Origin of the sequence: Arenibacter aquaticus (assembly GCF_003957295.1) — a bacterium.
GTDB classification, from domain to species: domain Bacteria; phylum Bacteroidota; class Bacteroidia; order Flavobacteriales; family Flavobacteriaceae; genus Arenibacter; species Arenibacter aquaticus.
The window spans coordinates 911280-968950 of record NZ_RQPJ01000021.1 but is presented as its reverse complement, the minus strand read 5'-3'; the positions used below and the strand labels follow the sequence as shown (position 1 = coordinate 968950).

The 57671-nt window shown below is 38.8% G+C and carries 58 protein-coding genes and 1 riboswitch (2 of these 59 cut by a window edge); of the genes, 21 read left to right on the top strand and 37 right to left on the bottom strand.

Annotation, left to right across the window (positions count from 1 at the left end; all coding sequences use genetic code 11):
* Together EHW67_RS19855 and EHW67_RS19850 are read right to left on the bottom strand one after the other, a co-directional pair.
* On the bottom strand, positions 1 to 63 hold the 5' portion of the coding sequence (locus EHW67_RS19855) for a thioredoxin family protein (RefSeq protein WP_158285156.1). It extends 420 nt beyond the left edge of the window; the window shows 63 of its 483 coding nt (coding positions 1-63); its start codon is at positions 61 to 63; its stop codon lies off the left edge, out of view.
* A 5-nt stretch (positions 64 to 68) separates the two neighbouring features.
* Positions 69 to 2369: a TonB-dependent receptor gene (locus tag EHW67_RS19850; protein ID WP_126164119.1), complete on the bottom strand. Its 2301-nt coding sequence runs from the start codon at positions 2367 to 2369 to the stop codon at positions 69 to 71.
* Between the two features lie 128 nt (positions 2370 to 2497).
* On the opposite strand from EHW67_RS19850, the gene EHW67_RS19845 reads away from it, so the two are divergent.
* From EHW67_RS19845 to cls, 6 genes are all read left to right on the top strand, one after another.
* The gene (locus EHW67_RS19845) at positions 2498 to 3148 is read left to right on the top strand and encodes a metal-dependent transcriptional regulator (RefSeq protein ID WP_126164118.1); all 651 of its coding nucleotides are present in this window, start codon (positions 2498 to 2500) and stop codon (positions 3146 to 3148) included.
* 367 nt (positions 3149 to 3515) lie between these two features.
* Complete coding sequence (locus EHW67_RS19840) at positions 3516 to 4103, top strand: hypothetical protein (RefSeq protein ID WP_126164117.1); 588 nt, start codon at positions 3516 to 3518, stop codon at positions 4101 to 4103.
* 228 nt (positions 4104 to 4331) lie between these two features.
* Positions 4332 to 4442, top strand: a riboswitch (TPP riboswitch).
* Between the two features lie 56 nt (positions 4443 to 4498).
* The gene (gene pnuC, locus EHW67_RS19835) at positions 4499 to 5104 is read left to right on the top strand and encodes a nicotinamide riboside transporter PnuC (RefSeq protein ID WP_394343599.1); all 606 of its coding nucleotides are present in this window, start codon (positions 4499 to 4501) and stop codon (positions 5102 to 5104) included.
* Positions 5073 to 6092, top strand: a complete 1020-nt coding sequence (locus EHW67_RS19830; protein WP_126164115.1) for an acyl-CoA dehydrogenase family protein — start codon at positions 5073 to 5075, stop codon at positions 6090 to 6092. Before pnuC ends, EHW67_RS19830 begins: the two co-directional genes overlap by 32 nt.
* 343 nt (positions 6093 to 6435) lie before the next feature.
* Complete coding sequence (locus tag EHW67_RS19825) at positions 6436 to 6996, top strand: hypothetical protein (RefSeq protein ID WP_126164114.1); 561 nt, start codon at positions 6436 to 6438, stop codon at positions 6994 to 6996.
* A gap of 522 nt (positions 6997 to 7518) precedes the next feature.
* A complete protein-coding gene (gene cls, locus EHW67_RS19820; RefSeq protein WP_126164113.1) occupies positions 7519 to 8931 on the top strand; it encodes a cardiolipin synthase in 1413 nt (470 codons plus the stop codon).
* Here the strand turns inward: cls and EHW67_RS19815 are convergent.
* The 10 genes from EHW67_RS19815 to EHW67_RS19770 all read right to left on the bottom strand — a co-directional run bounded on the left by EHW67_RS19815 (position 8926) and on the right by EHW67_RS19770 (position 17631).
* A complete protein-coding gene (locus EHW67_RS19815) occupies positions 8926 to 9933 on the bottom strand; it encodes a 2-hydroxyacid dehydrogenase (protein WP_126164112.1) in 1008 nt (335 codons plus the stop codon). The two genes, cls and EHW67_RS19815, sit on opposite strands and share 6 nt — an antisense overlap.
* The gene (locus EHW67_RS19810) at positions 9914 to 10609 is read right to left on the bottom strand and encodes a hypothetical protein (protein ID WP_238389996.1); all 696 of its coding nucleotides are present in this window, start codon (positions 10607 to 10609) and stop codon (positions 9914 to 9916) included. The genes EHW67_RS19815 and EHW67_RS19810 overlap by 20 nt, the downstream gene beginning before the upstream one ends.
* 188 nt (positions 10610 to 10797) lie before the next feature.
* A complete protein-coding gene (locus EHW67_RS19805; RefSeq protein ID WP_126164111.1) occupies positions 10798 to 11220 on the bottom strand; it encodes a hypothetical protein in 423 nt (140 codons plus the stop codon).
* A gap of 62 nt (positions 11221 to 11282) precedes the next feature.
* Complete coding sequence (locus tag EHW67_RS19800) at positions 11283 to 12668, bottom strand: MBL fold metallo-hydrolase RNA specificity domain-containing protein (protein WP_126164110.1); 1386 nt, start codon at positions 12666 to 12668, stop codon at positions 11283 to 11285.
* The gene (locus EHW67_RS19795; RefSeq protein WP_126164109.1) at positions 12661 to 13506 is read right to left on the bottom strand and encodes an ATP cone domain-containing protein; all 846 of its coding nucleotides are present in this window, start codon (positions 13504 to 13506) and stop codon (positions 12661 to 12663) included. The genes EHW67_RS19800 and EHW67_RS19795 overlap by 8 nt, the downstream gene beginning before the upstream one ends.
* Positions 13507 to 13508: 2 nt before the next feature.
* Positions 13509 to 14369, bottom strand: a complete 861-nt coding sequence (locus EHW67_RS19790; protein ID WP_238389994.1) for a mechanosensitive ion channel family protein — start codon at positions 14367 to 14369, stop codon at positions 13509 to 13511.
* A 105-nt stretch (positions 14370 to 14474) separates the two neighbouring features.
* The gene (locus EHW67_RS19785) at positions 14475 to 14888 is read right to left on the bottom strand and encodes a hypothetical protein (RefSeq protein ID WP_126164107.1); all 414 of its coding nucleotides are present in this window, start codon (positions 14886 to 14888) and stop codon (positions 14475 to 14477) included.
* Between the two features lie 135 nt (positions 14889 to 15023).
* Positions 15024 to 15869, bottom strand: coding sequence for a universal stress protein (locus EHW67_RS19780; protein WP_126164106.1), 846 nt, complete (start codon positions 15867 to 15869; stop codon positions 15024 to 15026).
* A 66-nt stretch (positions 15870 to 15935) separates the two neighbouring features.
* Entirely contained in the window at positions 15936 to 16784 is an 849-nt protein-coding gene (locus EHW67_RS19775) for a universal stress protein (RefSeq protein ID WP_126164105.1), read from the bottom strand.
* A 10-nt stretch (positions 16785 to 16794) separates the two neighbouring features.
* The gene (locus tag EHW67_RS19770) at positions 16795 to 17631 is read right to left on the bottom strand and encodes a universal stress protein (protein WP_126164104.1); all 837 of its coding nucleotides are present in this window, start codon (positions 17629 to 17631) and stop codon (positions 16795 to 16797) included.
* A gap of 117 nt (positions 17632 to 17748) precedes the next feature.
* Between EHW67_RS19770 and trxA the strand changes: the two genes are divergently transcribed.
* Positions 17749 to 18048, top strand: a complete 300-nt coding sequence (trxA, locus tag EHW67_RS19765) for a thioredoxin (protein WP_126164103.1) — start codon at positions 17749 to 17751, stop codon at positions 18046 to 18048.
* Positions 18049 to 18095: 47 nt separating this feature from the next.
* Here the strand turns inward: trxA and EHW67_RS19760 are convergent, their stop codons facing one another.
* The 8 genes from EHW67_RS19760 to EHW67_RS19725 form a co-directional block, all read right to left on the bottom strand.
* On the bottom strand, positions 18096 to 18938 hold the full coding sequence (locus tag EHW67_RS19760) for a universal stress protein (RefSeq protein WP_126164102.1): 843 nt from the start codon (positions 18936 to 18938) through the stop codon (positions 18096 to 18098).
* Positions 18939 to 19037: 99 nt separating this feature from the next.
* Positions 19038 to 19898, bottom strand: coding sequence for a universal stress protein (locus EHW67_RS19755; RefSeq protein ID WP_126164101.1), 861 nt, complete (start codon positions 19896 to 19898; stop codon positions 19038 to 19040).
* A 41-nt stretch (positions 19899 to 19939) separates the two neighbouring features.
* Positions 19940 to 20788: a universal stress protein gene (locus EHW67_RS19750; protein WP_126164100.1), complete on the bottom strand. Its 849-nt coding sequence runs from the start codon at positions 20786 to 20788 to the stop codon at positions 19940 to 19942.
* A complete protein-coding gene (locus tag EHW67_RS19745) occupies positions 20785 to 21654 on the bottom strand; it encodes a universal stress protein (protein WP_126164099.1) in 870 nt (289 codons plus the stop codon). The genes EHW67_RS19750 and EHW67_RS19745 overlap by 4 nt, the downstream gene beginning before the upstream one ends.
* Before the next feature lie 12 nt (positions 21655 to 21666).
* Complete coding sequence (locus tag EHW67_RS19740) at positions 21667 to 22512, bottom strand: universal stress protein (RefSeq protein ID WP_126164098.1); 846 nt, start codon at positions 22510 to 22512, stop codon at positions 21667 to 21669.
* A gap of 98 nt (positions 22513 to 22610) precedes the next feature.
* A complete protein-coding gene (locus tag EHW67_RS19735; RefSeq protein WP_126164097.1) occupies positions 22611 to 23447 on the bottom strand; it encodes a universal stress protein in 837 nt (278 codons plus the stop codon).
* A 100-nt stretch (positions 23448 to 23547) separates the two neighbouring features.
* Positions 23548 to 24600, bottom strand: coding sequence for a response regulator (locus EHW67_RS19730; RefSeq protein ID WP_126164096.1), 1053 nt, complete (start codon positions 24598 to 24600; stop codon positions 23548 to 23550).
* Positions 24597 to 26117 (bottom strand): sensor histidine kinase, encoded by a 1521-nt coding sequence (locus EHW67_RS19725; RefSeq protein WP_126164095.1) that lies wholly within the window; start codon positions 26115 to 26117, stop codon positions 24597 to 24599. Before EHW67_RS19725 ends, EHW67_RS19730 begins: the two co-directional genes overlap by 4 nt.
* Positions 26118 to 26209: 92 nt before the next feature.
* Between EHW67_RS19725 and EHW67_RS19720 the strand changes: the two genes are divergently transcribed.
* A complete protein-coding gene (locus tag EHW67_RS19720; protein ID WP_126164094.1) occupies positions 26210 to 26614 on the top strand; it encodes a hypothetical protein in 405 nt (134 codons plus the stop codon).
* A gap of 26 nt (positions 26615 to 26640) precedes the next feature.
* Here EHW67_RS19720 and EHW67_RS19715 read toward each other — a convergent pair whose 3' ends face one another.
* Positions 26641 to 27468, bottom strand: coding sequence for a universal stress protein (locus EHW67_RS19715; protein WP_126164093.1), 828 nt, complete (start codon positions 27466 to 27468; stop codon positions 26641 to 26643).
* A gap of 298 nt (positions 27469 to 27766) precedes the next feature.
* Between EHW67_RS19715 and EHW67_RS19710 the strand changes: the two genes are divergently transcribed.
* Positions 27767 to 28399, top strand: coding sequence for a WG repeat-containing protein (locus tag EHW67_RS19710; protein ID WP_126164092.1), 633 nt, complete (start codon positions 27767 to 27769; stop codon positions 28397 to 28399).
* 12 nt (positions 28400 to 28411) lie between these two features.
* Positions 28412 to 29173, top strand: coding sequence for an SDR family NAD(P)-dependent oxidoreductase (locus tag EHW67_RS19705; RefSeq protein ID WP_126164091.1), 762 nt, complete (start codon positions 28412 to 28414; stop codon positions 29171 to 29173).
* Positions 29174 to 29360: 187 nt separating this feature from the next.
* Here EHW67_RS19705 and EHW67_RS19700 read toward each other — a convergent pair whose 3' ends face one another.
* Complete coding sequence (locus tag EHW67_RS19700; RefSeq protein WP_126164090.1) at positions 29361 to 29762, bottom strand: DUF302 domain-containing protein; 402 nt, start codon at positions 29760 to 29762, stop codon at positions 29361 to 29363.
* Positions 29763 to 30023: 261 nt separating this feature from the next.
* On the opposite strand from EHW67_RS19700, the gene EHW67_RS19695 reads away from it, so the two are divergent.
* Positions 30024 to 31127, top strand: coding sequence for a site-2 protease family protein (locus EHW67_RS19695; RefSeq protein ID WP_126164089.1), 1104 nt, complete (start codon positions 30024 to 30026; stop codon positions 31125 to 31127).
* Complete coding sequence (gene upp / locus EHW67_RS19690) at positions 31124 to 31777, top strand: uracil phosphoribosyltransferase (RefSeq protein ID WP_126164088.1); 654 nt, start codon at positions 31124 to 31126, stop codon at positions 31775 to 31777. Before EHW67_RS19695 ends, upp begins: the two co-directional genes overlap by 4 nt.
* Positions 31778 to 31781: 4 nt before the next feature.
* On the opposite strand, the gene EHW67_RS19685 is transcribed toward upp, so the two are convergent.
* Positions 31782 to 34286 (bottom strand): cation-translocating P-type ATPase, encoded by a 2505-nt coding sequence (locus EHW67_RS19685; RefSeq protein WP_126164087.1) that lies wholly within the window; start codon positions 34284 to 34286, stop codon positions 31782 to 31784.
* 213 nt (positions 34287 to 34499) lie between these two features.
* On the opposite strand from EHW67_RS19685, the gene EHW67_RS19680 reads away from it, so the two are divergent.
* Positions 34500 to 34964 carry an Hsp20/alpha crystallin family protein gene (locus EHW67_RS19680; protein ID WP_126164086.1) on the top strand — a complete coding sequence of 155 codons (465 nt, stop codon included), beginning with the start codon at positions 34500 to 34502 and terminating at the stop codon, positions 34962 to 34964.
* 228 nt (positions 34965 to 35192) lie between these two features.
* On the opposite strand, the gene EHW67_RS19675 is transcribed toward EHW67_RS19680, so the two are convergent.
* On the bottom strand, positions 35193 to 35963 hold the full coding sequence (locus EHW67_RS19675) for a patatin-like phospholipase family protein (protein ID WP_126164085.1): 771 nt from the start codon (positions 35961 to 35963) through the stop codon (positions 35193 to 35195).
* A gap of 268 nt (positions 35964 to 36231) precedes the next feature.
* Between EHW67_RS19675 and EHW67_RS19670 the strand changes: the two genes are divergently transcribed.
* Positions 36232 to 38985, top strand: a complete 2754-nt coding sequence (locus EHW67_RS19670; RefSeq protein WP_126164084.1) for a PAS domain S-box protein — start codon at positions 36232 to 36234, stop codon at positions 38983 to 38985.
* The gene (locus EHW67_RS19665) at positions 38963 to 40033 is read left to right on the top strand and encodes a response regulator (RefSeq protein ID WP_126164083.1); all 1071 of its coding nucleotides are present in this window, start codon (positions 38963 to 38965) and stop codon (positions 40031 to 40033) included. The genes EHW67_RS19670 and EHW67_RS19665 overlap by 23 nt, the downstream gene beginning before the upstream one ends.
* A 26-nt stretch (positions 40034 to 40059) precedes the next feature.
* Here EHW67_RS19665 and EHW67_RS20845 read toward each other — a convergent pair whose 3' ends face one another.
* From EHW67_RS20845 to EHW67_RS19650, 3 genes are read right to left on the bottom strand one after another with little or no spacing between them, the layout of a single operon-like run.
* On the bottom strand, positions 40060 to 40284 hold the full coding sequence (locus tag EHW67_RS20845; protein WP_126164082.1) for a DUF6327 family protein: 225 nt from the start codon (positions 40282 to 40284) through the stop codon (positions 40060 to 40062).
* Positions 40285 to 40287: 3 nt separating this feature from the next.
* Entirely contained in the window at positions 40288 to 40632 is a 345-nt protein-coding gene (locus EHW67_RS19655) for a hypothetical protein (RefSeq protein WP_126164081.1), read from the bottom strand.
* A 5-nt stretch (positions 40633 to 40637) separates the two neighbouring features.
* A complete protein-coding gene (locus EHW67_RS19650; RefSeq protein ID WP_126164080.1) occupies positions 40638 to 40967 on the bottom strand; it encodes a YtxH domain-containing protein in 330 nt (109 codons plus the stop codon).
* Between the two features lie 166 nt (positions 40968 to 41133).
* Between EHW67_RS19650 and EHW67_RS19645 the strand changes: the two genes are divergently transcribed.
* From EHW67_RS19645 to EHW67_RS19635, 3 genes are all read left to right on the top strand, one after another.
* On the top strand, positions 41134 to 41628 hold the full coding sequence (locus EHW67_RS19645; protein WP_126164079.1) for a hypothetical protein: 495 nt from the start codon (positions 41134 to 41136) through the stop codon (positions 41626 to 41628).
* Between the two features lie 697 nt (positions 41629 to 42325).
* Positions 42326 to 42724 carry a hypothetical protein gene (locus EHW67_RS19640; protein WP_126164078.1) on the top strand — a complete coding sequence of 133 codons (399 nt, stop codon included), beginning with the start codon at positions 42326 to 42328 and terminating at the stop codon, positions 42722 to 42724.
* Between the two features lie 47 nt (positions 42725 to 42771).
* A complete protein-coding gene (locus EHW67_RS19635) occupies positions 42772 to 43128 on the top strand; it encodes a hypothetical protein (protein WP_126164077.1) in 357 nt (118 codons plus the stop codon).
* Between the two features lie 4 nt (positions 43129 to 43132).
* On the opposite strand, the gene EHW67_RS19630 is transcribed toward EHW67_RS19635, so the two are convergent.
* The 3 genes from EHW67_RS19630 to EHW67_RS19620 form a co-directional block, all read right to left on the bottom strand.
* Positions 43133 to 43897 carry an exodeoxyribonuclease III gene (locus EHW67_RS19630; protein ID WP_126164160.1) on the bottom strand — a complete coding sequence of 255 codons (765 nt, stop codon included), beginning with the start codon at positions 43895 to 43897 and terminating at the stop codon, positions 43133 to 43135.
* Between the two features lie 229 nt (positions 43898 to 44126).
* Positions 44127 to 45809 (bottom strand): ABC1 kinase family protein, encoded by a 1683-nt coding sequence (locus tag EHW67_RS19625; RefSeq protein WP_126164076.1) that lies wholly within the window; start codon positions 45807 to 45809, stop codon positions 44127 to 44129.
* Positions 45810 to 45814: 5 nt separating this feature from the next.
* On the bottom strand, positions 45815 to 46201 hold the full coding sequence (locus EHW67_RS19620) for a hypothetical protein (protein ID WP_126164075.1): 387 nt from the start codon (positions 46199 to 46201) through the stop codon (positions 45815 to 45817).
* A gap of 253 nt (positions 46202 to 46454) precedes the next feature.
* Between EHW67_RS19620 and EHW67_RS19615 the strand changes: the two genes are divergently transcribed.
* The gene (locus tag EHW67_RS19615; protein ID WP_126164074.1) at positions 46455 to 46664 is read left to right on the top strand and encodes a YgaP family membrane protein; all 210 of its coding nucleotides are present in this window, start codon (positions 46455 to 46457) and stop codon (positions 46662 to 46664) included.
* Positions 46665 to 46805: 141 nt separating this feature from the next.
* Here EHW67_RS19615 and EHW67_RS19610 read toward each other — a convergent pair whose 3' ends face one another.
* Positions 46806 to 47993 (bottom strand): acetate/propionate family kinase, encoded by a 1188-nt coding sequence (locus EHW67_RS19610; protein WP_126164073.1) that lies wholly within the window; start codon positions 47991 to 47993, stop codon positions 46806 to 46808.
* 17 nt (positions 47994 to 48010) lie between these two features.
* Complete coding sequence (gene pta, locus EHW67_RS19605) at positions 48011 to 50104, bottom strand: phosphate acetyltransferase (protein ID WP_126164072.1); 2094 nt, start codon at positions 50102 to 50104, stop codon at positions 48011 to 48013.
* Positions 50105 to 50354: 250 nt separating this feature from the next.
* Between pta and EHW67_RS19600 the strand changes: the two genes are divergently transcribed.
* Positions 50355 to 51218, top strand: a complete 864-nt coding sequence (locus EHW67_RS19600) for a universal stress protein (protein WP_126164071.1) — start codon at positions 50355 to 50357, stop codon at positions 51216 to 51218.
* Here EHW67_RS19600 and glk read toward each other — a convergent pair.
* The 4 genes from glk to EHW67_RS19580 all read right to left on the bottom strand — a co-directional run bounded on the left by glk (position 51215) and on the right by EHW67_RS19580 (position 55644).
* Complete coding sequence (glk, locus tag EHW67_RS19595) at positions 51215 to 52291, bottom strand: glucokinase (RefSeq protein WP_126164070.1); 1077 nt, start codon at positions 52289 to 52291, stop codon at positions 51215 to 51217. The two genes, EHW67_RS19600 and glk, sit on opposite strands and share 4 nt — an antisense overlap.
* A gap of 157 nt (positions 52292 to 52448) precedes the next feature.
* Positions 52449 to 53399 carry a 1-phosphofructokinase family hexose kinase gene (locus EHW67_RS19590; RefSeq protein WP_126164069.1) on the bottom strand — a complete coding sequence of 317 codons (951 nt, stop codon included), beginning with the start codon at positions 53397 to 53399 and terminating at the stop codon, positions 52449 to 52451.
* Between the two features lie 206 nt (positions 53400 to 53605).
* Entirely contained in the window at positions 53606 to 54058 is a 453-nt protein-coding gene (locus EHW67_RS19585) for a pyridoxamine 5'-phosphate oxidase family protein (protein WP_126164068.1), read from the bottom strand.
* 209 nt (positions 54059 to 54267) lie between these two features.
* A complete protein-coding gene (locus tag EHW67_RS19580) occupies positions 54268 to 55644 on the bottom strand; it encodes a Gfo/Idh/MocA family protein (protein ID WP_126164067.1) in 1377 nt (458 codons plus the stop codon).
* A 529-nt stretch (positions 55645 to 56173) separates the two neighbouring features.
* Between EHW67_RS19580 and EHW67_RS19575 the strand changes: the two genes are divergently transcribed.
* Positions 56174 to 57490, top strand: a complete 1317-nt coding sequence (locus EHW67_RS19575; RefSeq protein ID WP_126164066.1) for a Gfo/Idh/MocA family protein — start codon at positions 56174 to 56176, stop codon at positions 57488 to 57490.
* 103 nt (positions 57491 to 57593) lie between these two features.
* Here EHW67_RS19575 and EHW67_RS19570 read toward each other — a convergent pair whose 3' ends face one another.
* Positions 57594 to 57671: the 3' portion of an alkaline phosphatase D family protein gene (locus tag EHW67_RS19570; RefSeq protein ID WP_126164065.1), read on the bottom strand. It continues 2541 nt past the right edge of the window; the window shows 78 of its 2619 coding nt (coding positions 2542-2619); the start codon falls outside the window, past its right edge; its stop codon occupies positions 57594 to 57596.

Sequence of the window (57671 nt, the reverse complement as noted above, 5' to 3'; positions counted from 1 at the left end):
ATGGGAGGCCAGTGGGAGAAGCCCTGTAATCAAAATAATTATTGTAACGATATTTATCTTCATGATCCTTAGTTTATACTCCATCTTAATCCTAAAAACCCTCTAATTCCTTGATTAGGGCCATATACATAGGAAGGATCAAATGTTAGTCCATAAGGGTTGTCTGGCGTTACCATCGCTTGTCCGTCAGCGTCAAATTGAACGTTTTTATCAAAGGGATCATCTGCACGGGCTATAATAAAAGGGTTTCCTTTGTTGGGTGTCCAATCCAGTAAATTCTTAACGCCACCGTATAGTTCCAGCCCATTGTTGAAGGTTTTGGTGAGCTGTATGTTTTGAATACTCCAATAAGGCGAATATTCCTGTCTTGGGTCCGTATCGCTCAACAATGGCAGTCGCATTGGACCATATAAGTTGCCCGTATAATCAATATTCAATCCTGCTTTTTCAAAGGTGTATCCTAGGTTCCACACTCCAGTAATTTTCTCCGTGAACAATTGTTGGATACGCTCCCCATTTTCCTTGCTGTACACATCCATTGCAGTAGCGCCTAATAGTATTTTTAACCCGTTGGCAAGCGCCATATCCATATTAAATGAAATCCCTTGCGATATGGCATGTCCATCTAGGTTGTCATATATAATTTTATTGGGGTCAGTATCGTAATCGGCAATAATTTTATTGTTGAAATGGGTATAAAATGCGGTAGCATCAAGCCCAATAAAGGTACCATTGGCAGTATATATCTTCTTGACAAAGTTGATGTTACCATTCCATGATTTCTCGGGTTTCAGGTCGCTCAGAAATTCCACCTCCCTTGCCCCGGTCAGTGCAGCATGGTCCTCCGTAAATACGTTGGCAACACGGTAACCATTTCCTAGGCTAAACCGGAGGACATTATTTTTGTCCTTGGAATTCCATTTGTAGTTAATTCGGGGTGTTAAGATACTTCCATGTATTGAATTATAGTCATAACGCATTCCAAGTAATAGCTTGTTGTTTTCATTTAGCCATATCTCGTCCTGAACAAACAGTCCGGGTAAATTGGTATGGGAAGCTTGGTTCACATTGGGATTGTTAAAATTAGCCGTTGCAGGAGTGTCGTCATCGTAATATGTATAACGGTAAGTTAAGCCGGTTAATAGATCATGTTTTCCCAGCTCCTTGTTCCAAGTTAGTTGTCCAAAAGCTATTTTTTGATCGGCTACATATGGCATATCCCCGTAAACACTGTTTTGATCATGGCCATTAAAACTAAACTGAAGCATTACTCTGTCCTTAAGAGGCAATTCATAGTTACCAAAAAGCTCCCATCTACTGGTATAAATACTTTCGCCATATATTTCATTACCACCCCTATATTGTGAAGTCCAGTTCATCTCACCACCCCATCGGTCCTCATAAACATAGCGTCCTACTACCGAAAATAATCGGTTGTCCTTTCTCGAAAAATTCCATTTATTAAAAATTGAAATTCGATTCTGTAGGGTAACATCGGTGAAATTATCATTATTATTGTCAATTGGATTCTGGTAATTATAATAGTTTACTCCTAATAAGGATTGGGCCTTTTTGGTAATATTGAATTTTGCGGCAATATCAGTATTTACCTCTCCCCAAGTAGTACCAAATACATCTACAGATAATAAAGGGGCGTTAATGGGTTGTTTTGTAATTATATTTATAAGTCCACCAACAGCTTCACTACCGTAAAGTGTGGAAGCAGGACCCTTTACTATTTCTACCCTTTCTACCAGAGATTGGGGAATCCCGCTCAGCCCATATACTGAAGAAAGTCCACTAACAATAGGCATGCCGTCTATCAATACCATGGTATAGGGTCCTTCCAGTCCGTTAATATGAATATCCCCAGTGTTGCAAACATTGCAATTTAATTGTGGCCTAACACCATTTACGTTTTGTAATGCATCAAAAATGGCAGGTACAGGGTTACTCTTAAAAAATTTAGCCGCATAAACCTCAACAGGTACGGGGCTCTCCAATTTGGAAACCTCTTTCATTGTACCGGTAATGACCACTTCGTTCAATTCTGAATTTTCTTCCGTTAACTCAAAGTTCACGGTTAAGGCATCCCCGCTTTTTAGGGCAATAGATTGATATTCCTTTTTATATCCAATAGAGGAAGCAATTAACTTATAGGTTCCCGGTTTAATATTCGTTATTCGGTATGCCCCCGATAAATCGGTTATGGCGCCCATTTCGGTTCCTTGAAGCATGATGTTTACAAACTCTAAGGACTCATTGTTTGAGGTTACTTTTCCAGATATGGTGGCATTCTGGGAAAACAAACAAGAGCTAATAAGCAATGCTAATCCGATTAGCATGGGTTTGTTGGAATGGTGTTTCATTAACATTGTATAATATTTAATTTTGTATGGCAAAAATAATAAGTTAGATAAGTCTAACAAATTATTTAGAGAAATAATTTTAGAAATTTTAGAAAGTAATGTGACTTTGCAATTGTTATATTTGTTGCATGAATTCGTTAGTTGAAGAAAATTATTTAAAAGCACTGTTTTCCTTGTCCAATGAGCATGGAGAGGTAAATGTCAATGATCTTTCAAAGCGTTTGGAGATAAAAATGCCAACTGTTACCAGTATGATGAAGAAGCTTGCCGAAAAGGAACTGGTGCATTATGAAAAATATAGACCCGTCCGCCTTAGCGAAATGGGGAAAAAAGCAGCAACCCATATAATCCGCAAACATCGCCTTACCGAAATGTTTTTAGTTGAAGTGATGGGTTTTGGTTGGGAGGAGGTCCACGATATTGCCGAGCAGATAGAGCATGTGAAATCCCCGGTGTTTTTTAACAAAATGGATGAGATTCTAGGACATCCTTCTTTTGATCCACATGGTTCTCCCATTCCTGATATAAATGGAAACATTCATGGGGAACAGTATCGGAAGTTTAGTGAATGTAAAAAGGGTGAAAGGGTTAAATTTATGGCCGTTGCAAACTCCTCTGAGAATTTTTTAAAATTTCTGAACACTAAAGGGCTGTCCTTGGAAACCCAAATAGAGATTCTTTCCGTAGAACCATTTGATGGAACCATGACAGTAACCTATGGTGACAGACCATCTGAAGTTTTTAGTAAAGTGGTTTGTGATAAGTTATTGGTTGTTTAGGAAAGACTCATACTAGCTTAATTTCTATTTAAATAACGATTTATTATTACTTTAATAGTTTTCTTATTTTGGAGAGCACTATAACTAGTTTCCATATATACTTTTTTTAACCGTGTCTGCTAATGTTCAAAACAATTATCCTAGCAATAGTAACTAACGGAAAGTTTCCCTGATAAAATAGGGTGTTTCTGCGTTTTTTAAAACCTTTTCCCTGTCTGTGTTGGCCGGTTTAAGAACTTGGCATGAATAGAATATGCTCTGGTACTAACCTGTGATATAAACAACTAGGATTTATTATATTTACTCCCGAAAAGAATACGTAGTCATTCATTATATATGAATGTCTATAATAAATGAAATTAATTATATGCTATATAGATTATTACTGCTATTTGTTATACTGTCCAATGGCCTAATTTCACAGGAAAACAGACTTGAGTGGGAACCCTATCACTCTTTAAGTATACAAGACTTTCAAGGTCCTAAAACCGCTGTCAATGAAGATATAGACAACGTTTTTGTACAATCAGGGGTTACCCTTGATTTTGCATTTGAAATGTCGAATATCGAATTAATGTTCACTAAAAATTTTAATGATAAAGTGGGCTGTACCTTTAACAGGGATGCTGCGGTGATCATGGCACCGGACAGTTTAAGGGCAAAGAGGTTGATAGCTCTTGTTTCCTATGATTTTGACCTCTCTGAGCTTTACGCAAGAAAGATTAGAAAAGAACTTTTTGAGAACAAAAAAACGTTTTCCGATGCATCTTTTTTTCAGCCTTATTTTGATAAAATGATAGCTGAACGCAATAAGGTTAGCTCCAGGGTATATACAGAAACCGATTTTGGAAATAAAACGGCACTTTTGGAAAAAGAACACCAAGACGTTAAAAAAGAACTGACGGAACTTTCAGATTTTTGCAAGGAATGTAAACCTCCAAAAAAACGAAAATAACTGATTGATATCGTTCTATCCCATAACCCATATCTCTATGGAATATTGTTGGAATATGGTGAAATAGGATACCCTTGGGTTAGATGTTTGGGGTTGATATATATTGGACATCTATCCGTTTTTCTGCTAAGTCTATTTTTGGTTGATAGTGGGTACCCCATGAAATGAACCCATTTCTTAATTTTCCGGTACAAAACAAATAACAAATCATAAAATAGTCATAGCTTTGCATCTGAAATGGGGTGCTTGCTTTTAGAGTAGGCTGAGATGATACCCAAGAGTTTTTACTCTATACCTGATCCGGATAATGCCGGCGTAGGGATTTTGATACCAAATGGCTTTTCTGCCTTGGATATTTACTTCATCATTCCATTTCACTAATAAAAAATAGGAATTTGATGGAGAATTTTTTCACACATCTTACATGGTTACAAGCTATAGGGACCACATTTGGGGTTTGTCAAGTATTGCTTGCTAGGAATAACAATATTCATAATTATTTATTTGGGATAACTTCCATTCTGATCGGTATATGGGTACTTTACCAATCAAAGCTTTATGCCGATATATTACTGAATATGTATTATTTGGTTATGAGCGTATATGGATGGATTTACTGGAAATTTGGCAAGCAAAAAGAAGAAACGCCTATTTCTTATGCGAGTGGACAAGAGCAAATCAAGGCAATGGGTATAGTGCTGTTATGTTTTGTCTTAATGGTATACTGGCTTATGTATTACACCAATTCCGATGTTCCAATTTGGGATGCCGCAGTAAGTGCCTTCGCCTGGGCGGGCATGTGGCTTATGGCCAAGAGGAAGATGGAAAATTGGATATACCTAAATATTAGCAACATAATTTCTATCCCATTATTATTTTATAAGGAACTGTACATTTATGCCGGCTTAACCATATTTTTGTTTTTGGTGGGCACCTCAGGCTATTTTAAATGGAGAAAAATTGTTATACATGATACAAGTAGACGAACAGCTGAAGCTTAGGGAACACTGTTTTGGAGCGGAGGTATTTTCTCCTGTTGTACAAGAGTGGATTATAGACGAAAATCTTTGGAATATTTGGGTTCCCAAAGCCTATGGCGGACTTGAGCTGTCCCTAAGCCAAGGGCTGGACAAGTTAAAAGAGTTGGCAAGGATCGACGGAAGTCTGGGCTGGACCATTACACTTTGTAGTGGCGCCAATTATTTTATTGGGAACTTACAACAGTGCAAGTCCCAAGAAATTTTTTTGGATTCAGAATCCGCCCCTTGTCTAGGAGGTAGTGGAGGGGTTTATGGCACAGCTGAAAAAATTAATGACCATTATAAAATATCCGGTAAATGGCACTATGCCACAGGAGCACCATACCTTTCGCATTTTACCTTGAATGCCGAAATTATTGAAGATGGAAAAAAACTATTAAATAAGGATGGATCACCAACAATAAAATCGTTCGTAATACCTAAAAATATAGTACGTATAATAGAGGACTGGAATACTATGGGGCTTAGGGCTACGGCTACACATTCTTTTGAAGTAAAAGATCAGCTTATACATGAAAATTGCAGCTTCCAATATAATAAGTATCATCTGTCCCATCCCGTATTTAAAATTCCATTTTCGGTATTTGCCGATTTAACACTTTGGGTAAATTATATTGGTATGGCAGAACACCTTTTGGAAGAAGCTAAAAGCCTTATACCTGAAAGGAATTTTGAGGAATTGGAAAATACAATTGCCTTTTCCAATCAAAAGATTGACCATTTTTCACAAAACATAGAGGAGGGGATAGGAAACAACATGAACTTTAAAGCAAGCTACGTACAGGAAATTCATAATGAGGCTTCCAATTCGGTTAAATGCATTACAAGTAGTATTGTTGCTATATTTCCCTATTTAGGGGTTAAGGCTAGCAGAAATGATGAGCAAATAAACCAAATTTTCTGTGATTATTTCACCGCAACCCAACATCATATTTTTACAAGGAAATAACAGACGACCTTATTTTTTTTTAAACGTGCCGTCCATTTGACCATTTACAATCGTTGTGAAATTGAGTATGTACTGTCACTGTAATTCTGTAATCCAAGTTGATTTCCCCAGTATTTACTTCTAATGTTTTATAAACCAGCTTGCTAGGGTCTAGCCGTAGGTTACCAATTGTTTCTTTTCCCTTAAAACCGGGGCAATAGCCCATTAAATGTTAAATATTAACTGTAAAGTCCAATTGGTGGACATAGGTGGTTAAAATAGCATATAAAATGGAAAATCTTGCTGTATTATGGGTTTGGCTATCGCAATAACTTTGTCGAGGTATTCTAAAAAACATGTAGTTATGAAAAGCATGAAGTTTTATCCGGCAGTATGGCAAACAATAGCATTTGCACTTGAAGATTATCAACTGGATACCGAAAGTAAATCCATCAAGGATTTGGTCTTAAGGAATTCTTTTGCCCTAGATATGAACGTATCGGAAATGAATTTAAACATTGTAAAAATTTCCGTTTTTGATGATAGAGGCATAGAACATTTTATAAATGATTTTCCTGGCCAGGCTTCCATTCCTATTAAAGGAACACATACCGGTCTTTTTCTTAAATCCAAAGGTGTTCTTTCGTTGAAAACGGGTGTCTATGATACCTTCCGGTTTTACTTGGGGCATTCAGGGAACAGTATTGTTTATAGTGACCGTATGAAAGAACCTGCGGACGGAATTAGATACTTGGATTTTGAAATTGTGAATAAATTAAACATAACAAGTGACGAGTCCGCAGAGGCTATCCTGAGGTTTGATTTTGCCCCTTTTGAATCTTCTAGGTTTTTTAGCAAAATCAAGGAACTTTTTAAGGTAAGCAGCATTTTCACGGGAAGGTTGGCCAATAGCCTTAGTCAATAATTAAGGTTTTTGTAAATTGTCTCCTTGGTAAGCGCCCAACATGGAGTTAGGTTTATCGTATTTTAGAAATGGCATGTTATGATTGAACCAGTTGGCGACTTTGGGCAGACCGCACCATCTTTCAATTTATATTTAATCCTAGGACAGCTTAGATCTTTCTTTAATAATAACAGCCATCAATAGTTTATCCCTAGTTAATTACTTTTCCTTGACACGTCTGCTTTTATAACTTCAACGACGGTCATGCAGGAAAGTCTGCAATCTACAAACAACTTTTTTACCTTATCCCTGACCAATGTCATATTTCGGTGCCAGAACTTCTTTTAATTTAGGAGCCGTAAATACACCATTATGATACGCATCTTAAGAAAAATAGTAGAAGTTTGGAATAGTGTAAACCTTTGTCTTGTTTTAGAGTTTCCTCCAAAGCACGTTCCTAAACCCTGCCCCGTAGAAATAAAAAAACAGGGTCATAGCTACTAGTTGTTTCCGGTATGCCAACCCCTTAAGTATACACTGAGCATGTGGCTTGCATTTTTTCTCTCAATATACATTTTAGTAGCTTTTTCCATTATTATAAGTATCCTAATGAATGGAGCCAGACCTTCAAAAAGCCTTGCTTGGCTATTGGCCATATTTACTATCCCAGTTGGGGGAATGCTACTGTATTTATTATTGGGGAGAAATAGAAGGAAAAATAAGTTGCTGAAATTAAAAGAACGGGCGTTGTTCAATTTACCTCAGCCTACATTTCCTCAAAAAGCAACTTTTGATGGACAATACCAAAAGCTGATGAATTTGGTATATCATAATTCCCATTTTCCACCAGTGGAAAACAATAAACTAACTTTGTTGAAGGATGGAAAAACTACCTTCAAGTCTATTTTTGAGGCTTTGGAAAATGCAAACCACCGCATTCATCTTCTTTACTATATTTTTGAAGAAGGAGAATTGGCCAATAAACTACTATTGTTATTTGAACGGAAGATAAATGAAGGGGTTCAAGTCCGAATGATATATGACGGAATAGGTAGTTTTTCCCTTAGCAAATCGTATTTAAACAAGCTACGGGACATTGGGGTAGAGGTGTACCCCTTTTTACCTTTTAAGTTTGGTAGGTTCCTTTCGTCCCTTAATTATAGAAATCACAGAAAAATTATTGTGGTAGACGGTGTTGTTGCCTTTACCGGAGGCATTAATATTTCTGATAAGTACCTGAAAGGGGACCTTGAATTGGGCATTTGGCATGATATGCACCTTAGATTGGATGGGGTTGCCGCGGGGCATTTGGATTACGTTTTTGCCATGGATTGGTATTTGGTTTGCAAGAGAACAGTAAAGCCCCTAGGGGTTGGATTAAAAAAAGCTAGTGAGAATCTTAATAATGACAAACTTGTACAGATTGTCTCGGGTGGGCCGGATGATGACTTTCCTTCTTTGGAACAAGCTTATTTTACGATTATCAACAAGGCCAATAGCTATATTTATATCACCAATCCATATGTTATTCCCGGACGAGCTATTTTGCAAGCTCTTGAAACTGCGGCAATCGGCGGGGTAGATGTACGGATAATGGTCTCTGGTAATACTGATAACAAAATAGTGAATTGGAGTGTACGCTCCTATTTTGAATCTATGCTTAAGGCCGGTATTAAAATATACTTATTTCCTGATGGTTTTTTACATAGTAAGATTATAGTGAGTGATGATGCCATAGCAACAATAGGAACGGCCAATTTGGACGATCGTAGCTTTGAACAGAATTACGAGGTAAATGCCATTGTGTACGATTCACTTTTTGCCAAATTGCTTAGAAAAGACTTTCTAAAAGATGCTAAGGAAAGTAAATTGATTACTTATGAAGAGTATCTAGATCGTTCTTTGACCGAAAAATTAAAAGAGGGCTTAGGTAAGATATTTAGCCCATTATTATGAATTGATGGTTTGCTGTCCCAGTTCATTTTTACAAATCCTACCTTCTTCCCAACAGTTCAAATTTTCAAAGGTAGTATCAGCTATATTGGTTAGGGCCTCTTTGGTTATAAAACCTTGATGGGGAGTAAGGAGTACGTTGGGTAAGGACAATAACTTCTTTAATTGCTCATCCGGTATTCCTGTTTTGGAATGGTTCTTAAAAAACACCCCTCTTTCTTTTTCGTAAACATCGGTACAGTAGCCGGCTATTATTTTACTTTCCAAGGCTTTAATCAATTCATTGGTCTGTACCAGTCCCCCCCTGGAAGTATTAATAAGAATTGCATCTTTGTTCATTAGATCAAGTATTTCTTTATTGATCATGTGGTGGCTGTCTTGGGTCAACGGTAGATGAAGGCTTATAAAATGTGATTTTTTGCACAAATTGTTCAATGAGGTATAGGTGACACCGTATTGCCCAATAAGATCAATATTTGGTTTAATATCATACGCCAATATCTTACACCCAAAACCATGCATTATTTTGGCCATTACCCTACCAATTTTTCCTGTTCCTATAAGACCTACCGTTTTGCCGTTTAAATTAAATCCAGTTAGACCGTTTTGCAGAAAATTATAAGCGGTAACCTGTCTGTTTGCAATAATAATTTTTCTATTAAGGGCCAAGAGTAGGGCAGTGGCATGTTCCGCAATGGCATGCGGGGAATAGTCGGGGGCGTTTGCTACCTTAAAGCCAAATCTACGGGCCATTTTTAGGTTTACATTGTTATGCCCAGCTGAGCGAAGGGCAATGTAGCGTACTCCCAAGTCCCATAATTTTTCTAGAACGATAGATGAGGCATCGTCACCTGAAAAAATAGATATGGCATTATGGCCTACCGCACGGAGGGCTGTTTCGGAGTTCAGAGAAGTCTTGGTATAAAAAACCTTGTGCTGCCCTTGGTTGGCCTTTTCTAAAAAAGGTATTTCAAAGTCCTTAGCACTATAGACCAGTAACTTCATTGTTCAGATCTTTATAAAATATTAAATCTTGCTCCTCCATGGCCAGAACTACGAGTTTTACATAGTCTTTTATGGTCTTTTCAATATTCTTGGGGTCTTCTATATCAATACTTCCTCTCCAGACCAGGGACCGTTCCTTGCCTTCACAAATACAATACAAGGTAGTCTCTGCATGGTAGACCGTAAATTTGTCATAGTAGTCCTCGTCATAGTAGATATCCTGGTGGTCTAAATAATCATCATTGAATCTTCCCTGATAATTATTCCATTTGGAGATCGATTTTATAAAACTCTCCCTATCCTCGGAGCCTATTATCTTTGTAAATAATATTGCGTCAAAATCTTTGTCTAAAAGACTTTGCTCTACATCATCCAATTCCTTTTCTGTTTTTTTTGTATTGGTGAAAGAAATATCAAAAACGTCAATACTACGCATAGATTCAACATTCCTCTTACTAAATTCTTTTTGCAATTTGGATTCAAAATTTTGCCGGGCTTCTTCATTTGGGGTCATTCCAACAATTAAGACCTTATTGGCATGAAACAATACATATTCCGGATTTTTCCAGTTTTCAACCAAACTTGTGGAAGTACATGCCATTTGTAGTAAAGCCAGAATAACAAGTACTTTTTTTATGATGCCATTTTTTGTTGTAATTGACAGTGATTTATTCATGTTTTTTATGAGTATTGATATCTAGGTTTTATTCTTTTTTATAAGCCTTGGGTTCAAAATTGGCATTGGGGCCGTTCTAAAAGTGCGTTACAGTTAAAATTTAGAAAGGTCCCAACGGGAATACCTTGGGACTAAAGTAGTAGAAGTTACAGAGAATTAATATGACGTTGGTCAGTAAGTATTTTATTCTATTGAGGGGGGCGTTTTTTTAATAAGCCTCCTACATAGTTAAAAACCTCGGCTTTAAGGTTTTTAAAATTATTTAGACACTCCTCTACTTCCTTCTGTATTTGACTGTTTTTCTTAAAGTATTCGGAGTTGGTTGCTATCTCGTCAATCTCTGATAAATTGCCCAGATTATTTTCATGGCGGGCAATCTGAACTTTTAGATCATGGTTGTTGTTATTGGCCTTCTGTAGTCTCGTATTAAAATCGTGTAGGCGTTCAAAGAGATTAGGGGTGTTGTCCTTAAAAACGGATGAGCTTAATAACCTTTCAATGAAAATATATTCATCATCCATAAACTGAAGAAGCGATTTCCATTGTTGCACTTCCCAATGTAGATCCCCAACTTTTTTTACCTTGGACAAACTTATATTTTTAATCACCATAATTCATGTTATATATAGCAAAATTAGGGTGAGCATAAAAATTTTGCAATGACATTTGTCATCTAGGTATGTATACTAATTACATATTCATCGTTCAGTTTTGGTATTTCTGCCTTCCAGCCGTGTACATCCATTATTTTTACCCTAAATGCATCCAGGGCAGTGGGTTCTCCATGTATAAGAAATACCTTTTCTGGAATGTTTTTTATAGCACCCATCCACTCAAGTAATTCTCTTTGATCCGCATGGGCAGAAAGGCTTTCCAAATGATAAATACTTGCCTTTACGGGATAGTATTTTCCAAAAAGTCTTATTTCATGGGCACCTTCCAATAGCTGCCTCCCCCTAGTTCCCTCAGCTAGGAAGCCAACCAGTAAAACAGAAGTAGATGGTTCATCTATTAACTGCTTTAAATAAGTAAGTACCCTCCCACCTGATACCATACCACTTCCGGCAATCACAATTTTAGACCTGGGGTCGTCTATGGTCTTCCAAGTATCGGCATAGGAAGAAATGATGTTGAAATGGTTGCACATGGCACGGAATTCGTCCATGGGCAGTTTATGCCATTTAGGGAATTGTTCAAATACAGACAGGACATTATTGCCCATTGGGCTATCTATGAATATGGGTATATTGGGAATTTTGTTCTTTTTGTACAATTTCCATAGCATATACATTAAGGATTGTAATCGCTCCACAGCAAAAGAAGGTATAATTAGATTACCATGTTCATGAATGGTTTTTTTTATAAGGCTGCTCATTATCTCCTGTACCTCTTCCTCTGGATGTAGTTTATTGCCGTAGGTACTTTCCACAAAAAGATAATCGGCCCATTGGGGTCTTTCTGGCCGGGCAAGAAGTTCATCCTTTTCCCGCCCTATATCGCCCGAGAAGACAAAGCGTTTACCATATATTTCCAAATCAATATAGGAAGCCCCTAAAATATGGCCGTTGTATTTAAACTGGAACCGAACATGTTTGGATAAGTTGGTCCACTGGTCTATTTCTTGTGGTTTAAGTAGAGCTATGGTCTTCTCGGCTTCCTTAATGGTGTAGAATGGTAATGCAGGCGTATGTTCGCTGTAGCCGTCTTTATTGGCTTGGTTGGCCTCTTCCTCATGAATCTTTGCGCTGTCCAACAGAATAATACACGTTATGGCCAGGGTTGGGGGCGTACCTATAATGACTCCCTTAAACCCCTCTTTTAACAGACGAGGTAGGTAGCCCGTATGGTCCAAATGCCCATGTGTCAATAAAACCACATCTATTTTAGAGGCATCTATGGGCAAAGGGGTCCAATTATGTAGCCTGAGTTCTTTTAGGCCTTGGAACATACCACAGTCTACCATTACATTTATTTCTGGAGTTTCCAGATAAAATTTAGAACCTGTAACCGTTCCCGAAGCTCCCAGAAAATGCACCTTAACGGTATTGGCACTAGTCATTGCACAGTTGGTTTATCTCCTCTAATATTTTATCCTTTCTATTTTGGGAAATGCCCAAATGGTCAAGGTAAAACTTGTCTTTGAAGAGTTGGCGGCAGAGAACAATATCCCGACTCAACAAAAATTGTTTTTCCCTTTTGCTCAATAAAGTAGAAACAGTAATGGGATACAGTCCCAATCTATCTATTCTGTCTTTAAGGCCATTATCCAATGGTAGGTCCCAGCTTAATAGGTATAGGCCAACGCATTTTCCATAGGCTATGGCATCAGCCGTAAAACGGGTGTTGGTTACCACCCATCCGTAATCCAATTTTCTGGTTTCCTTTTTCTTGGTTGCCCAATGGGCTTTTACATCGTTATAACGGGAGTGGATATACAGGGGAATCTTAACGTTGCAATTGCGACCCTCTTCAGAATGAAATTTACATTCAATGATAATGGCAGTGTCATTTTTTTCTGCCATCACATCTATTTCATGCGTTACACATATCCCGTTCATAATTTTATCTACCTGCGTTTTATAGCCCGAATATTCTAAAAGAGCCGCTACAAAACGCTCAAAGGGAAATCCGGTGGGGCCAAGTTCGTACAGCGCCTTTTTTAGTTTGTATTTTGAGGCAAATATGGATTTGTTCTTTTTTAATAGGGCATAGGCCCTGTTGTAAATTTCCCTGGTGCTAATACCATCATATAACTCATCCTTTACCTGGTTGACGATCTGTTCCACCAACTTATGGTCTGCTCCACTACGCCTCAGGGAATTACTGAGTTTGTCCAAGGAAAACCTAGCTTTTTTTCCGGAAGATTTTATGATCTCTATATGTAAATCTGGGTCCATATTTAGGTTTTTAAACGAACTTCCACTTCTGGTATTTTTAGCAGTTGCAAGGTGCTTGAAGCCAATACTACTTTTCCATGGGTATCCAAAATTCCTTGTTGTATAGACTGGAACAATTCATTTTTAGTACTCCTTCTATACCTGTAATCTGTTATATACCGTAAGTTTAAGACTATCCAATTATCGGTTAGGGTAATGGCAATGTTGGGGTCTATTTTGGCATTGTCAATATAATAGTGCTCAACCATTTCTTTCCATTTGGCCACGGAATTTTTGGTATAATCGGTGAGCCGATCTTGAGCCTCTTTCATGATCAGTTCTTTAGCTAGCTCAACATCCGATCCGTAGGCAACAAGTATATCTATTTCATCCCATACAAAGGGGAAATCCATGGAGTAGTTTTTAATGGGTCCCTTGAAAACAAATGCATTGCTTATCTTAATGATCCTCCCGGAATAATTATCACTGCTTACCCATTCCCCAATCTCCATCAAGGTGGTATAAATGCTATCTATGTCTATAACATCCCCTTTTATTCCATTTATTTCAATACGGTCACCAGGTTTATAAACTCTGACAAAAAAGATGTAAAAGGATCCGGCTATGCTAAGGATAAGTTCTTGTAATGTAAATGTGATACCCGCTGTAAAAAACCCTATAATTATAGTGTAGTCCTTTATGTTTTCAACGGTAATGGCTATCAATATCAAAAAAATAATTAGGAGATAACCAATGATTTCTATACCTTTTTGTGCCTTGTAGCGAACTGCTGTATTGTCTATCCTTTTCTTAATAACTTTGCGTAAATAACCAATGAGCACAATTATGACGAATAACCAAATAAAAAGTTTCGCCAGCTTCACTATTAATGGGTCGTTTAAAAAATAAGAAAGGTTGTCCATTTACGTTTGGGTAGGGACCAATTCTTGCTTCCAATAATTTAGATCCAATTATTTTTGGCTAATTAGTTATTTGGTGTCCTTAAAAAAGTCTCGTACCAAAGCCTTGGTTTGATTTTCGGTCATACTATCTACCTTAGTAACCGTTTTTAACTTATCTGCTAGGTCCTTGTGGTTTTCAAGCAGTTCCTTTCTAAACTTTTCATTGGTATCTGCCGGACCAAAAAGCGCAAGGGCATCGGCATCGTCAATAGCTTTCGCCAGTTTTTTGAAATAGGTTTTAAGCTGTTGTTTTTCCCGTTCCAGATAAGTTCGTTCATGAGTAACGTCCTGGGTTGCCCCCGTTTTTACTCTAGGTGCTGCTGTACTTTTTCTATTAAAAAATTCTACTTCGGAGAAAAGGGTTTCCAAATGTTCTTCGTTGTTGTCCAAACGAACAATATGGGCTTTTTCCTTATCCATCCATACGCCTACATTTTTCATCTTAATACTTTTTAGTGTTTTTAAATGTTACTCCCGTCATCATTGGGATTATTTAATTTAATCATATACCAATTTTCGGCCTTCCTTTTAGAGCTGAAGTTTACATACTTCCTTTGGAGGCCGAATAAGGGTAGGTCAAGGTGCGTTCAGGGCCAAAATGGGAATCTTGGCGTCATAACCAATTTCTTTGACCAATGGCTTGGAAAATATGCTATTGAAAAGAAAATGTTTTTTATTGATGAAGGCTATCATGTCACTGTCTCTACTTTCAACAAATGAGGTGAGTCCTTCCGCAACTTTTTTTTCGCTTAACATATGGAAGCTATGGTCTACATATTCCAGAATGTCCTGTAGCAGCTGTTTATTCTGCTCTTGCTCATCACTTATAGTTTCGGACTTTGTAACATATACTACCCTTATGGAGCTACTATGCATCTTGGCTATCTCTAGCATATAATTCAATAATTTACGCTTATAGCCCGTCAAAAAGTTAGTTGGAAACACAATTTCTTTTGGCTCCATAAACCGTACTTTTTCCGGAATGGCCATTACTGGACATTGCCTAATCTTTTCCATTGCGTTTACTGTATTACTTCCAAAAATGACACCTTTGGCCCCTGTGGCCCCCTGTGTACCCATAACAACCAAATCTATATCCTTGTTGTTTATAGTTTGCTCCATAGCTTCCGATAAAAAATTAACGGTAGATATGGTATGATAGCGGTGACGGGGATTGTCCTGATGAAGTTTTAATATGTCCAAAAATTTTACAAAGCCTTCTTCCGAAGCAACTTTTGCAGTTTCGTATTCTGCACTTCCCGGCTCTGGAAGTATTAGGGTGTTGGTGGTATAATTCTCCAGACGAAAAATATTTAGAAAGTAAAATTCGCAATGTACCTTGGCATAAAGGTCTATGGCATAACGAGCGGCATTAAGCGCATTTTTAGAGAAATCGGTAGGAATCAAAATTCTTTTGTCCATAACACCTTTTTATTTAGATTGTTCAATAAATATAGCGGCTGAACATACCAATTGCAATGACAATTATCAGTCCCGGGTAGGAAGAATCAAAAACGGAATATGGGAATACATGCTTATATCCTTTATAACATGTTCCTTGGTCAATTTTTCGATAATTCCCCGTTTTTGGTTTACCATGGCATACATATCTACTTCAAACTTTTTTAAGAAAATATCAATAACTTTTGCTTTATCATCAAAGCTCCGTGTCCAATGAAATGAATGTTCAATAACTTGAAATAAACCCTCTATTTCCTTTCTATTAAATTCTTGGGTTTCATTTAATATTTCTTTTTCATCAACATGCATTATCCTAATTGCTGCGCTGCACAATGAGGCCAGGTACATGAGGGGGGCCAAGGTGTTTTTGTTACAACCTTTTATAAAATCTGTAACAAAAGCAATTTCTTTTATGGGTTTAAAATCCAATTCTCCCGGAATGGCCAATACTGGACATTGGTTAATAGTATTGGCCACTTTTATGGTATTGCTCCCAAAAAAAATATCGGCCGCCTCGGTCAGTCCCTTATTGCCCATGGTAACAAGGTCTATTTGTAGTGTTTCTATCTTTTCAGTTATAATATTGGCTAAATCGCCTTTCTGGGAAATAACTTCAAAACGATGCTGGGGATTGGAATTGTCCAAGACAATCTTGTGTTTTATATGGGTAAGTTGTTCTTTGGAATCTATTTCTAGCTGATGTAAATATTTTTTGCCACCTATAGGGGGTAGGGTTTTTCCTCGTAGGATAGAAAGTTCGGAATAGGTGTTAAGAATGTAAAAGGTACAGGGCCTTGAAGCCAATAGCTTGGTAGCATAGAACAGCGCACAATAGGCATTGTCGGAAAAATCAGTAGCTACAAGTATATTTTTCATGCTAATCGTTTTAGAATTGCGGCATTACCAAAAATGGGACGGTAACATGGAACCCTATTTTTTTTATAACTGGCTCTATAAAAAGTCGCTCTAGAAAGGTGTGTTTGTTTTGGATCATTACCAACATATTTATTTTTTCCTTGGTTTGGAAGCTGTTGATAGCGTGAATAATTTCATCGTTAGATACCTCGTGGTAAAGGGCTTTATTGCCCAAGATTTTTTCAAGACCTGCTTTTTTATTTTTTTGATCTGCAGTTAATTCGTACCCTGTAGATACGTGCAATACATTAATTTGGGAACCGTGTTTTTCTGCAATGTGCAACAGTGGCGCCAGCTTATCTTCCTTGTAGTTAATTTCATAATCTGTGGGGAATAAAATTTCTAAAGGGTTCTCATATTCAAATTTTGGAGGTACCACGATGACCGGGCATTGGGCTCTTTTTATTACATGCACCGTATTGGTGCCAAACAAAATTTCCTGGGCGCCCGTGGCTCCTTTTGTTCCCATGATTACCAGATCTATATTTTCAGCTTCAATACATTCCTCCACCTCTCCCAAAAGGGTATTGAAGGCTGTATGTACTACAAATGAATGTTTTAAATTATCATACTCTTGTTCCAATTCACTTTTTAATTTTTCCAGTTGTGTCAAGGAGGTTTCCTGCATCACATCGCCCAATCCGATTAGTCCCGGACTCCCTACCAAATATTCCGCATTGTAAACAGGTGGCATATAGGTATGCAACAGGAAAAAAGTACATTCTTCCTCTTTAAATAATTGTAACGCATAAGAAATGGCCCCTTTGGAGTTGTCTGAAAAATCTGTTGGAAGTAAAATTCGTTTCATACTATAATCTTTACATTAGCATTGTAAAACTAAAAGGGAAGATTGTCAAAAACCATGATATTGGTCAGTAGTGAATTATAGTATTTTTGGTAATTTTATTCTTTAAAATAGTAAAAAATGAAGAGTAGTTTTAATAAAATTATAGATTCGGAAACACTGGTTCTAATCGATTTTCATGCGGACTGGTGCGGTCCTTGTAAAATGTTGGCACCCATTTTAAAGCAGGTAAAGGAGGAAATGGGCGATAGCCTTAAAATAATTAAGATCGATGTGGATAAAAACCAACCCTTGGCCAATACCTATCAGGTGAGGGGAGTACCTACCATGATGCTGTTTAAAAAGGGAAAACAGCTTTGGCGACAGTCAGGAGTGTTACAAAAAAACGATATTGTCAATATTGTGCGACAACACATTTAGAATCAAGGATTATTAGTAGACCCTGTTACTTGTTTCCGCAAAGGCTACTAACCTTCATGTACCACCAAGAATGGTACTTTGGTATGGTAGCTTATTTTTTCAACCGTAGGCTTAAAAAGGATACGCTCTATAAAATTTAAATTTTTGGCAACCATGACCAACATATCCAAATTTTTATCTGCTACAAATTTTTCTACAGCCTCATCCAATTTTCTATTGTTCTGGGTATGGAAGGAATATTGGGAATCTATAAAATAGTTTTCTAGAAATGCTTTGTTCTTAACTTGAACTTCACTTAAGTCTTCAGTCTTTGGAGCAACATAGAGAAAGTGTAATGATGAATTGTGCAGAACTACCATCTCTTTGATATAGTCCATTACCTTAAGGTCATACCCAATTTGAAAATCTGTGGGAAAACCTATTTCCTTTGGGGTACTATATTGGGCATCTTCGGGTACTGCCAAGACCGCACAGCGGACCTTGGTTAGTACATTACCCGTATTACTGCCCATGGATACGGCCTTAAACCCTGATGCCCCCTTGGTCCCCATGATAATTAAATCAATGTCCTTATCCTGTACTTCCTGTTTTATATGGTCTAAAAAAAAGCCGTACAGGGAGGTTGTGTGGAAGGAATGTTTGGTGTTCAAGGGCAAACGTTCTATCTGCTTGATTACCTTTGCCAATTTTTCATTGCTTTCCTTTAACAGGGTTTCTTCCATGATTTCTGGAGATATGTACATGGCCTCCTCTCCACCTGAGTTATATGAAATGGGGTTGATGTGGACAATATGAAAAGTGCAACTTGTTTTATGAAATAATTCCATGCCATATTTAATGGCATTCCATGCATTTTCAGAGAAATCGGTTGGTATCAGTATCTTTTTCATAGTTACTATTTCTTTGCTTTAAAAATAGCTTTGCTATGCATCCACACCAATGACAAATATCATTTTCCATGAAATAGATTGGAAAAATTAATTTTTAAATCAGGACTCTATAAGTGGTAATATCAAGAAGGGCACTTCTGTGCTAAAAGCAACTCGTTTGATGACATTTTCTTTTATAAGTTTTTCAAAGAAACTATGCCAATAATTAATCATTGCAAGCATTCCAATGTTATTTTGTTCTTGGGTATATGCGTTAATAGCACCAGATATGGTAGACTGTCCTACTACTTCTTCAAAATGGTGTTCTAATTTTGAGAACCTCTCTGCCAATAGGTTTTTTGCTGTTTTTTGATGTGGTAGCATTTCCTTTCCTGTGTCAATATGTACTATATGAATAGAAGCATCCCACAACTTGGCCATTTTTATCAGGGGTATTAATTCTACCTTGGAATAAATATGTTCATAGTTCGTGGCAAAAGCTATTTCATTTGGAAGCCTAAAATTATAGTCACCTGGCACGGCAATGATGGGACAGAAATCTATTTTCTGAATAATGTTTACTGTATTGCTTCCCATAAATACCTCTTTAATGGCAGAGGATCCTTTGGTGCCCATAACAATATAATCTATATCCTTGTCAATGGAGGTTCTTCCAATGGCATTTACTAGGGAATCTCCTATGCTTAGCCCTTCAAAGGAATGTAATTGGTTTTTGTTTTCAGAGATTTGTGCTTCTATTGCGGTTTCTATATTTCTTTCAGATTCATCCTTTACCGCCCTATATAGTCTTGTGTCCTTGGCCTTTCCCATGGTACTACTTAAATTGGAGCCCCCTACCTCAAAGGCGTTTAGTATATAGAACACACATTCTACCTTCTCAAATAGATCCATAGCGTATTTAATGGCGGTGTTGGCATTTGGAGAAAAATCGGTAGGTAGTAGTATAAGTTTTACTTTCATGATCTTTATAATATCGTATTAACTGTTTATCGGTGTCTTCTTTAGGGGTGTTCCGAAAGAAATAAGACCGGCACTTTGGAATGGAAGGCCATTTTTTTTATAACGGCTTCCTTAATAAATCTTTCCCAGAGTCCGTGGTGATGCCTTACCATGCATATAAGCTCTGCTCTTGTTTCCATCACGTAGTGCTCTATGCTACTTGATATGTTGGTATCAAAGGGCAATTGATGATAGGAAAAATGGGATTCCCGAAGTCGATCTTCCAATATTTTCATGTTTGCCTTTTGGGTGTCGTTTAGCAAAAATTCAACCGCAACATGTACCACCTTTATTTCGGCCTTCCATTGGGTGGCCAAATGGGTTAAGGGTAGTAGTTCGGATTTTTCATATTTTCTGGTGAAATCGGTAGGAAAGACCATTGACCTCAGGACTTGAAAATTATAATCCGCAGGGATGGCCAAAATGGGACATTTTTTTAAATTTTTAAGGACTTTCACCGTTTGGCTACCCATAAATATTTCTTTGGCAGAAGTGGCTCCCTGCGTCCCCATGACGATCAAGTCGATATCTTTTTTGGATACTTCTTCCTTAATTGCTTCTACAAGGGTATCCGATTTGGAAATAGTTTCAAAGCTGTGATTTGAGTTCTTATGATTTTCGTTCATATAGTCCAGTACCTTCGCTAGTTGTTGTTCAGAGTATTGTTTTAGGGAGTCATAAATTACCCCTAAACGTTGTTGGCTCTTGGCGTCAAGTAGATTTAATGTACTGGGCTCATAGGCGTGCAATACATAAAAGTAGCAGGGAATTTCGGCATATAGCTTTACCGCTGTAAAGATGGCGTTCCATGCATTATCGGAAAAATCGGTGGGTAGGAGAATCTTTTTCATAACTCGGGCTTTTGTAACGGTGACGCTGTAGAAAAGGGCAATACCAAAAATGGTATTTTGGTATGATAACCTATAGCGTCCACATTGGGTTGGGTCACCAAACGTTCTAAAAAAGTGTGTTTGCGGTTCATCATGGCCAATAGCCCACTATTATTTTTTTCTGCGTAGAGGTGAATGGCATTGGGCATTAACTGGCCTTTGACTTCCTCAAAGGTGTGCGTAATGGAATTAAGGAATTTAGTCAATGCCTTTTTATTTTCCTCTTGTTCTTTACTAAGTTCATATTCCTCCTTTACGTGCAACACTATTAATTTTGCTTTTTTAACCTTCGTTAGATCAATCAAATATTGTAGTGATTCCAATTCATACGGGGTGGTGAAATCTGTTGGAAAAACAATGGAATGAATCTCCTTATAGCTATATCCATTAGGGATTACCAATACGGGAACTCTTGCTTTTCTGATAACATGCACGGTGTGGGTTCCCATAAACACTTCCTTTGCTCCTGTGGCTCCTTGGGTTCCCATTATAATCAAGTGTATTTGCTCTCTTTGTATAACTTCCTGTATCTCGTCAGTAAGAACATTGAAGGCAGAAATAGTTTTATAACTATGTCTTTTATTGGGGTATTTTTTTTCTAGGTCTGTTACTGTTTTTTCAAGGCCTGCTTGGGCTATTTCCACACCTTTGTCAGGGATGGCACTAAAGGAAGGACCACCAAGTATGTAATCTGGACGGTATAGGGCAGGGGTATAGGTATGAAGGATAAAAAAAAGGCATTCTTCATTTGCAAAATATTCCATGGCATACGCTATGGCATTCCAGGCATTATTGGAGAAATCTGTGGGCAGTAATATCCTTTTCATCTTCTAATCTTTTTACCTCGGTAGATTCTGCATGACCAAAAACGGAATTTTTAGACGCAGTCCTATTTCATCCACAGTGGACCTGTACAGCATGTCTTCCAAAAATGAATGACGGGAATTGACCATCACAAGCATGTCTATATTATTGTTTTTAATATAATCCATAATGGCCTCGGCTTTATTTTTTGTAGGACTTCGTTCAAAATACAGGAAAGCACTGGTCAAAGCTTCCTTTAGAAACCGTTGATTATCTATTTGTCTATGGGATAATTCCTCAAAATCGGACAAGTATAGACTGTATACTTCAGATTTAAATTCTGCCGCCAAGGTATTGAGCAGTTTTAACTCCCTGCGTTTGTAAGGTAACATATAGTCTGAAGGGAATAATATTTTCTTTGGCTGTCTATACTTATAAGCCTTGGGAATGGCCAATACTGGGCATTGAACATATTTAAATACTTGAACAGTATGGCTGCCAAAGGTTATTTTTTTGTCTTCCGTTTCCCCTTTGGTACCCATGATTATTAGGTCTATATTAATTTTGTTTACAAAATCGTTGACCGCATCCACCAAAATATCAAAGGCAGAATGCGCTTCAAAGCTATGTCTAGGGTTGTGCTCCCTTTTTTTAAGTTTCGCAATAAGATCATAAAGGGATTGGTCGGAGTGTTTTTTTACCTTTTGCTTTTGCTCCTCTAGGGAAGTTTCGCCGTTAGTCTTAAAAGGGCCATATACCTCATCTGCATAGGCGTGTAGAAAATAAAAATTTGTACGCTCACATTTATAGAGTTCCAAGGCATAATCAATAGCGTGTACGGCACTTGCAGAAAAATCTGTAGGGATTAAAACGGTTCTCATAGGTTTATCTTTTAACTGTAAACCAAAGTTATCCGTAGGGGGGTATAAAACCTATGATATTTGTCAGTAGCCTCTATTGGCTGGCTGGGGTAATTTTGCTATTCGTGCAGGACCAATAAGGGTACCCTGGTATGAAAACTGAGTTTTTTAATGGTGCTGTCAAAAAGAAGCTGTTGTAGAAAATTAAGGTTTTTGGCTACCATGATCACCATATCAATATTATTACCGCTCACAAATTTTTCAATTCCGGTTTTTACTTTTTCATTTCTGAGCTTGTGTATGCTATGTGAATTATGGTACAGCTCTTCCAAATAATCTTGCAAGTAATTCTTGTTATGCTTTTGTGATAGGTTTAAGGAACCTTTGTCTTTTGAAACATCCAGTACCTTAAGGTTGGCCTTACACAGTCGTAAAATTTTGGAGATAGCCTCTAAAATGGAATGGGAAAAGAAATTGTTGTAGTCGGTAGCAAAAGCAATTTCCTTAGGAGAAGCAGCTTTGGCATTTTCAGGAACAACCAATAGGTTGCAGTGAACTTTGGTAATTACGTCTCCGGTGTTACTGCCAATAATAACATTTTTGATACCCGATGCCCCCTTGTTCCCCATTACGATCAAATCTATTTTTTTCTCCACTACGGTTTGTCGGATAATATCAACGAAATTTCCGTATTCATGAAGGGCTATAAAATGGTGGTCCGTGCTGTTGCTGAGTTTTGTTATGATACTAAAATAGTCCGACAGATTTCCTTTACTGGAATTATTTGGCCGTATAGCGGGCAAGGCAAATGAATTGCCCACAATGCCAGAGGCACTTAATGGTTCTACATGAAGCACATAGAAGTTACAGGGGGTGTCTTTGAATAAAGTAACAGCATATTCAATGGCATGCAAAGAATTGCTGGAAAAATCTGTGGGGATCAGTATGGTCTTCATTTAATATATGGCTACAGGGACACAAAACTAGGTCTGTAATTATACATTAAATATGACATTGGTCATTTTTCGTAATTCTCGTAGCTTAGTTTTAGGTCTATTAGTTGATATATTGCAGTGCTTTTAATTGCTTGATTCGTATGTTTCTTCCATCTATATCAATAAGCCCTTCCTTTTTAAACCCTGAAAGGGTGCGTATTAGGCTCTCTGTGGCAATTCCGGCTACACTGGCCAAATCGTTACGGGAAATTTTTATGGGATCTTCCGTTTTTTTATTCATGATTTCTGCGAACTGTAAAAGGGTTTGTGCTGTCTTCTTTCGTACCGAACTATAGGCCATTTGAAGTAGCTGCTGTTTTATTTCGGAAATATTATCAGAAAGCAGTTCCATTAATTCCAAGGAAATGGTATTGTTGTTTTCCAGAACTACCTTTAAGTTTTCTTTGGAGATACCAGCTAGTTCCACATCTTCTATGGCGGTTGCCGATTCCTGATAGGGGATATTGTTGATAAAAGAGGTAAACCCTAAAAAGTCGTCTGCCCTAAACAAGGATGTAATTAGCTCTTTTCCGTCTTCATCCATGGTGTGGCATTTTACCACTCCTTTTAAGATGAGATAAATTTTATGGGAATGTGAGCCTTCTTTATAAATGGTACTGCCCTGCTGGAAACTGATAGGTTCTCCATTGTCGTCAAAAAAGTTTTTTAATTCGTTCAAGGTACGTATCTGGTCTTCAGAATTCAGAGGGGTGTTCTTACTTTCCTGCTGCATACGTCCCAAGAGCGCAACCTTTGCCAAACGGCTTTCAATGGCACTAATTAGGTCCTCTTCTTCAAAAGGCTTTGTAAGGTAGTCATCGGCACCTAGATCCATACCTTTCCGTATTTCCTTGTGTTCGGTTTTGGCAGAAAGAAAGATAAAGGGAATCTGATTGGTTTTTTCGTTAGAAGAAAGGTTTTCCAATACCCCATAACCGTCAACCTCTGGCATCATAATATCACAGACAATAATATCGGGATTGTTTTCCTTGGCCATTTGTATTCCAATTTTACCATTGGGAGCGGTCATAACAGAATATCCTGAGAGTTCTAAGAGTTCTTCGGTATTTTCTCGCAAGGCTCTATCGTCCTCAATTAATAGAATAGTTTTCATGATTGATAATTTTTTTGTTCAAGAGGAATATAAATGGTAAAGGTGGATCCTTTATTTTCTTCACTGGAAAAATGAATGGTCCCGCCCAAGTTTTCCAAATGCTGTTTGGCAATATTGAGTCCAATGCCGGTACCTTGGGTTAGCAGGGCATTCTCTGCTCGAAAATAGCGGTTAAAAATATGTTTTTGTTCAGACTCTGGGATCCCAATGCCATGGTCTATGACATGGACGGAAATACTTTTTTCTGCATTTTTGACCACCAAATCTATAGAGGTGTCTTCTGGAGAATATTTTATGGCATTGTGTATTAGGTTGGACAATGCCAGCTCCAAGGTTTTTTCATCAAAGTTGATATAGATATCGTCAATATTTTCTGGGTAGGTAATGCGTTGACCAGATTTAAGTAGTAAGTTGGCGCCGTATACCACTTCGTTTACAACTTTGCTCAACGGAAAGTGTTCCAGCTTGTATTTAACCTTACCCGAATCCAAACGTTCTACCGAGAGAAAATCGGTTAATATGGTATCCAGATAGCGCACCTTGTTCTTTATGGTAGCAACATGCTTGTCGCGTTTTGCTTGTTGGTGTCCTTCGGTATATTTGGCCAATAGGGTTATAGAGGTTAGAATACTGCTCAATGGGGTCTTAAATTCATGGGATACCAGAGAGAGGAACCTAGTTTTTAGTTCATTCAGTTCTTTTTCCTTTGCTAATGCCTCGGTGAGCTGTTTTGTACGTTCTTGAACGGTTTTCTCTAGTTTCTCCGTGTAATTTTTACGTTCGGTTATATCCAATATCATGGCCACGAACACTTGGTCATCCCCTACTAGTGAAAGCTGTAGGTGTACTTCTACAGGATAAATGGACCTATCCTTTCTTTGGTGTTCGGTTTCAAACTTCACCTTCTCCTGTTTACCCTTTAACAAGGGATCTATAAGGCTCATGAACTGGCGCTTGTCCAAGTGCGGTTTAATATTCAATGGGGTCATACTTTTAAATTCTACCAAGGTATACCCCATATTCCGTTGAGCCTCTAGGTTTACATTTACAAAGCGAAGCGTTTGGGCATTGAAAACATAAATTTCATTCAGGGATTCATTAAAGATCCTGGCCCAATGACTAAGTTCTTTTTCTTTTATTTTTCGCTCAGTAATGTCTATTACCAGGGCCATTACATAAGTGCTGCCGTATAGTTCAAAAGGGTTTAGGCCCGCTTCTACCGGAAATTCTTCCCCATTTTTACGAATACCGTGTATATCCCTACCGTGGCCCATTTGTCGTCTTTCACTCTTTTCAATAAATCGTTCAACGTGGTGGTCATGGTTTTTGTGGTATCTATGTGGTATTAAAGTATCCAATGGCTTGGAAAGAAGTTCGTTTTTGGAATAGCCGAACATACGTTCCGCAGAAGAATTGGTTGCAACAATAATTTGGTTTGTGTCTACCACTATAATTCCTTCGGAAACCCCTTCAGAAAGGAGATTGAAAATATCACTGTTTTCTTGGAATGACTGCATGAACCAAAGATAAAATTTTTAAACTGATTATTGTCATAGAAATTAACGCTGTCTTTTTCTAATTTTAAATTTCACATTCGGGATAATCAACTATGGAAAATACTAAAAAATTGGGATTGGAACTCTATCAAAACCTAGGTAAATTGTTTTATGCCATTGCCAGTGCGGATCATCGAATCCATAAGAAGGAAATATCCAAATTAAGATCCTTCCTAAGAAAGTATTGGTTGGATGTAGATGAGGTTGAGGATGAATATGGTACGGATGCGGCTTTTCAGATCGAATCTGTATTTGATTGGTTGTTGGAGAATGAAAAAGATAGCGAGAGCTGTTATGAGGATTTTTTGGAGTTTTATAATGAAGAATCCCGATTGTTCAATCCCTTTATAAAAGATTTAATTTTGGACACGGCCAATGCTATTGCAAATAGCTTTTCTGGAAAGAATAAAGCAGAATTGGTTATGTTGGGCAAACTTCAAATACTGCTCAAGGAATAGACATCTTAGCTGGCCCCAAGAGGTATTTATGTTATTTTTATGGTTAACACGGGTAAATTGGCATGGTTGGCAACATCCTCACCAATACTGCCTATTAGAAAATGGGACAGGCCTTTACGTCCGTGTGTGGGCAAAGCCAGTACATCTATGTTTCCCGTTTTACAGTAATTTAGTAATCCGTGTTCTACACTATAATCATTGTATATCTCTACGCGATCCCTACTTTCCCCTGCCTTGGACATAAATTTGGCAATACGTTCATTGGTTTCGGATGTACTCAGAAAATCTTCAAACGGAGTATTGATATAAAGTAATTTTAAGGTCGCGTTAAAGGTTTGCGCAAATTCCTTGGCCGCTTTAAATGGCCGTATCATCTTGTCACCAAAACTGCAACCAAATAAGATATTACGAATCTTAAAATCGGGTTGGGGCTGTTTAATGACCAATACCGGCACATCTGATGAACGGACCACCTTTTCGGTATTGGAGCCAACAAAAAATTCATTGAATCCGGTAGACCCGTGGGACCCCATTACAATAAGATCTATATTTTGTTCCTTGGCAATGTTGTTGATTTCACTAAATATTTTATAATTCTGTACCACCTCATTGATTTTTATTCCCTTTAAAAAGGGTTGATCCAAAAAAGTCTTGAATCGCTTTTTTGCAAGCCCCATAAAATACTTGGCTTCTTCAAATTCTTGTAATTCCCCTTCTGTAATCAATGCTTCCGAAATGCCCATCATGTGAAGTACCGTTATCTCGGCCTGTTGCTCTTTAGCAATAATGGCAGCCACCTGAAGGGCATAAGCCGATGGTTTTGAAAAATCTGTGGGGACCAATATGTGTTTCATCGTACAATACTTTTCAATTTTATCTTATGGGTAAGGAGGTTGGTTATACCACTTTAATAGGGGCTTACAATAAAAGTAGTGATGATTTTAAAGTTTCAAAATGACAAAAGTCATGATTGCCTATGGGAATCACATACCTCTTGTAGCATTAGGGCTATGCCGTCTGCATCCTTCTCTGGAGTGTTATATAGAGATAGACACAATCATCTTCTTTGTTGATTTTTAAGTGGTTACTGATTTTTGTCATTTGTTGAAGGGATTCCCCACAGTACCTTAGTGAAAACTAAAAAATACAATCATGAAAAATTTTTTTATAACCGCATTGGCACTGCTAATGCTTCCAATAACAACTTATTCACAAGCCCTTGATAATATTGATGAAATAGCTCCTTTTAGTGAAGGTTTGGCGGCCGTTAGGAAAAATGATAAGTGGGCCTTTATTGACAAGGAAGGGACAATCGTTATCAATTTTCGGGATGACATCTATTGGAACCCGGAGGCAGATACCTCCAATGAGGGTATTTCTGGAATACGATACCCCCTGTTCAAGGAAGGTAGGTGCATTATAAAGAAAATTGTAGAGGATAATGTAGCAGTTTATGGATTTATTGACACCAAGGGTGACATTGTAATAGAACCTCAGTTTTTAAATGTGTACCCTTTTAAGGACGGTTATACCACAGGGGTTGTCTTTGAGAAGGTTTTGAAAGGCCAAAATGAATTTAAATTGAACATTTATGAGTTTAAATTCCATGACGTTTTAATGGATACTTCTGGTGAAATAGAGGAATTCTTTCAAAGGAGGTATAATATTCAAATGACCAGTAGGCGGTATAGCCTACCTATGATAGGGGCCAAAAGATTGGCCAATGGTCTAGTGGCCATCCACAGCAATGATCAAGGCTGGTCCATTAGGAAATTAACCTTATAAATCTTTAATTCTATGGGGCGTTTAAATAATAAAGTGGCAATTATTACCGGTGGAGCCGGAGGTATTGGGCTTGCCACGGCCCAACTGTTCTTAAAGGAAGGCGCTAAGGTATTGATAGTAGATTTGGACAAGGAGCTGCTGGAGAATGCAAGTGAAGGTAGGGGGGCAAAAAACCTTTCGTATTGCGTAGCGGACGTTTCCAAAAGTGAAGACACCAAAAAGTATGTGGATACCGCCTTGGAACGCTATGGGAAAATTGATATATTTTTTGCCAATGCCGGGATTGAGGGTACATCCAGACCAATTTCCCAATATCCGGAAGAGATTTTTGATAGGGTATTGGCTGTAAACCTCAAAGGGGTATGGCTAGGGTGCAAGCACGTTTTGCCTAAAATGAAGGAAGGTGGTAGTGTAATGATTACCTCTTCCGTTGCAGGATTAAAGGGCTTTGCAGGTTTGGGTGCCTATGTGGCGAGCAAGCATGCGGTGATTGGCCTAATGCGGGTAGCTGCATTGGAAAACGCAGAAAGAGGAATACGCGTCAATACCATACATCCAGGCCCGGTAAACAATGATATGATGCGGCGTATTGAAAAAGATATCTCCCCAGAAAAACCTGAGGATGTCATGAAGGACTGTGAGCAAATGGTCCCATTGGGACGATATGCCGAATCTGATGAGATAGCCCATATGGCGTTGTTTTTGGCGTCTGAGGAGAGTAGGTATATAACGGGCTGCACCCACGTAGTTGATGGGGGTATGCTGGGATCATAAAATATATTTTCCTACTCACCCATTTATTGCCAAAAGCTGTGCGATTGGGAATTCAAGGAAATATAAAGTTTTTATATATTGGGATATTGAACACCCTTGTCCTGATTCAAAGATGATACAAGTTTATTATGGGTAAGAAAGTACCAAATAGCACTCCTTGGGGATAAGGTTTCGGCAGGCTACATTATCAACTTTCCCTCTCCAAATTCTGAATAACGCTTTGTAGCTTTGTCCTAACCGTTTCAGCTATATTGATTAGTTCATCATTCTTTACGGCCTGCATGGAGGCTGCAGGATCAACAGCAGAGATTTCAACCGAACCAGCCTCTTTTTCCTGGACAATAACATTGCAGGGTAGCATGGTACCAATCTTATTTTCTGCCTGTAAGGCTTTAAAGGCCAAAGGAGGATTGCAAGCCCCAAGGATTTTGTAGTTGTAAAAGTCTTCATCCAGTTTTTTCTTTAAAGTAGCTTTCATATCTATTTCTGTAAGGACCCCAAACCCTTCTTGTTTTAGGGCTTCAATGGTTTTTTGTACAACCTCATCAAAGGCTTTGTTCTTAATCTTGGTAGAAAAGTAATAGTTCATTTTTATTGTTTTTATAGTTTAGAATAAAGCCCATTTGTTGGGCATGAATATGTATGGCGTAGTAAATTACCTCGGAGCACCTGCTTGCGGCAGTCAGGTTTAAATCTCGATTATCGAGTAAATGGACCTAATTAATAAGAGTCCACTAGGCAGCTGTTGTCTATTAACCTAATAAAAATAGTCCGAAGCCCCAAATTACGATATGACAAATGTCATTGTCCAAGTCCCCCTTCGGAAATAACTTGGATTAAAATTATATGTATGAAAGGATTTTTGAAATTAGGACGCGTAGCAGGTATCAATTTAGAGGTACATTGGACTTTTGCTTTGTTGTTGATTTGGGCAGGATTTATTGAATTTCAAAATAGTGGTGATTGGGAAAGGGTGGCCATCAACCAAGGATTTATTATGGTATTAATGGCCTGTGTGGTCATGCATGAGCTGGGTCACGCCCTTACTGCCAGACAATTCAAGATAAAAACACGAAAAATAATTCTACTTCCTATTGGAGGGGTTGCTACCTTGGACAAAATGCCCGAGAAGCCCGGACAGGAACTGCTGGTAGCACTAGCTGGCCCCGCTGTAAATGTTGTGATTGCCTTTTTGTTGTATTTGGTGATTCCTATGCAGAGCTATTTTAATTTTGACAATGTAGTGGTGGAGGAATTGCTCTATGAGCCTTCATTCCAAAATTTTCTGTTCTACCTATTTGTTGCCAATATAATGTTGGTGGTCTTTAATTTGATTCCGGCCTTTCCGATGGATGGGGGTAGGGTTTTAAGAGCCTTATTGTCGTTCAGGTTGGGAAGGGTACAAGCTACTGGTATAGCAGCTGCTATTGGTCAGGCCTTGGCCATATTATTTTTTGTCCTTGGTTTCTTTGTTAATCCTTTTTTAATATTGATTGCCTTCTTTATATTTTTTGGAGCTTATGGGGAAAATGAAATGGTGAAAAGAAATTCGTTGTTAAAGGGGCACCTTGTTAAGGAAGCCACCCTTACGCAGATTACAGTCTTGCATCCGGAGCAGACTGTACAAGAGGTGATAGATGTATTGTTGGCTAGTAATGAGAAGGATTTTGTTGTTGCCAATAATGACAGGATTATGGGCATCGTTACCCAAAAAAATATTATAAAACATGCCCAAAACCCTTCCCTAAGGGTACAGGAGATTATGGACCAGGATTTTAAAGTGGTAGATGAAGCCTTGGAAATAACCAAAGTACTGGATTTAATAGGAAAGGAGAAGAAAAAGTTTTTTCCTGTAACCCGAAATGAAAAGTTGATCGGGGCCATTGACATGGGGAACATTAGTGAGTTTATTTTATTGAAATCCGTATCTTGGAATCAAAACCACAATTTATGATTATCCATAGGCTAGGAGAAGAAAACTCCCTATTGAATAAATTTGTTGCCGAAATTAGGGACGTCAACATACAGAAGGATAGTATGCGCTTTAGACGGAATATTGAACGTATTGGGGAAATCTTGGGGTATGAATTGAGCAAGGCCCTTAGCTATAAAAGTAAATTGGTTGAGACGCCTTTGGGATCCAAGGAAATGTCTTTGCCAAACGATGAACTTGTATTGTGTTCTGTATTACGGGCAGGCCTTCCATTGCATCAAGGACTTCTGAACTACTTTGATGCGGCAGAAAACGCATTTATTTCCGCTTACAGACATCATAGAGGGGATGAGGATGCCTTTGAGGTAATAGTAAATTATTTTGCAGCACCTTCCTTAGAAAATAAGACCTTGGTTTTAACAGATCCCATGTTGGCTACAGGAAAAACCTTGGAAAATGTACTCAAGGCTTTAAAAAAGCACGGTACGCCCCGTCAAATACATATTATCTCCGTGATTGGTTCCTCGCTTGGCATAGAACATATAACGGAAGTGTTTCCAGAGAACACCCAGCTCTGGATTGCGGCCATTGACGCCCAACTTAACAATAAGGGCTATATTATTCCGGGTATAGGAGATGCAGGTGATTTGGCCTATGGGGAAAAATTGTAGCTTTTTATATATTTCTAGATCTCTTTATCCATTTTGCGAGTTCGTACCACATTACAGATAACATACCAACCACAAAGGAGGTGGACACCTGCTCTAGGGTCAAGGTCTCAAATTTAAAAAAAACCGTTAGCGGGGAGACTACAAGCAAGAGCCCTGACAAAATAAGGGTAATGGATATGATAAGGGGTACCAAATTATTTTTGTATTTCAGTGTGGTCCACATAGAATAGTAGAAAGAACGGTTGACCAGGGTAAGAAAAATATTGGCACTTATCAATACCATAAACACCATGGTTCTGGTAATGGCTTCGTTAAAGCCCTGGTAAATGGCGTATTGATAGACCATTAGGGCTCCAAGGGTAATGACCAAACCTTGAATGATACTTGTTACCAGTTCCCTAAACTTAAAAAAAGTGGTTGTAAATGGTCTGGGTTTTTTAACCATGGCATTTTTTTCCATGGGTTCATTTTCATAAATAATAGAGCAGGTGGGGCCCATAATGAGTTCCAACAAAATTACATGGGAGGGTGAAAAAATTGAGGGGTACGCCCAGCCCAAGGCCAAAGGGATGAACACCGTTAATATAATAGGGATATGAATGGAAATGATATACTGTATGGCCTTTTTTAAATTTCCATAAATTTTACGGCCCATAGCAATAGCATCTACCATTTTGGAAAGATCGTCGTCCACTAAAATTAATAAGGCGGCCTGTTTCGCTATTTCTGTACCTTTCTTTCCCATGGCAATACCAATGTGCGAAGCTTTGAGTGCCGGCCCATCATTTACCCCGTCACCGGTCATGGCAACTACTTCCTTATTGGCCTTTATGGCGTTCACAATTCGTACTTTTGCCTCTGGGAACATACGGGTGAAAATTTGTATGTCCATCACCTTTTGTTCCAATTCGCTATCACTTAATTTCATAAGCTCTTCCCCGGACATGCTTTTATCATAACCAGGGAAATGGACTTGTTTGGCAATCGCCATGGCTGTTGCCGCATTGTCCCCTGTGACCAACTTTACTTTGATACCCGCTTTGCCAAAATCTTTCAGTACCTCAGGTATATTTTCCTTTGGGGGGTCGTAAAAGGCTACTATACCCTTAAAGGCAAAAGATAGATCTTGTTGGTTTTGGGGGTAGTCATTGCCCCTGAAATAAGATTGTCCAACACCCAACAGCCGGTACCCATCCCTACCTAATTGTGCTATAATTTCTGATAGTTGTTTTTTTTCTATGGCACTAAGTTTGGAAGTTGCAATAAGAGCTTCGGGAGCACCTTTGGCTGCAATAATGCGGTGGCCCTCCTTATTTTGGAAAACATGGGTCATCATTGGGGGTTTACCGCCCAATGGATATTCGTGTACCATATTGTAATGGGGGCGTAGGTCTTTGGTGGTTGTGGTGCTGTAGGCAGCATGTAAGCTAGTTTCCATGGGATCAAAAGGAATGGGTTCACTGGCCCACATGGCCGTTGTCAAAAGCTCTTCTTCGGCAGGGGACAGAGAGCCGTCATAGGGAAGAACCCTTCCGGTTTCCAAAGTAAAGAGTTTGGCAAGTTGCATCTTATTCTGTGTAATAGTCCCAGTTTTATCCGCACAGATAACGGTAGCACTCCCCAAGGTTTCCACTGTTTTCATTTGTTTGACCACTATACCCATTTTCATAAGTCGCCATGCCCCCAAGGCCATAAAGGTGGTAAAGGCTACCGGAATTTCCTCAGGAAGTATACTCATGGCCAGTGTTAGGGCCTTTAACAAACTGTCCAATACGGCTCCAGATTGAGAGTAGTTTATGGCCCACACCAATAAAAAAATTATCCCTCCCCAGATAGACATGTTTTTGACAAAGCTGGTAATCTGCTGTTCCAAGGGCGTTTTCTCCTCTTGAATACTTTCCATACTCTTCCCAATTTTGCCCAATCGGGTGTTGTTGCCTATTTTTGTTATGGTGGCAACAGCAAGTCCACTAGCTACTGTGGTGCCCCCAAAAATCTGGTTGTCCTCTTTACTGGTATCTTTGAAAACAGAAAGGGATTCTCCGGTAAGTAAGGATTCATTTACCGAAAAATCATTGGAATGCACTATAGTGCCATCGGCCGGTATGGTATTACCTTCCTCTATCATAAGGCTATCGCCAATCACCAATTCCTCACTCTTTATTTCTAGCACAACCCCATTGCGAATTACCTTACTCTTGGGTTGTGTTAAGTTTTTAAGTTTTTCCAGGGCTATTCTACTACGGGAATCTTGATAGAAGGAAATAGAGGCCACCAAGACTATGGCCAAGGCAAGAAATATACCGTCACCGCTATTACCGCTAATAAAATAAATAGAAGAGGCCACGATCAGTAGGATTACCATAGGCTCCTTGGCAATACTTTTAAGGGCATCCCAAAAACCATCTTTCTTTCTATAGCTCATGATGTTTTCACCATGGGTTTTTCTAGACTGCTCAACGGCTTCGTCTGACAAACCTTGAATTTCAAAATCGGCAGGGTTGATCATATGCTCTAATTTAACATAAAAAAGCTAAAAAGGTTAGCAGTGAGCCTTCTATCTTTTGCAATACCAGTTAATGTTAGGGCATATCCTTATACGCATAGGGGAGGCTCTTAAAGAATGTTAAATAAATTAGGTACTGACTTACATCATTTTGTAGAGAGGTTTAGGGGTGTATTTTGGTACTATAAAATGTTTAACCCTATAAATACAGATATTATGTCACTAGTTAAATTTAAAAGAAGGCCCTTCGGTAATTTAATGACCCAAGATTTTTTTGATATGGACGACTTTTTCGACAACCGTAGATGGGTCCGGGATATGCTGCCAGATCGTTTTTGGAACGGTAAAAGGATGGAACCTGCCCTAAATATTAGGGAAACAGATGATCATTTCGAAATTGAACTGGCCGCTCCTGGTTTTCAAAAAAAGGATTTTGAAGTTACCATAGATGATGGCTGTCTCAATATAGCAGCGGAAAAATCTGCTTCCAAAGAAGATAAGGTAGATGAATATACCCGGCGGGAATTTAGCTATAACTCTTTTGAGCGTTCCTTACAGCTTCCCGAATCGGTAAAACACGAAGAAATTAAAGCTGGGTACAAAGACGGTATATTGAGCTTTAATCTTGCTAAAAAGGAAGAGGCTAAAAAAACACCACCCAAAAAGGTGCAAATAACTTAATTGGTTTTTTGTTTATTTTTTTACGTCGCCCTCCTGTCTATACCCAAAATATGTCCATGTGAGTAGGTAGGTCAGGAGGGCACACTATATTACAATACATGTAACTGGGCCTACTCGGTCTTTTTTTTATTATGCGACCTAATTCTTAGGCTCGGCATATTAGTGCTCCTAAAAAAATGGGTGGAGCTATTTGGGTGATTATGAATTTACTATTTCAGATTCAGGGGTTCAAATAAGGTTCATTGATATGGAGGAATTTTTCAGAGCCTCTTGGGTGGCACGGTATCCCAAATCAAAAATTTTGTCTATAGCCCTAAAGGAAAAGATGCCATATTTATCCATATTCATAGGACGTATCAATAGATCACAATCTTTAAATTTACGGGAAGTTTCATGGGTTACCATTACTTGATAAGCCCGTTCCAATACTTTAGTGACATGGTTAAGGTCTTTAATATCCACCTTTGCAAATGGATTCACATATACGCCTACGATATGGTCACATTGTGCTCTGATAAGATCTACCGGAAAATTGTTCAAAGTACCGCCATCAACAAAATATCCATCGGCCATTTGTACTGGGGCAAAAAATCCCGGAACGGCTGCAGATGCCAATATCGGTTTTATAAGTTCTCCATTGTGAAAAGTATGTAGTGTTCCGTCCAATAGGTTGGTCGCCGTGATATACAATGGTATTTTTATGGAGTCAAATGAATTGTGGGGGAGATACGTCTTAGAATGGTCATAGAATTTTTCCGTATCCAAAAAACCCGGTTTACCCTTGGCATAATTGTTTAGACTAAAGAGCTCTGTCTTTTTAAAAAAATCCAATATTTCTTGCCAGGTGCAACCACCAGCATATAGTGCACCTACAATAGCGCCAGCGCTTGTGCCGGCAATATGGGAAGGAACAATACCATGTTCCTCCAATGCCTTTATGGCTCCTATATGGGCAATACCCCGTACTCCGCCTCCAGATAAAACCAAACCTGTTGTCATTCAGTAATTGTATTTAAGTTATGACCTCAAAATTATTTTTTTGATGGCAGTACAAATATGACCTAAATCATACTTTAGGTTTTTTGGTCCCAACTTATGACGGATATCATTTCTTACAGTTGCAGAGGTCGATAAATTTACCGAACTTAATGGGAAGATAGCCCGATACCTAAAATGGCGAGAGTCCATTGACAACGGCATGTAAATAACCCCTTGTCTTTTTTACCTACAATTCAAGTATGGGTAAAACGTAAACCCGACCAAAGCAATGAGTGAAAAAATTACAGATAACGAGCTTTTAGAGGCTGTGGTAGAATCTTCAATAGCCGGGTTTTTTGTGCTTGATGCCTTAGGGAACATACTCACTGTAAATGGTACAGGAGAACGCATGTTCGGTTACGATAAAGGAGAGTTAAAGGGGACGAACATGATGAGGTTAATTCCAAAATCCAAACAGAAAGCCCTAGGGTCAAGGTTAAAAAATCCAACTTCTGACTCTATCCCAATTGTTGGCATGCGAAAAAAGGGAACAACCTTTGCCTTGGACATAAGAATAGTACAAAATAGATTGAAAGGTCAACTTCTTAACGTTGTCTACTGTAAGCCAGCAGAAACTTCAATCTTTGAAAGCGATAGAAGGCTTCGAACATTGGTTTCAAATGTTGATGGGATAGTATACAGTTGTAAGCCCAATAGTTCACGGACCATGGAATTTATAAGTGAGGCTTGTCATGAAATTAGTGGATATAGGCCCCAACAATTTTATGGTGAGAAAGGGCTTAACTGGTCTACCCTCATCTTTGAAGAGGATAGGGTTAGAATAGGGCTGGAGTTGGAAGAAGCTATTTTAAAGAATAAAGGATATCAATTTTACTATAGGATATTAACGGCGAACAAGAGAATAAAATGGATATTGGAACGCGGTTCTTGTGTAGAGGATAATAATGGAAATATTGTACGATTGGAAGGTTTTATGCAGGATATTACCGAGCAGATGCAAAGTAGGCTGGCCCTGACCAAAGAAAAAATGCGACTCCATCAATACTTGGACTCGTCGGCTTCTATCTTTCTTGTTGTAAATAAGGATCATTGTATAGAATTGATCAACAAAAAAGGATGTGAAATACTGGGCTATGAACAAGATACTCTGCTTCACAAAAATTGGTTCAAGGAATTTATCCCATCAAACAAAAGAGAGGAACTTACCGCCCTTTTCAACGCTATAATGGATGGTATCATAGAGCCTCCGGATAGCTATGAAAACTTTATTGTGACCGCCAATGGCGAACAACGTCTTATTCAATGGCGCAACGCATTGTTGCGCAATAATGAGAATCAAATAATAGGGGTCATAAGTTCTGGTTTGGATATTACGGAAACCAAGGCTATAGAGGATACCCTTCATATTAGAAACCGGGCGTTGGAGGCTGCGGGAAACGGTATTATTATTGTAGATGCACAGCGGCCCAAACTCCCAATATTATATGCTAATGAGGCCTTTTCTAAGATTACAGGGTACAGCAAAAGTGAGGTGTTGGGGAAAAACTGTAGGTTTTTACAAAATGGAGATTGTGAGCAGCCCGAAATTGCAACTTTGTCCAAAGCAATAAAAAAAGGAGAGTCTGCTAGAGTAGTCCTCAGAAATTACCGCAAAGATGGCACACTTTTTTGGAACGATTTAACTGTTACCCCTCTCTTTGACAAAAACAACAAATTAACCCATTTTATAGGTATTCAGAACGATGTTACCCAAATTCAGCAAGACAGGGAAAAGTTGGAGGAATACGCCAACAAACTAGAAGATATTGTAGAGGAGCGAACCCATGAAATTAAATCTACCGTTCAAAAATTGGTGTCTACCAATTTAAATCTCGAGGATCAGGTACTGGAGACCAAAATGGCAGAAAAAAAAGCTCAATTAAGTCAGGCCTTGTTTATCGCCATAGCCCATAATTTCCCCAAAGGGGTAATTATGGTCTTTAACACCAATTACGAACTGGTATATCTGGAAGGGGAGGAGCTAGATCGGATGAACTTTAATAAGTCCGAGTTGCAGGGTCTGAAAATTGATGATATTTCTTTTTTCTCAAGGGAGCAGATCATTAAAATTAAAGACGATATAAGAAAGACATTAAAAGGCAATAAAATTTCCTTGGAAGTTGATTTCGAAGATCAAAATTACGCGGTTAATTCCACCCCCTTATATTCCGATCACAAAAAAATATTATGGGCCCTTTTTGTTTACAACAATGTAACCGAGCAGAAACAGATACAACACAAACTTGAAAAAACCCTTAAGGCCGAACGGGAACTCAATGAATTGAAATCCCGATTTATCTCCATGGCATCCCATGAGTTTCGTACCCCCTTGAGTGCTATACTTTCATCGGCTATATTAATTGGAAAGCAAAATGAGCCTGGAAAGGAAGAACGGCGAATAAAACATGTGTCCCGTATTAGGAATAATGTGAAGGACCTGGTCGTAATCCTTAACGATTTTCTGTCTTTAAGCAAATTGGAAGAAGGGAAGGTACGTGTAAAGCCACAACCCTTGGATCTAATCCAGTTTATAAAAGGGTTGTTGGAAGATTTGGAACTGACCAAAAAAAAAGGACAGAAGATAATATTAAACTACTCCAAGCCCTGGATGTCGGTTTATTTAGACCCTAAGTTACTAAATCACATATTACTCAATTTAATATCAAATGCCATAAAGTATTCCAATGAGAACCAAACTATTCATATAGATATTGTAGGGAACACAAAAGGCTTAATAATACATGTTAAGGATATGGGTATAGGAATACCGGAGGAGGACCAGGATAAGCTTTTCCAGCGCTTTTTTAGGGCGGAGAATGCCACTAATCTACAAGGAACAGGCCTTGGGCTGCATATTGTGAAGCAATATACAGAGCTTATGGGAGGTAGTATCAATTTTAAGAGTAAGCCGGGCCAAGGCAGCATATTTACCCTACAACTCCCTTTAAATATTCACGAAAATGAAAAGAATACTGTTAATTGACGATAACAAAGATGTTAGGGAAAACACGGCCGAAATTTTGGAATTGGCCAATTACCAAGTGGCCACTGCCGAGAATGGCAAAATAGGGGTGGAAATGGCCAAAGAGTTTAGACCAGATGTGGTGGTCTGCGATATTATGATGCCGGAGATGGATGGATATGGTGTTTTGGAGGTGCTGAGTAAAAATACCTCTACTGCCAGTACCCCTTTTATTTTTTTAACTGCCAAAACAGAACGGGAAGATATGCGGTTGGGAATGAATATGGGGGCAGATGATTATTTGACCAAACCCTTTGAGGATAAGGAATTATTGGAAGCCATTGCCAGCCGTATACAGAAAAACGACTTTCTAAGGAAAGAGATTGCAAAAAACAGGGAAGGACTCAGTACCTTTTTGGACGAGGCCTCCAGTTATATGGATATGGAGAGTCTTTCCAAAGATTACCCCCTTAAAACCTATGAAAAAAAAGAGGTTGTTTTCTGGGAAGGGGATAATGCCCATGCCATGTATTTTATTGAAAGTGGAAGTATAAAAACGTATAAGAGTACAGAATCTGGGAAGGAATTTGTAACCGGTATCTATGGTGCAGGCAATTTTATAGGACAGCTTTCTCTCTTGAATACTGATAGGACTTATGTGGAAAATGCAACAGTTTTGGAGGATGCACAGCTATGTTCCATTCCTAGGGAGGATTTTACCAAACTGTTGTACGGTAACGCCATTGTGTCCCAGAAATTTATTAGTATGATTTCCAATAACCTAATGCATCTTCAGGAGCAACTGGTAGATATGGCCTATGCGTCTGTTAGACAAAGGGCGGCAAAGGCACTATTGGAACTTTATGATAAACGTGTTATACAGGACAATGCAAGAAGTGGGATTGGTATACCCAGAGAAGATTTTGCCGGGATGATAGGCACGGCAACGGAAACCGCCATACGTACCTTAACAGATTTTAAGGATGAAGGTCTTATTACTACAGATCACGGTCGTAGAATAGTTATTTTGGATAAAAAAGGTTTGAGAAATGTGGCCGACTTTAAGTAGGCTGTCATTCATTAGCTTGAAGAATGCTATTTTTTGTTCTTACCGAAAAACATTTTTAATTTTTTAATGGCGAAGACTAGGAGTAATTTTTGAATAGAACCTTTGAAATTTCCGGCCAATTTCAGAGGATGCATAGCAGATTTAGTACGGTTGAGGCTTAGTTTTAGGCTTTCCACCTCAATGTCCCTTAACAAGCTTAAAACTTTAAGACGTTCATCAATCTCTTCGAAGGAATTGTATTGCTTTCCCATAGTTCAATCAAAGTAATGTTTTGAAAATTTACGCAAAATAGGCCTGTTGATCCTGTCCCTTAAAAGATAGCAAACAATAGCAATTAATAGGTAACCCGTACCAACTATAAAGAATCCCATATAGGGACTGTCCAAAGTTTGGTTCAAAGCGTTGGAGACTGCCCAAGACAGTAAAACCAAGGCCAATAAAATCAGGGCACCAATAAGGAATATTTGTGCAAAAATGGTTACAAACTTCATCAATACCTTAAATATCTTAAGCTTGGTATATTCCTCACTGTTTTCCAAATAAGACCTTATATTGGTCTCGGCCTCCATAAGGTCTTGCTTAATATTGTCCAAGGCCATTCCGCTTATTTTTGTAATTGGGCATTCTTCTTTTTCAGGTCTTCCAGTTTACGCTCCAGTGTAGCTATAATATCGTCGGCCTTATAACTCATTGTAGATATGGCTTCATCCAATTTTCTATCAAACTTATCTTTTTTCTCTTCTGCTGTTTTGGTGAGTTCATCCTTGGCATGGGAAATCCGCTCTGCCAAGTCTTGACTGGTTTCCCCAACTTTTTGTTTAATTTTATGTCTGGTCTCCACCCCCTTGTCCGGAGCATATAAGATTCCTATTCCTGCGCCAATAGCAGCACCCGTCAACAATGCCAAAAGGACATTTCCATTATTATTTGTCATGATTCCTGTATTTTAAGGTTTTTTAATTAACTAATTATCGTACCTCAAAAATAAACCCATCACTATCTATTTGAAATGATTTAAATCATATGACTATTGGGAAATAGTCCTTAATTTGTCAGAGCCGAAATTACCAACCCCCCCCAACATTATAAACTTAGAACATATGAAATCTAGGGTTCATAAACAGGTGTCACGGCGCTTTTTAATTAAGGACTTTCACAACAAGCGGAAAATGGAGAAATCCATCAAAATTATCCGTAAACAATCAAAGGACACATTACAATTGTCGGTCTTGGGAAAAATGGAATACGACTATCTTGCAACAGAGAAGCAATTAAATGGTTCCAAAGAGGATATAAAGAAAAATTGGAAAGGGCTACTGGGAACGAAATCGGATTTTGGATTGTTCAGTAATCCAGAAGTCGGGACCGTATTCGTATGTGGTCCATTGGTTCCACTTTTTTTGCATGATTTGGATGGTAAGGCCTTGGGAGAAATGACAGCTGGCCCATATGGTATCCTTAGAGGACTGGGAATATCGGAAAAAGATGTCACTCACTACCTTAAGAAGCTAATAGATTGCCATTACTTATTGCTGATCAGAGGTAAGGATAAGGAGTTGGAAGAAGTTGAAAATAGGTTGGCAAAAACTGGTTAAGGTATACTGTTGTGGGGTAGAATTACGGTATAGAAACCAATTAATCCTCAAAAAGACTGTAGAGGTGTTACTACAAAAAAAGAAACAGTAGACCTAGCCCTACTGTTTCCCTATTGGGGTTAAATTCCGTTTGTACTGCCATTCTTGCCATTAAGCCATATTATTGCTAACATGATTTAAAAGTCGATTTTAGAACAACCGGTATCGCTCCCGTCTATATAGTTCCCAAACATCGCTGTAAAGGGAACTGGTGTCATGTACTTTATACTTAAACAGGGAGGCTTACTTAAAGTTCCCGTTTATAAAAAAGAAGGTATTGCGTTTGCCTGTTACACTTACGGTAATGAATCTTATTCTGACTATTGTCAGTGAATCTTCATTACAAGGTCTAAGGCATCTCCAACACCTTCTAATTGATTACCCGCCATATTATTATGGCCGGTAAACATATTTTTAGGTCTTCAAAGAACTACTTTGAGGCTAATTGTGGGGCAAAGTTAAGGGATTGGGGTGTAAGGTAAAATGACCTAGATCAGTTCCTGCAATTTTTGTGTTGTTTTAATTTTTATGGGGGATGGAGCTATCGCATACTGATCTATATCATAACATATAAAGGAGGAAGTTTGCATTTTTGATATACAGGTATTCTTGTATAAAAAGGAAAACGCTTATACCCTCGGAATTAAAATAATATCCTATGGATTTAGAATCGTCAAAGGCCAACAAGGAAAAACTATTGGGTGTTGCACTCAATGTACTTCACCAAGAGAGTAGGGAATGGTTGAACCGCATTGCTTTTTGGAAAGATGAAGCGCTTTTCTTTGGCGAACTATTGGATAGAAAGCAAATAAGTGAGTCCCAATACGGACAGGTCCTACACTATTTGGATAAGATTCATGTAGCCTTGTTTGATTATTTAACCGAAGCGATAGTGGCACATCAAAAGCTGTTGTCACGTATGGAGCAGGGTGAAGAAAAATTGGCCGATGATGATTACCGGGAGAAGCACCAAAGCCTGAAGGAACAAATGGACCTGTTTACAAACGATTTTAGGGAGTTTAAAAAAATGGTTTTTGGGTATGCAAGGAAATTGTAATGTTAGATCATATAGTTTTATAATGGCCAAATAAAAAATATAATTTTATGGAAATCGCTATTTTTACTAAAGAACATAAGCCGGCAGATAGTATTGCCAGCTTCACGGAATTTTACTATAGTTTACACATGAAACATTTGGCCAGTGATTTTCTTGATCAGGGGCTTACCCCTAGGCAAATCACAGAGGCTGTTGTCAAGGCCATGAATGTGGGAAAGTCATCAGGCATGAAGATAGAGAAGCATTTTAAGCCAGTGTTTACAGGAGCGGGCAAACATATTGTGAAGGACTGTAAACTGTCCCATTTGGCCTATGGACTGGTTCTTATTAATGCCGATGTTAAACTACCAGTGGTAGGCAACTTTCAAGTAAGTGTCCTAAGCCAGTATTTGGAAAATCAGTAATCACCTACAAATCAATTTCCAAGCCAATTGGGCAATGATCGGAGCCCATGATGTCTGAATAAATTTTTACCGATTTGATCTTTTCCTTTAGCTTGGGACTCACCAAAAAATAATCGATACGCCAACCTGTATTTCGTTCTCGCGACTTAAAGCGATAGCTCCAGTAAGTATAGGCTACCGTATCGGGATTAAAATGTCTGTATGTATCTATAAAACCATACTCTATGAAATTGTCCATTCCGTCAATTTCAATCTGTGTATATCCGGCAGTCTTGTTATAATTGGATTTATCGTTCTTTAGATCTATGGGCCTATGAGCTACATTAAAATCGCCACACACAATAACGGGCTTTGTCTTTTCCAATTTTTTTAGATACGCCAGAAAATCTGCATCCCATTTTTTGCGATAATCCAATCGGTCCAATTTTTGTCCCGAATTGGGGACGTAAACATTTACCAAATAGAAATTATCGTATTCGGCACAAAGAATTCGTCCTTCCGAATCGTGTTCAGGAACCTGCATATCATTGGTAACCGCCTTGGGGGCCATTTTACTTAACATAGCTGTTCCGGAATAGCCTTTTTTTTCAGCTGAATTACTATGTAGGGTGTACTGGTCCAGTGGAGTCAAGGTATCCGCAACCTCGGCATCCTGTGCCTTGGTTTCTTGTAAGCACAGAACATCTGGATCCATTGCGTTTACCGATTCAAAAAAATCTTTTTTAACGGCAGCCCTAATGCCGTTAACATTCCAGGAAATTAATTTCATCACTCTTAACTTAATTAGGATTGGTCAATATCAATAAAGCCAGATTAAAGATAATAAAATGGATAAGTATAAAAAATAATAGACTAGGTTTAAAACCAAAACTACTTTTAAAATCCGTTCATAAGAGTAAACGCCCACATCACTGAAAAATAAGGGTATTGATAGCTAGAAGGATACCTCTTTAATTTACATTAAATATAGTAAGTGTAGTTGTTGGATACTAGTATTTTTATAAATCCTTATTCCTATAAATTGAAATCATTATGAATATTCCCAAGATGGCAGATAGTATAAAACCAATTGCACCCAAAAGGGGTATGCCATTAACTTTCGGTGGCATATCGGCCATTACCAAAAGTGCCGAACCAATGGAGAGTGCCGCTATAATAACCGCATAGACCAGGCGGTTAATGGCTGTTCTCATAGACTCCCTGAACTTATTAAGGCCTTTGTGTTCATGAACCATTACCAACTGGCCACTTTTAACCTTATCCATTATCTCATTGATGTCCCCGGGAAGACTATCCAGCAGTAGGTTGTATTCCTGAAAGCGGTCCAAATTTTTTGATAGAAATCGTTTTAGACCAAATCTCTTACGACCAATTTTAGACATAAAAGGCTTTAGGTTGTTGGTAATATTAAAATCAGGATCAAGTTTTAGGCCTACCCCTTCAATTATAACCAACGCACGGATTAGCATGTATAGATAATGGGGAATAGTAATTTTGTTTTCGTAGAGTACTGTTTTAAATTGCTCCATTGTAGTACCCAGGCTAATGTTTTTGATAGCCGTATTGCTTACCCCTTCAATTAGTTCATATAGATCATATTCCAATTTTTTTTCATCAGTGATTTCTGTTTTTATTGCTATTTCTTTTAGGATGGGGATTATTTTGTGAACGTCCTTTTTTAAAAAGCAAATAAGAAGCTCGGTCAAGGCCTCTATGTCTTTGGGCATTATGGTTCCCATCATTCCAAAATCTATAAAGCAGACCTTTTGAGTTTTTGGCAGTACAAAGATATTTCCTGGATGTGGATCTGCATGGAAAAATCCGTGTTCCAAGACCTGTTCCAGATATAGATCTATTCCAACTTTTGCCACTGCCTTGGAATCAATATTGTGCTCTTGTAATAGCTCTAGGTTAGACACTTTTATGCCGTCTACAAATTCCATGCAAATAATTTGATCATTGCTGAGCTCGCTGTATATCATGGGAACATGGATGGCCTCATTATTTTTAAAATTGTTGGCAAAATGTTCCATGTGTCCCATTTCCTTTTTAAAACTCAGCTCTTCGTTTATGCTTTTTTCAAAAGAATCCACCAATTTTTGAGGTTGAAAAGCCTCTATTTTATCGCTATATTTTTCCAGGGCATTTGCCAGGTCTTTCATAATAGATATGTCCGAGGCTATGATTTCCTGTATATTTGGCCGTTGTATTTTTAGTGCTACCATGTCTCCGTTTAGCAATTGAGCCCTGTGAACCTGGGATAGTGAGGCGGCAGCAATAGGGTCTGGGTCTATGGAAAGGAAGTAGTCTGCACATATAATATCCAAGGATTCCGATATTACTTTTTCTACCTCAAAATTTTTTAGGGCGGGAACATGGTCCTGCAATTTTTCCAGTTCTTTGGTCAGCTCTGGTGGTAGCATATCTTCCCGGTTACTCAATATTTGTCCCAGTTTTATGTAAGACGGACCTAATTCCTCTAGGGCCATTCTAATGCGCTCAAATGTAGAAAGGGATAGCAATGTTTCGGTTTCAGGATGTTTGGCGAGATAGCTTTTGGGAATAATCTTTGAAGCCGGGCTATTGGCCATAACATCTTCAAATCCGTATTTGGTAAGTACGGTCAAAAGTGTACTGTACCTTTTAAGATCCTGTTTCTTGGGAAGTTTAATGCCGAACATAAAATCTATTGATTCTGGGTAAAATAAAGAAAGAATTCCTTTTTGAGATCGGTATAAATTTTTTGTTGGGACTCCATTTTGCTTCTAAAACCCAAATGTTTTGATATTAGGTAGTTATCGCTCTTGGTGCTTTCTTCTGTATATTGGCGGCTTATTCTTTTTTCGTGGACTTGTATGGCTTCCAGCAAGTCTTCTATGGCCCCATCATGGCGGGTAAATCTATTTTGAAAATATTCTAATTTGGCCAGCTCCTCTTTGGAAATCCATCTAGTAGCCATTTCACTGAGTCTGTTATAGAAGAAAATCAGTTCGTCCTGCCAACAATAGAGTTGACGTCTCCAGACCTCTTCTTCAAAATGTAGATTGGATATATAAACTATTTCTTTTTCCATTGCAGATTAATTAACCACAAAACTATTTAAATGTGATAACCCCTAAAATGATATAAGTCATTTTAGTTGCTTTCCTTTTAGGTTTACTTTGTTTTATCCATATACTTTTATAAGCATTATTATTCTATGGCTGTGGTATGTAAGATTGTTGTAGGAATGATAAAAATAAATATATGGTTATTGGTCCCTAGGTCTAGTACCAGTAAATTGAAATATGTAATAGTCTAAAAATTGTATAACTTAAATTAATGATATGAAAAAAAATATGGGAAATTTGGACCGCATACTGCGTTTTATGGTCGCAGCCGTTTTAGTGTGGCTCTTTTACACCGGAACAATCTCTGGTATCTGGGGTATACTACTAGTAGTTTTGGCGGTAGTCTTTTTTCTGACCAGTCTAATGGGTTTTTGTCCCCTTTATAGACCCTTCGGAATCCGTACATGTAATATGAAGGAGCAGTAGCCAAGAGCTAAGTTGAATAATTTGGTTGGGCACTAGGGGAGGGCTTTGGTTTTTCTTTGGTACCCCCATAGGATATAAATTGGTTTTAACTGGGCGTGTATGACCCAAGGAAGGTATTACCTAATTGTACCCTTTGAAAACCTATTGCTTTGTAATCAATCCGAATGTTTGTTTGGCTATTTCCAACTCCTCATTGGTGGGAATCACCAAAATTTTCACCTTGGAATCGGTTGTCTGTACCTCCCTTATATCCTGGGATTTTAATTCATTCTTGCTATGGTCTAGATCTAGCCCTAAATATTCCATTTCCGTGCACACTAGTTTTCTCAGCTTACTGGAATTTTCACCTATGCCGGCAGTAAATATAAGGGCATCTAGGCCGTTCATGGCGGCTGTATAGGCTCCTATATATTTTTTTATACGATAGGCGTTCATTTCCAGGGCCATAATGCAGTCCGTATTACCGTCCATGGCCTTAGCTTCTATATCCCGTAGGTCACTATGCCCGGTTAGGCCCTGCATACCACTTTTTTTAGTAAGTATTTTATTTACCTCTTCCATACTATATCCAAGATCATTAACCATATAAAAAAGGATGGAATGATCTATATCCCCACATCTAGACCCCATTATTAAGCCGTTTGCAGGGGCAAATCCCATGCTGTGATCAATACTTTTTCCATTTTGTATGGCGGTTATGCTACATCCATTGCCTAGGTGCACACTAATTATTTTGGAAGGCTTCTTTTGTAAAATGGCAATGGCCTTCTCCGAAACATATTTATGGCTGGTACCATGAAATCCGTAGGCTTGTATACCGTGTTGATACATTTCATTGGGCAAGGCATACTTCTTGGCCTTAATGGGCATGGTTTGGTGAAATGCCGTATCAAAGACACTTATTTGTTGGGCTTTTGGGAAGGTCTGCTCTGCCAGAACTATACCTTCCAAATTATGGGGGTTGTGCAAAGGCGCCAAAACGGACAGCTCTTTTATTTTATCTTTTACGGACTTATCAATAAGGGTGGTATCTGAAAAGGAATTGCCACCATGCACCACCCTATGGGCTACAACCTTTATATCATCCGTATTTTTTATTACCCCATGTTTGGGGTGCAACAGCAAGTGGGCCATTTTATGAAATCCAGCCTTGTGTAGTGGTATGGGCTGTACTTCCTCTAACTCTATTTCTTTTGATGAATATTTAATTACGGCCTCATCAGAGCCAATGCGTTCTATTAGCCCATTGCAGCGCAGCTGCTCGTCAGGCATTGAAATCAACTTAAACTTAATAGAAGAACTACCGGCATTTATTATAAGAATATTCATTGCTGAGGGTTTGGGAATTAAAGGTCTTGGGCCTGGATGGCGGTTATTATTACAGTGTTAAATATATCGTCTACCGTACAGCCTCGGCTTAAATCGTTTACCGGCCTATTTAACCCTTGCAGCATTGGCCCTATCGCCAGTGCGCCGGTTTCCCGTTGTACGGCCTTGTAGGTATTGTTGCCCGTGTTCAGATCTGGAAAGATAAATACACTGGCTTGACCGGCCACTTGGGAATCGGGCAGTTTGCTCCGTCCCACGTTTATATCTACAGCAGCATCATATTGTATGGGTCCTTCCACCTTAAGGTCTGGTCGTTTTCTTCTAATGATTTCCGTGGCTGTGCGTACCTTGTCCACATCGGCCCCTACGCCAGAAGATCCAGATGAGTAAGATAGCATGGCTATTTTTGGCTCTATGCCAAAAGCGATGCTGGTTGCAGCCGAAGAAATAGCAATTTCAGCCAATTGCTCTGCAGTTGGGTTGGGGTTTATGGCACAATCACCAAAAATAGTGACCCGATTGGGCAGGCACATAAAGAAAACCGAGGAAACAATGGATACCGCCGGCCTAGTCTTAATAAATTGTAGTGCAGGTCTTATGGTATGCTGGGTAGTATGTACAGCCCCTGATACCATACCGTCGGCATGTCCTTTGTAAACCATCATGGTCCCGTAATAGGAAACATCTTCCATGAGATCCTTGGCCATGGCAAGATTAACATTCTTATCTTTTCTTAGCTTGTACAAGGTGTTGGCATAGTCAAGAAAATTTGGGGAGCTCTTGGGGTCTATAATATTGAGGTTGGCCGTATCCCAATTTAGGTCCAGCTCAGTAATTTTGGCCTCTATTAGTTTTGGATCCCCAAGCAAGGTAATACGTACGGCATTGAGATCCAATAATTTCTTAGCAGCCATGAGGATACGTTGGTCGCTTCCTTCTGGAAGTACTATATGTTTTTTTATTGATTTTGCCCTTTTCAATAAATTGTACTGGAACATTCTTGGGGTAATTCCCTCGGCCTGGAAGGTTATGAGTCTTTCTGCCAATTCATTGACGGGAACATGCTTTTCAAATTCCTGGATAGATGTAATTATCTTTTCCTTGTTATCGGCATAGATCCTTGGCTTTATGGTACCTATGCGATTGGTTACCGAAAAAGTACCGTCCGCAACAGATATGATAGGAATAATATCCGATAGTCCTTCTATCAGTTTTATGATGGGTTCTTCAGGCAACAATCCGCCTGTTAGGATTATACCTGAAAGGTTAGGGTAGTTACTGGATATATTTGCTTGCAGGGCCCCCAATATAATATCTGCCCGATCCCCAGGGGTTATAACCAGACTATCTTTTTTTAAATGGGTAATGTAATTACGAAGCTGCATGGCACCAACACTAAATCCACCCACCTGATTGTTAAGGTAATCGGACCCAAAAAGGACCTTTCCGGAAAGGTGCTGCGATATTTCTTGTATGGTAGGACTGCCCAAAACTGTGTTTAGAGGAATGGCACCTACCAGGACTTTTTCCGGTAATTTCTTCTTTAGTCCGGTAACCACCTGCTTTAGGTTTTCTGGCTGTACCTTGTTGGCGACGGCCAGCAGTACTTCTACGCCTTTTTCGGTAAAGGAATCATAGGCCAGATATAGATTGCCCACCAGCTCCTGTAGGGGCTTTGCAACACCATTGGCGACTATTGCCGCAGGAATACCTAAGTTTTTTGCTATCAGCACGTTTATATCCCATTCTATAATGGCGCCTTCTCCCGAAAAATCCGTACCCTCTACCAGTACAAAATCAAACCTGTCCTCAATGGCCTTGTATTTATCTATAATATGTCCCAAGATTTCATTGTCCTTGTCCATATTCTTAAGCTGTACTACCTGACTTCTTGTATAGGCAAAGGCATCTTCAAATTTTTGGTCTACTTCAAAATAGGTCAGTACCGTATCAATATGATTGTCTATGCTGTCCTTGGCATAGTCGTCTATAATGGGCCTGAAATAGCCTACCTTGGCGGTTTTTCCCAATAAAAGCTGCATAAGCCCCAAAGACATAATGGATTTCCCACTATTGGGCTCGGTAGTAGCAACATAAATTGCTTTACTCATCTGAAAGAATAATTATTTCAATTAAACATCAATAAGGAATAATTTCCCGATGCGAAGATCGAGCTAAGAAAGAAGCCGTAATATGATAGAAGTCATTTATTGGTTCATTATAAGGCTTTAATTTTAGCATATAAAAGTAGCCTTGATGATCTCTGGTTTTAATAAACAAGGCGAGTAATCACTGGAAATTTTCCCAAGACATTGGTTGCTATGAATAAATAAGACCAAATAATAAATAATTTATAAAAAGATGAAAACATTGTTGTATGCCACCGATTATTCGGATAATTCCATTGCCGCTTTACAATACGCCTATGCTTTGAGCAAAAAACTGGATATGCGTTTAGTGATTACCCATATATTTGAATTTCCAAGTATTTTAGGGGCCGAAGCACTGGACAACCCTCTTCCGCATATACAGGAAGTTGCCTTTAAGACCAACCGTACTAAATTGGAAGACCTCTGTAGGGAACACCTGGATGATGAGTGGGATACTCCTAACCTAAGACTTGAGGCATCAGAAAATAGTTCGGTCTTAAAAGGGATTATTTCCAAGGCCGAAGAATGGCATGCACAAATGATCCTTGTAGGGATGAAAGGTGAAACCGGGCTTGGAGAAATTATTATGGGAAGTACTACCAAGCGACTTATTGAAAAGGCACCATGCCCTGTATTGGCCATACCGGCCGATATGGATAATACGGAACTTAAAACAATAGTGTACGCAACCGATTTTGAAGAAGAGGATATCCACGCTATACAGAAGCTTTCTGATATTGCACGGACTTTGGAGGCCCAGATCAAGGTGGTACATATTTCCATTAAGCATGAATACGCAGGGGATTTATTGATGGATTGGTTTAAGGAAATGTTGGAGAGTAAAGTAGATTACGACAAAATTGAATTTGAGTTGTTGTTCTCCGAGGATATATTTGAAACCCTGCGCGTCTACTTGGGTGTGACCAATGCAGATCTTGTTGTTATGCTGGAAAGGGAAAAGAAAGGATTTATAAAAAAATGGTTCCATAAGGATTTGGTCAAAAAAATGGAATCCTACGGAAAGGTAACTTTAATGAGTTTTAACGAACATAACTTAAAAACCTTATATTTTTAATCCTTTTTCCCAGTTGCTGCTCCGAACAATGCAGCACCTAACAATGGGGTCTTATCGTTTAATATCACTTTAACCGGAACCCTCTCCAAAAGGGCGTTCATACGTCCGGACTGCAGAAAATGGGAATTAAAAATATCCTTGTCTATCCTCTTAACAATTTTTGGCAGTATACCCCCGCCAACAAAAATACCCGCCGTAGCTTTAAATTTAAGGGCAAGTTGGGCCGATTCTATGGCCAAATAACGAATAAACAATTCCAATGTTTTAATACATATAGGGTCTTTTCCTTCCAATGCTGTATCACTGATAACAGAAGGGGGATTTCCTTGGGCCATTTTTACGCTCAACCACTGAGGTTCTTCTTTGCCACTTTGGGCGCGTAAAAAAGTATAGACATCCTGTATGCCGGGACCGGATAGTAACCTTTCCCAACTTACATGTCCATATTTCCGTCCTAGGTATTTATAAATTTGGAAATCCAGTTGGTTACGGGAACAGAAATCACAATGTCCCCCTTCCGAAGGAAAGGGGTGGTAGTTAAATCCGTCCCAATACATACCTGCCTCTCCAAGGCCAGTTCCAGGCGCAATTAGGGCTGCATTTCCGGATATTTCCTTTCCGGAACGTAGGTTTTCAAAGGCGTTTTTTGGGAGTACCGCAAGTCCGTAAGCATGGGCTTCCATATCATTTATGATGGTAACGGACCCCATATTTAGTTGACTTTCTAATTTTTTACTGTCTATTTCCCATGAAAAATTAGTGCCTCTAACCGTGCCATTTATCACGGGACCGGCCACCCCTAAGCAAACAGCATTAATTTTAGGGAGGTAGGCATTATGGAATTGTTGGTAAATCTCCATGAATGAATTATACTCTTTTGTAGGGAATGATCCTTTTTTTAATAGCAGAAGGTTACTATCAGTTATTGTAAATAGCCCTATATTGGTTTTTGTACCTCCCACGTCTGCAGCCAATATAGTGCCGTTTTCCGGAAAGGAATTCCTTTTTAAAAAAGCGAAAGGGATATTTGGGTTATTGATATCTGGTAATGAGAAACGTTCAATGTAATCCATACTGCTATGCTTTATAGGAAGTGTTTTACTCCTTTGCTATTATTTATATAGCTTAAAATTAGGATTCTATCAATTATTCGTCAAGTCTTTTTGTGCGTTTATACAAAGGGTAGGGGCTATTATAGTTTTAGGAGGGTTTAATAAAGTCCTAAAGTTCCTACCCAAGGGAAGTTTTCTGTGTCCGTATCCATTCGTACAATTTGTCGGCATCGTCTTTATTGCACAACTGCGTTCCTTCATACATGGTTGCTGATGTTCCGCAGGCCACACCATATTTGACCATCTCACTGGGTGTTTTGCCTTTAAGTAGGCCTATCACCATTCCTGCTACCATACTATCCCCTGCGCCAATAGTGGTTTTCTGAAGTACAGTTGGAGCGGGAATATGTTCCATATAATCTTTTTTGGCCAATAAGGCTCCCTTGGCGCCGAGTGATACTACTAGAATTTCACAATTGTGCTCTTCTAGAAATTTTTTGGCAATAGATTCCAATGCCATGGCAGAAATTGACTCTACCCCACATAGGGTACTTAGCTCTCCCAAATTGGGCTTCATTAGATAAATAGGTGATTTACTCGCCTGCAGCAATGCCTCTCCTGAGGTATCTAAGATGAAGCGTGCGTTTTTCTTTTGGGCAATGGTTGCCACTTGGTTATAAAAATCTATGGGCATTCCTGGTGGCAATTTTCCACTAGCAACCAAATAATCCCCTTCATGAAGATTGTTTTCCAGATGTTCAAGTAGTGTTTCCCATTCCTGTTTTGTTACCTCTGGACCTGGTACCCCAAAACGGTATTGGAGATTGGTGATGGTATCGGTAACCGAAAGATTGTCCCTTGTCCAGCCTTTAATAGGCACCAACAATTGTTGAATACCGGCTTTGTCCAGTAACTGCTTCAAATGGTCACCTGTAGGGCCGCCACCAAGGTAGATACAAAGCGATTCACCACCCAATTTTTTAATGGCACGTGAAACATTTATGCCGCCACCACCTGCATCGTATATAGGAGCGCTGCAACGAAGTTTTTTATTAGGACTAATACCGGGAACGGTAACACTTTTGTCCAGTACAGGGTTTACGGTGAGGGTAACTACTTTTTTGTGCATGTCGTGGTTACTTTCTAATTACACTTATATGGAAACTACTTACAATCTAACCCTTGAGGCCAATTTTTACAGTAGTGTGGACTTTTACCAATTTGCAGCAGTACAAAAGCACTGCGAAATTTATATTAAGTACTTAAAGGACTGTATTATAGGCTAATTTATTGTTATTAATTTTTAAAAAACAGACTATTCTGCCGGGCTGTAATTTAGGTCTCTTTTCTTTTACCGGACAACTCCAATATCTTTATTCGGTAAACAATGGGTATACCTCGGGAGTATAGCTTACTGGAAAATTCGCTTATAAATTCGGTATCCCTATTCTCATTTCTTTTTATAATATTTTTGACCCCTTCTGTAAACCTGTGTAACTTAAGTTTAGCCTCACTACCTTCTAGTTCCTCATAGGTGCCATGAACCAAAACAGATTGCCAATTTTTGGCAGATTTTATTTCCGCTACCAATAAGGATACAGCCGGGTTTTTTCGCATAGCGTCTATTTTATGGCCATTGGAAGAGTAGCTAATGATACTGTGGTCCTCTTTGTCATAGAAATAGGTAGTAGGTATTACATAGGGACTATGTTGTGATATATAGCCCAAATGGCCTGTATAATTGCTTAGGAGAATGCCAATGCTTTCGTTGGACGTAATATCGTTCATATTTCAATATTGATAATAAATTTGCTATACCGTTGTTTAGAACCACCAATAATTATGGTTCTTTTTCTGTGGTCAAATCTATTGCCTTTTAAAATGTTAAAATATGACAACGGTCAGTAGCATAGGTGCACACCGCTTTTAAACTGATATAATCCCCAATAGTAGTTAGTGGTCCCCACTGTAGTGCTCCTTCAAAAGAAGATAGTTTTTTATCTAAAGTCATTTGGATGGGGATGCCTCCATGGAGCGCGATAATCCCGTTTCAAAAGTGCAGTTGCCTCGGCATCATTTACCACCACAATTTTTTTAGGGTCATAGATTAGAGGCCTTCCGGTGACCATGGCCATATTGGCCAAAATGCAACTTGCCGTGGAAATATGGCCTTCACGTATATCGGCAATAGGTAAAGTGCCTTTGTCAATAGCAGCAAGGAAATCCAACATATGCAATCTGGTAGCTGGGGCTGCATTTAATTCTATATCTTTTTCGGTGAGGTCCTCCGGATATTTTTCTTTTTCATAAATAACGTCCATATGGATCTTTTCCCCACCCCCATGCGGAACAAAGTCGTATCTCATAGTGCTTCCGGACAAGGTACCTTTTTCCCCGTAAAGTTTAAAGGACCATGGGTAATCTGGGTCTACAGGGGTTCCCCAGCTTCTGTGTTGCCATACGCAGTTGAGTTCCTCATATTCAAAGATTGCCGTTTGGGTGTCGGCAATGTTGGATTTACTATCCTTTTGCACAAATATTCCTCCTGTAGAACTAATTTTTTTGGGCCAATCCAGATCTAGCATCCATCTAACCGTATCCAGCATATGAACGCACATATCGCCCATTATACCATTACCGTACTCCATAAAGGCACGCCACCATCTTCTATGTGGCAGGCCGTCATATGGCCGAAGTGGAGCGGGACCGGTCCACATTTCATAATCCAAAAATTCTGGAACAGCTGTAATGGGAGGGTTGCCGTTGGCCCTCATATGGTAGTAACAACACATTTCTACATGGGATATTTTCCCTAATAGTCCGGCATCCACAATGTTTTTTTTGGCATCAATAAGGTGGGGAGTACTCTTTCGTTGGGTTCCTACCTGTACTACCTTATTATATTTTCTGGCAGCGGCTACCATGGCCTCTCCCTCCAGAACATCAACACTTATAGGTTTCTGAACATAAACATGGGCACCTGCCTTTAAGGCTTCTATGGCCTGTAGGGCATGCCAATGATCCGGGCTGCCTATAAGTACAATATCCAAATCTTTCTCGGCAAGCATTTTTCGGTAATCGGTATAGGTCCTAGGTGCCTTTCCCGAAGTTTGCCTAAGTTGTATTAGGTTGGCTGCCTCGGCAAGCATACGTTTGTCCACGTCACAAATGGATACTACATTTACTTGGGTTACCTGCATCAGTCTAAAAAGGTCGCTTTTCCCGTACCAACCCGCACCTATTAGTCCAACGCGTAGTGGCTTGGTACGATATAGGAGTTCCATGCCATATGATCCAAATGAGGATAGTGCTAGGGAAGCTGCGGCTCCCTTAATAAAATGTCTTCTGTTGATGTTAAATGTTTTCGTGTCCATGGTTATTGGGTTGACGGTTGCTGGTTAAATTTTGTGGTGATAATTTACAAATAAACCCAATTAGTATGGTAGATTTCTCAAACGATCTTGGGAAAGAGGGGTATATTTTATGGTACCGTCTTAATTCTTGTTTTGATACAAATTGTTTATTCCTTGTTGAACCGAGTAAAAAATCTGATATGACCAATTGTTTCAATCAGTGGATTCACTGTAAAATAAGATGATGCAACGGCATTCTTCCATTTAAACTTAAACCGGGCAGGAGAAATCCAAAAATGGAATTATAAAAACTAGTGGGGGTAGTTCTTTGTGGATTTTTATTTTTAAGGTTAGGTGATTTTTTGTGCTGTACTTTTGGGATAATATAGGTTATTTAACATATTAACTGATAATCTCTAAAAATGTACATTGTACGTTTCCAAATAAATCTCTATATTGACCTCCTGTAACTGCCATAAAACTAATACAGGGGCTAGTACTTATCCGATGAGTAAATTTTGAATAGGAAACATAAATAATTAGTATAACAATGACCAACATCAAGAATAGTAGAAGAGATTTTGTCAAGAGCAGTGCTTTGGTAACTGGAGCAATGATTTTACCTACCATGCAAATGAACGCAATGGTAAATGTAGCCAATGAGAAGAAATTGAAAATATCGTTGATCGGTTGCGGTGGCCGCGGTACCGGAGCGGCGAGTCAGGCCTTGCAGGCCGATCCCAATGTGGAATTGGTGGCAATGGCTGATGCATTTGAAGATAGGTTGCAGGGTAGTTTAATGAACTTGCAGAAGAAATTTGAAGGCACAAAAAAAATAAATGTTCGCAAAAAACATCAGTTTGTTGGTTTTGACGGAGCCTTAAAGGCAATAGATATGGCAGATGTGGTTATTTTGGCCACACCTCCTGGATTTAGACCACAGCATTTTGAGTACGCGGTGAATGCAGGGAAGCACGTTTTTATGGAAAAGCCGGTGGCAACCGATGTGCCAGGCGTGCGAAAAGTTCTGGCGGCAGCTAAGGTTGCAAAAGAAAAAAAATTGAATGTGGTTGTTGGACTTCAACGACATTATCAGGATAATTATTTGGCTGGACTTCAGCATATAAAAGACAATAAGATTGGAAAAATTGTTTCTGGTCAGGTCTACTGGAACAGTGGTGGGGTATGGGTGCGCGAGCGGCAACCAGGCCAAAGCGAATTGGAATACCAAATGAGAAATTGGTACTATTTTAACTGGTTATGCGGTGATCACATTCTAGAACAGCATATCCACAATATAGATGTGGCCAACTGGTTTATAGGCGAGTACCCTATTTCAGCGCAAGGTATGGGAGGTAGACTGGTAAGGACAGGAAAAGATCACGGAGAGATCTTTGACCACCACTTTGTAGAATATACCTATCCCAGCGGTGCCGTAATAGCCAGTCAGTGTAGGCATATGCCAGAAACCATGAACAAGGTGGCAGAGACCTTCCAAGGTACAAAAGGATCTATTGACACCTATGGGGACAATACCTTTATTAAAGGTTTGGACGGTAGTGAAATTTTCACCCATCGTGGGAAAGATGATCCAAACCCTTATCAGGTAGAACACATTAAACTGTTTGAATCCATTAGGAATAAAGGTGTAATAAGTGATGCAGAGAATGGTGCAAAAAGTACTATGACCGCCATTATAGGAAGAATGGCCACTTATTCTGGAAAGGTAATAAAATGGGAGGAGGCCATGAAGTCTAATATAGACCTAGCCCCTGACGATTTAACTTGGGATTCCCCAGCACCGGTGCAGCCAAATGCCGATGGTACCTATAACATACCAACACCTGGAAAAACAGTAGTTATCTAAAATAGAGATTCTATTTATAAATAGGAATCCCAAACTTTCCGCGGAAAAGGAAAGCTTGGGATTTTTTATTGTTCAAAAATAAGGGTTGATTTTAAGGTCTATCTTATTCGAAATCTACATCCAAGACCTTTGTGTTCTTGGTTTTAGCCTTAATATGCTTTATGGTTTTCTTTCTGTTGTT

What these genes read in the sequence shown, in the direction of transcription:
- EHW67_RS19745 (WP_126164099.1), bottom strand. Translation starts at nt 21,654, where the DNA reads ATGAAAAGGATATTACTGCCCACAGATTTCTCCAATAATGCCTGGAAT.
- EHW67_RS19805 (WP_126164111.1), bottom strand. Translation starts at nt 11,220, where the DNA reads ATGGTGATTAAAAATATAAGTTTGTCCAAGGTAAAAAAAGTTGGGGAT.
- EHW67_RS19780 (WP_126164106.1), bottom strand. Translation starts at nt 15,869, where the DNA reads ATGGACAAAAGAATTTTGATTCCTACCGATTTCTCTAAAAATGCGCTT.
- glk (WP_126164070.1), bottom strand. Translation starts at nt 52,291, where the DNA reads ATGGATTACATTGAACGTTTCTCATTACCAGATATCAATAACCCAAAT.
- EHW67_RS19725 (WP_126164095.1), bottom strand. Translation starts at nt 26,117, where the DNA reads ATGCAGTCATTCCAAGAAAACAGTGATATTTTCAATCTCCTTTCTGAA.
- EHW67_RS19815 (WP_126164112.1), bottom strand. Translation starts at nt 9,933, where the DNA reads ATGAAGTTACTGGTCTATAGTGCTAAGGACTTTGAAATACCTTTTTTA.
- EHW67_RS19670 (WP_126164084.1), top strand. Translation starts at nt 36,232, where the DNA reads ATGAGTGAAAAAATTACAGATAACGAGCTTTTAGAGGCTGTGGTAGAA.
- EHW67_RS19770 (WP_126164104.1), bottom strand. Translation starts at nt 17,631, where the DNA reads ATGAAACGAATTTTACTTCCAACAGATTTTTCAGACAACTCCAAAGGG.
- pta (WP_126164072.1), bottom strand. Translation starts at nt 50,104, where the DNA reads ATGAGTAAAGCAATTTATGTTGCTACTACCGAGCCCAATAGTGGGAAA.
- EHW67_RS19610 (WP_126164073.1), bottom strand. Translation starts at nt 47,993, where the DNA reads ATGAATATTCTTATAATAAATGCCGGTAGTTCTTCTATTAAGTTTAAG.
- EHW67_RS19750 (WP_126164100.1), bottom strand. Translation starts at nt 20,788, where the DNA reads ATGAAAAAGATTCTCCTACCCACCGATTTTTCCGATAATGCATGGAAC.
- EHW67_RS19775 (WP_126164105.1), bottom strand. Translation starts at nt 16,784, where the DNA reads ATGAAAAATATACTTGTAGCTACTGATTTTTCCGACAATGCCTATTGT.
- EHW67_RS19585 (WP_126164068.1), bottom strand. Translation starts at nt 54,058, where the DNA reads ATGAACGATATTACGTCCAACGAAAGCATTGGCATTCTCCTAAGCAAT.
- EHW67_RS19575 (WP_126164066.1), top strand. Translation starts at nt 56,174, where the DNA reads ATGACCAACATCAAGAATAGTAGAAGAGATTTTGTCAAGAGCAGTGCT.
- EHW67_RS19795 (WP_126164109.1), bottom strand. Translation starts at nt 13,506, where the DNA reads ATGGACCCAGATTTACATATAGAGATCATAAAATCTTCCGGAAAAAAA.
- EHW67_RS19740 (WP_126164098.1), bottom strand. Translation starts at nt 22,512, where the DNA reads ATGAGAACCGTTTTAATCCCTACAGATTTTTCTGCAAGTGCCGTACAC.
- cls (WP_126164113.1), top strand. Translation starts at nt 7,519, where the DNA reads ATGTGGCTTGCATTTTTTCTCTCAATATACATTTTAGTAGCTTTTTCC.
- EHW67_RS19720 (WP_126164094.1), top strand. Translation starts at nt 26,210, where the DNA reads ATGGAAAATACTAAAAAATTGGGATTGGAACTCTATCAAAACCTAGGT.
- EHW67_RS19755 (WP_126164101.1), bottom strand. Translation starts at nt 19,898, where the DNA reads ATGAAAGTAAAACTTATACTACTACCTACCGATTTTTCTCCAAATGCC.
- EHW67_RS19640 (WP_126164078.1), top strand. Translation starts at nt 42,326, where the DNA reads ATGGATTTAGAATCGTCAAAGGCCAACAAGGAAAAACTATTGGGTGTT.
- upp (WP_126164088.1), top strand. Translation starts at nt 31,124, where the DNA reads ATGATTATCCATAGGCTAGGAGAAGAAAACTCCCTATTGAATAAATTT.
- EHW67_RS19625 (WP_126164076.1), bottom strand. Translation starts at nt 45,809, where the DNA reads ATGTTCGGCATTAAACTTCCCAAGAAACAGGATCTTAAAAGGTACAGT.
- EHW67_RS19620 (WP_126164075.1), bottom strand. Translation starts at nt 46,201, where the DNA reads ATGGAAAAAGAAATAGTTTATATATCCAATCTACATTTTGAAGAAGAG.
- EHW67_RS19590 (WP_126164069.1), bottom strand. Translation starts at nt 53,399, where the DNA reads ATGCACAAAAAAGTAGTTACCCTCACCGTAAACCCTGTACTGGACAAA.
- EHW67_RS19600 (WP_126164071.1), top strand. Translation starts at nt 50,355, where the DNA reads ATGAAAACATTGTTGTATGCCACCGATTATTCGGATAATTCCATTGCC.
- EHW67_RS19635 (WP_126164077.1), top strand. Translation starts at nt 42,772, where the DNA reads ATGGAAATCGCTATTTTTACTAAAGAACATAAGCCGGCAGATAGTATT.
- EHW67_RS20845 (WP_126164082.1), bottom strand. Translation starts at nt 40,284, where the DNA reads ATGGGAAAGCAATACAATTCCTTCGAAGAGATTGATGAACGTCTTAAA.
- EHW67_RS19710 (WP_126164092.1), top strand. Translation starts at nt 27,767, where the DNA reads ATGAAAAATTTTTTTATAACCGCATTGGCACTGCTAATGCTTCCAATA.
- EHW67_RS19700 (WP_126164090.1), bottom strand. Translation starts at nt 29,762, where the DNA reads ATGAACTATTACTTTTCTACCAAGATTAAGAACAAAGCCTTTGATGAG.
- EHW67_RS19830 (WP_126164115.1), top strand. Translation starts at nt 5,073, where the DNA reads ATGATACAAGTAGACGAACAGCTGAAGCTTAGGGAACACTGTTTTGGA.
- EHW67_RS19580 (WP_126164067.1), bottom strand. Translation starts at nt 55,644, where the DNA reads ATGGACACGAAAACATTTAACATCAACAGAAGACATTTTATTAAGGGA.
- EHW67_RS19650 (WP_126164080.1), bottom strand. Translation starts at nt 40,967, where the DNA reads ATGACAAATAATAATGGAAATGTCCTTTTGGCATTGTTGACGGGTGCT.
- EHW67_RS19800 (WP_126164110.1), bottom strand. Translation starts at nt 12,668, where the DNA reads ATGACTAGTGCCAATACCGTTAAGGTGCATTTTCTGGGAGCTTCGGGA.
- EHW67_RS19645 (WP_126164079.1), top strand. Translation starts at nt 41,134, where the DNA reads ATGAAATCTAGGGTTCATAAACAGGTGTCACGGCGCTTTTTAATTAAG.
- EHW67_RS19680 (WP_126164086.1), top strand. Translation starts at nt 34,500, where the DNA reads ATGTCACTAGTTAAATTTAAAAGAAGGCCCTTCGGTAATTTAATGACC.
- EHW67_RS19845 (WP_126164118.1), top strand. Translation starts at nt 2,498, where the DNA reads ATGAATTCGTTAGTTGAAGAAAATTATTTAAAAGCACTGTTTTCCTTG.
- EHW67_RS19705 (WP_126164091.1), top strand. Translation starts at nt 28,412, where the DNA reads ATGGGGCGTTTAAATAATAAAGTGGCAATTATTACCGGTGGAGCCGGA.
- EHW67_RS19735 (WP_126164097.1), bottom strand. Translation starts at nt 23,447, where the DNA reads ATGAAGACCATACTGATCCCCACAGATTTTTCCAGCAATTCTTTGCAT.
- EHW67_RS19785 (WP_126164107.1), bottom strand. Translation starts at nt 14,888, where the DNA reads ATGAAAAATGTAGGCGTATGGATGGATAAGGAAAAAGCCCATATTGTT.
- EHW67_RS19850 (WP_126164119.1), bottom strand. Translation starts at nt 2,369, where the DNA reads ATGAAACACCATTCCAACAAACCCATGCTAATCGGATTAGCATTGCTT.
- EHW67_RS19760 (WP_126164102.1), bottom strand. Translation starts at nt 18,938, where the DNA reads ATGAAAAAGATACTGATACCAACCGATTTCTCTGAAAATGCATGGAAT.
- EHW67_RS19695 (WP_126164089.1), top strand. Translation starts at nt 30,024, where the DNA reads ATGAAAGGATTTTTGAAATTAGGACGCGTAGCAGGTATCAATTTAGAG.
- trxA (WP_126164103.1), top strand. Translation starts at nt 17,749, where the DNA reads ATGAAGAGTAGTTTTAATAAAATTATAGATTCGGAAACACTGGTTCTA.
- EHW67_RS19825 (WP_126164114.1), top strand. Translation starts at nt 6,436, where the DNA reads ATGAAAAGCATGAAGTTTTATCCGGCAGTATGGCAAACAATAGCATTT.
- EHW67_RS19810 (WP_238389996.1), bottom strand. Translation starts at nt 10,609, where the DNA reads ATGAATAAATCACTGTCAATTACAACAAAAAATGGCATCATAAAAAAA.
- EHW67_RS19630 (WP_126164160.1), bottom strand. Translation starts at nt 43,897, where the DNA reads ATGAAATTAATTTCCTGGAATGTTAACGGCATTAGGGCTGCCGTTAAA.
- EHW67_RS19685 (WP_126164087.1), bottom strand. Translation starts at nt 34,286, where the DNA reads ATGATCAACCCTGCCGATTTTGAAATTCAAGGTTTGTCAGACGAAGCC.
- EHW67_RS19675 (WP_126164085.1), bottom strand. Translation starts at nt 35,963, where the DNA reads ATGACAACAGGTTTGGTTTTATCTGGAGGCGGAGTACGGGGTATTGCC.
- EHW67_RS19840 (WP_126164117.1), top strand. Translation starts at nt 3,516, where the DNA reads ATGCTATATAGATTATTACTGCTATTTGTTATACTGTCCAATGGCCTA.
- EHW67_RS19730 (WP_126164096.1), bottom strand. Translation starts at nt 24,600, where the DNA reads ATGAAAACTATTCTATTAATTGAGGACGATAGAGCCTTGCGAGAAAAT.
- EHW67_RS19655 (WP_126164081.1), bottom strand. Translation starts at nt 40,632, where the DNA reads ATGGCCTTGGACAATATTAAGCAAGACCTTATGGAGGCCGAGACCAAT.
- EHW67_RS19715 (WP_126164093.1), bottom strand. Translation starts at nt 27,468, where the DNA reads ATGAAACACATATTGGTCCCCACAGATTTTTCAAAACCATCGGCTTAT.
- EHW67_RS19665 (WP_126164083.1), top strand. Translation starts at nt 38,963, where the DNA reads ATGAAAAGAATACTGTTAATTGACGATAACAAAGATGTTAGGGAAAAC.
- EHW67_RS19615 (WP_126164074.1), top strand. Translation starts at nt 46,455, where the DNA reads ATGAAAAAAAATATGGGAAATTTGGACCGCATACTGCGTTTTATGGTC.